Origin of the sequence: Bifidobacterium polysaccharolyticum (assembly GCF_016101585.1) — a bacterium.
Classification (GTDB): Bacteria; Actinomycetota; Actinomycetes; order Actinomycetales; family Bifidobacteriaceae; genus Bombiscardovia; species Bombiscardovia polysaccharolytica.
The window spans coordinates 401,760-459,430 of sequence record NZ_JACFQG010000002.1; the positions used below are offsets into that span (position 1 = coordinate 401,760).

A 57,671-nucleotide genomic window follows, 5' to 3' on the forward strand; every position below is an offset into this window, starting at 1 on the left:
CGGTGCAGGTCTCTGGTGGATACGTCCTTGAGCAGAAAGCCGTAGGCGCCTGCGTGCAGACCGGTGAAGGCGTAATCGTCTTCGTCATAGGTGGTCAGGATCAGCGTGCGAATGTCGGGGAACTCCTTGGCAATGACCGCAGTGGCGCTGATGCCGTCCATCACCGGCATGCGAACGTCCATCAGGATCACCCGAGGCAACGGCTGGGCGGCTGCTTTCATCTCTCGAAGCATGGTCACTGCCTCCTGACCGTTGGAGGCTTGTCTGACGACCTGTAAATCGTGGTCGGCCTCAATCATGCGTACCAACCCCTTGCGGAGGAGCGCAAGGTCATCGACCAGCATCAGGTCAATCATGGGCGTTGCACCCTTTCTCGCTGGTGCCAGGCAGGACGGCTTCTACCGTCCATCCCCCGTTCTCGCTCGGTCCGCAACTCAGACTCCCTCCCATCAGTCGGCATTGCTCGCTGATTTGTTTGAGGCCCACTCCTTGATGATCATGAATGGCCGGTTTCCAATCGCCCGAGGCTTGTCCATGCTCATTCCCGTGCCCATAATCGTGAATGCTGATGCGGAGGGTACCGTCCTGCTCATAGTCGCGGGAGATGACGATGGTGCTCGGGTCTGAGGCATGTCGGAGCGTGTTGGTAATTGCCTCCCTGCTGATGATGAAGCAGAGGTTGTCCTGTCTGGGATCGTGCCGCTGATGCCCTGTTTCGGTAGACACGACAGCCAGACCAGCCGCGCGGGCATGGGCGATTACGGGGTCGAGTTCGTCGAGCGTGTGCAGCCTGGAGCCATAGCTGCGCCCATCATCATCGGACTCTTCAGGTAGCGCCTCATGCTCTTGAACAAGGGTACGGACGGCTTGTCGGGTGTCGGCCAACCCATCCCTTGCCACCTGATTGATGTCTTTGAGCACCTCTTGCAGCTCCTCGGTCTCAACCGAGTCAGCGAATCCCTGGGTCAGGGCAATGATTGTGGTAAGGTCATGGCCCACGCTATCGTGCAGCTCCCCTGCCACCTGGGCACGTGATATGGCCTGATCCCTTTGCCTGGCAAGCATCTCAGAGCGGATGCGCTCCTGCTCCTCACGCTGCTGCGTCTCGCGTCGAATCCGGTAGGACCTGACAGCTATGGCAGCGGCCGCGACCGCCATGATGACAGCCATTCTGGCCGACCATTCCAGAAAGAGCATGTGCCCGGCATGCATGCTGGCGGTGACCAGACTGACGGCCGCGACTGCCTCACTCATGCCTGCCGCAATCTTGGGTACCGGTGATAAACAGACGCAGAAATAGAGAGCGCCCACCAGGGGTATCAGGAAGCTATCGTCCGAAGTGGCAAATGACAGACCGATGTATATCAGGGTCTCCATGATCGTGATGAGCAGGGGAAGCTGCCTGCTCCAATACAGCAGGCAGGAGCACAGGAATCCGATCAGGCCGATGACCGTCTTCCAAACGGGCAAAGGAATGTTCTCGGCCCAGACTGGAGGAAACATGGGGGCGCTGACATAGAGAAGCGTATACACCAGGCTCAGCACAGGCATGACAAATCTGGTCAAGCGTTGATTGCTCAACAGCTCGAAGAGGTTGGTTGCTATGCCCTTCATCGTGCCCCCTCACGCCGCATGCCGAGGATGCCCAGGTTCATTCGCCAGTGTACTGTGCTACCACACCGGCAGGGGAACGACCTGCTGATTTGTGCACCGTGGCCCACGAAGCCAGTGATGCCGCCAAAGTCAGAAGCAGGAAGACCAGCGCCCAGTGGATCCAAGGTATGCCGATGCTGGCAGCCCCGAAGACCTTGCGGAATCCGACAGCGTAGGCCATGACCGGCAGAAGGCTGGAGGTGAAGGCTATCAGTACGGCGGTGGTTGCCATGATGAACCCTTCAAGAGCGGCCATGATTTCAAGTTGGTTCGGGTCCGCGCCAGCGATCGAGATAAGGGACAGATCCAGGCTTCGACCATGGGCTGAGATCAGGTATCCTGCGCATACTCCAGCCAGCGTGACGACCAGTGCGGGGCCCAGAAGGGTAATGAGCATGGAGAAATCAGAGCTGCTGACATCCAGGTTGGGAGGCAGCAGATGACTGGAATCGGCGCTGGTCTGGTAGAAGGAATCGGTCATCATCAGCAATGAAACCCCCACGACCAGCGGTATGACCGTGGAGCTGAGACTACGCATGCGGGCACTGGCTTGTCGGCAAGCGATCAGCCACGAAGGCTTGCGGAGAACGATGAGCCTGGTCCAACCGCTGGTGACCGTGCCCAGCAGAGAAGGACCAGCCAAGCAGATTGCGGCCAGCATGAGCACGAAGCCGAAAGTGCTGCCCATGGCGATGGGCAGGATGGGTGCCGCAGTGTGCAAACGGACCAGTTGCTCATCAGGGATGGTCCGCGCTTGCATAATCGGCATCAGCATGACTGTCGATGCTGCCAACAAACACAAAATAGCGGCGATACGACGAACCAGACCTGCTGCTTTTGGAGGGCTGATTGCGGCCCGCAGGGATTCCACGGGACTGATCCTACTGATGGTTCGGATGGTCAGCAGCGTGCCGATCAAGGCCACCAATACTCCGCATGTGGTTCCTACTGCCCAGGAAGCCAGCTGGTAGCCAGCGATGAAAGGCTGCCTGCCAATCAGGAACTGCGAAGTCTCCCAGGCATAGAGGGGGCGGACCAGCGGAAAAGCAGCCGCCAGCGAGACCACGCTGGCCGCGAGCGCCAAGATGAACACGCGCAAACAGGTCAGCGAGGTCAGCTGCCAGGGTGTAGCGCCTTGCAAAGCCAGAAGCGCGAGGTTGCGTCGCCGCTGGTTGATCACCGACGAAACGACTTGCAGAACGATCAGCACTGCGGCAATGTGAAGAGCCGCAAAGGGGATCATCAAATTTTGGTATGCGGTGCGGCCTTGCTCAGCCATGCCGGGGAGGTCGCCCAAGCCCCTAGCCGAAGAGATCATCATGGCAAGCAGGCCGACCATGGTCTGCGTGGCGATCAGCACGAGCATGACGCCAGACCAAGCCAAGGGAGCATCTTTGAAATCTCGTAGTAGAAGTCGCATCAGATGCTCGCTTTCAGATGGGAACCTTGTCATCTGTTGATATGCGACCGTCACGGAGATGCACCAGTGTGTTGCAGCGGGAGGCGACTTCCGGACTGTGGGTGACCATGATTACTGCGTGGCCCGGCCGATTGGCGAAGGCAACGAGCTCATTGACGACCGCATCTCCGGTCCTCTGGTCAAGGGCGCCCGTAGGCTCATCAGCGAAGATGATTTCGGGATCCGAAATCAGCGCACGGGCCAGGGCCACACGCTGTTGCTCGCCCCCTGACAGGAGAGTCACGTTGGCTTTGAGCAGCTCCCTGATACCGAGTCTGTCTAGCAGCTTGAGCGCCTGGTCCTCCGGCCAGCGGGTCTTACGCAGGATGAAGGGCAGTTTGAGGTTGTCCTCCACACTCATCGAAGGCACCAAATTATAAGACTGGAAAACAAAGCCCAGGTGCGCACGGCGGAACCGTGCCGACGCTGCAGCCCCCATGGCAGAGATGCGCCGACCCAGGACTTCCACCTGGCCCGAGCTGACTGGTTCGAGACCTGCCAGGCAGTAGAGCAAGGTTGATTTGCCGCTGCCCGATGGCCCTACGATTCCGGTCATGACTCTCCAAGAGGCGGTGAACTCCACATTATCCAGGAGAGTGATGATCTCCCCTTTCCTGGGCGAAACCTGCCTGCACAGACCGGATGCATGGATGGGGAAGTGCTCGCCCTGGCCGGAAGGATCGACAGTATGTTTCATGGCAGCATCCAATGCTTGCGAACGGATGAATGCCAACGTGGGCCTGTGACGCTCTGTACATCCTGTGGTGCGTATTGAGCCGGTTGTTTCATCGGAGCTCCCTCCCTCAGCACACTTGCGAGGGCAATCGGACCGCCCCGCAGTGATGATTCTTCCAAGCCGCGTAGGGGGAATCAACGTCGGCCGCCACTTCGCCATCTACAGACGACAAGACAGAGACCGGCCACTGCGTAAAACGGGGAGGACTTCATCAGTCGAATCAGCCGGGCCGGGGCCATCAGCCCCTACCCTCCCAACACGGTCCTGGCCCGGTACGCCCGCCCTGCTTACCCATCCACGTCGCTTCATGCCAATAAAATCAATGACATACAAGAAACCCTCCCCGATGCCGAAAGGGCCATCCATCCGCACTTGCTCGGACCAGGGATGCGGAAACCATCGATCAATGAGGCAAGAATGTCCCTTTCCAAACAGTCAGAATCCCCCTTCCTGCAAGGGACCAACCTTACCGCCGTCGGCGATTACAACCGCAGTGTGGTTCTCGATACCATCCGAAAAGCCGGACAGATCAGTCGGGTGGAGGTGTCCCACCTGACCGGCCTGACCAGCCAGACGGTGACCAACATGGTCCGCAAGTTGATTGACAGTGGACTGGTCCAAGAGGAGGGAACGGTGACGGTGGGCAGGGGGAAGCCCCGCACGGCAATCAGATTGAATCCCGATGGCCGCTATGCCGTGGGAATCCATCTGGAACCGGCCAAGACCACCGTCATTCTGATCAATCTGGCCGGCCATATCATCGACAGAGACCTGCCCAACCTGCCTGACGACTCTGCACAGGCCATAGCAGCACTGGCCTCGACGGTCTCTCTTCTGCTTGGACGCAACGGAATCCCCGGAAAGAGGATGGGAGGAATCGGCATAGCCATCCCCGGCCCAGTCGATGCAAGGCGGGGGACCGTGCTCGACCCACCCAACCTCTCCGGCTGGCGCAACGTCCGACTGGCCCACGACCTGGAATTAAGCACGGGTCTACCCGTCTTCATGGAGAAAGACGTGACCGCTGCCTGCCATGGCCAGACCTGGGCGGGCAGGGGAGAGGAAACCGGCCAGGACTTCCTATTCATGTACATGGGTCTGGGCATCGCTTTCGGGACGGTCAGGCATGGCCATGTCTACCAAGGTAGGACAGGCAACGTGGGAGAGATGGGACACATCGTCGTCGACACCTCGGGCCCTGCCTGCTGGTGTGGGCAAAGGGGGTGCGTAGCCGTCACCTGCGATCCACGCTCCCTGGTCAAACAGGCTGAGAAGGAGGGCCTCTTCCCCGCTCCTACCCACGTGCAGGACCCGCGGGCCTTCAACGATTCCGCTGACCTCCCCTTCTTGGATGAGGCCTTCAAGTCGCTCTGCCAACGGGCCCACGGAGGCGATGAGGTCTGCCGAGACCTCCTCCTGGAATCGGCAGGGCGAATCGGCAGGGCTGTGACAATCCTGACCGACCTGTGGGATATGGACACAGTGGTCTTCGGGGGTCCCTACTGGCACCTCCTGAAAGACATCTACCTGAACAGAGTGGCCCAGGTACTCAGGCGGCGGTCCGTCCTCAGGCAGGTCCATAACTTCAAGGTCCTGTCGACCACCTTGGGGGGCGACATCGCCGCCATTGGAGCTGCCAGCGCCATATTGGACCACGATCTAACACCCGGCCCGGCCCCGGGGATGTCCGGGAGGGACCGTTCGGCGATTTGACAGGCGGATTGCGAAAGGTGCCGTCCGGCAGGTTGCTGGACGGCACCTTTCACTCGATTCAGGACCTGTGGAACCGCAGGGTCACAATCTGGAAGGGATGGAGCTCAAGGTCGATCCCGTCCTCACCCTTGGACCGTATGGCCGGCTGGACAGCATCGCAGGGAACCTCCATGAGGCCCACTTCGTCGACGCTGGACCAATCAAAGCCAGCGGTCAGCCGAGCACGGGAACGTGCACCGGCGGATTCATAAAGACGGACGACCAAATCGCCCGACCTGTCCTCGGCCAGCTTGACGCTCTCGATCAGCACATCCTGCCCGTCCACTTCGACCAGGGGGTCTACCGGGTGGGCACCTGTCAACCGCCGGACCGGGACGTTGAGCCTGTAGCCCATCCGGATGGCCCGCCTGATGTCGGTACCCACACCCAGGGCCACTGTGAAGTCGTGCTCTCCAAGGTCGGCACGGGGGTCCGGGAAGTGGGGGGCGCGCAGGAGGGAGATCTGGATGCGTGTGCCCGGCCTGCCATCCGGCAGGACAAACTGGTGGATGTCATGGCCATAGTTGGTGCAGTTGGCCAGGCTGACGCCGAAATCGCCCTCCTGAATGTGAACCCACCGCTGGGCCGCGGCTTCGAACCTGGCCTGCTCCCAGGAGGTGTTCTCGGTGACCGGCCTGGTCAGATGACCGAACTGGATCTCGTTGACAGACTCCTTGGTGTAGAGGTTGGTCGGGAAGGAGAGCTTGAGCAACCTATCGCTTTCCTTCCAATCCACATGTGTGCGGATCACCAGAGCATCGGTGTCATCATCCAAGCTGAGCTCCTGGCTGAAGGTTGACTGGCCGATGGTCCCAGAGACGGTCACGGTCCCCTGGTCGGTCAGAGCAGTCCCCTCGACCTGGGCACCAGGCAGTTCCATGTCCTGGTAGGTCTTGTCGATATCCCAGGCATCCCAGTGGGCGGGAGCGTCGACGAAGAGGCGGAGGACGTTGGCCGGGGCAGCAGGGTCGATTACCTCACGGCCGGAGGCCCTGTCGACGGCCGAGACCACATGACCGCTGGCATCGATACGGAAGGAGACACGGTCGTTTTCGAGAACCGTATCGTCGCCCTCCCTGCGTGCCTGACCACTGGCGGTACTGTCGGGTGCGGCCACGGCACCGGCGCGGACACCCTCCTGGCTCAGGGGCCCTGCGTTGGCCTCCAGCTGGACCGGGCCGCTGCCGGCAAGCGCCTTGAGGGACCTGTCGATGATCTCCTCCAGCTGGGCCCAAATCTTCCTGTCGGAGCGCTGCACCTCGGCATAAACCCAGGCGATGGCCGATCCGGGAAGGATGTCGTGGAACTGGTAGAGGAGGACCTTACGCCAGATCTCCTGCAGCTCCTCGTAGGGGTAAGGGGTCCCGCAGAGGATGGCGGCCTGGCTGGCCCACCATTCGGCCTGCCGCAGAAGGGACTCGCTACGCTTGTTCCCGCTCTTGGTCGCCGCCTGTGAGGTGGCCGTACCACGGTGGAGCTCCAGGTAGAGTTCACCCACCCAACGAGGCGGGTCTTTCATCTCTTCCTTGGCCTGGCGGAAGAAGGTCTCCGGTGAGGTCATCAGAACGCGGGGGCCACCCTCCAGATTCTCCTGGAGCTCGGTCGCCGCCACCATCTCACGGGTGGGCCCGCCACCGCCGTCACCCCAGCCGTAGAGGAGCAGGCTGGAAGCCCCCTTCCCCTTCTCGGTGAAGTTCTTCTCGGAGCGAGCTACATCGGCTGGGGAGGCATCGGAGTTGTACTTGTCTGCCGGCGGGAAATGGGTGAATATCTCCGTCCCGTCGATCCCCTGCCACATGAAGGAGTGGAAGGGGAAAGTGTCTGTGTCGTTCCAGGAAATCTTCTGGGTCAGGAAGTAGTCCATGCCAGCCAGGCGGGCAATCTGCGGGAATGCACCCGAATAGCCGAAACTGTCCGGCAGCCATGCGACGTGCGAGGTGACGCCGAACTCCTCCTGGAAGAAGCGGCCGCCCTGGAGGAATTGGCGAACCAGTGACTCGCCACCTGGCAGGTTGGCATCGCTCTCAACCCACATCCCCCCGACGGGGACGAACTGGCCGGAGCGAATCTTGCGCCTGACACCCTCGTAGACATCGGGCTCGCTGTCCTTGAGCCACTGGTACTGCTGGGCCGAGGAGGCAGCAAAGATGAAGTCTGGGTACTCATCGGCCAGCTCGACCGCATTGCTGAAGGTCCTGGCCACCTTGCGCGGGGTCTCTCTGAGGGGCCAGAGCCAGGCGGAGTCGATATGCGCGTGGCCTACGGCATAGACGGTGTGACCCTTGGTGGCGGGTGCGCTGAGCACATCCACCAGGCACTGGCGGGCACGGCGCGCGGTGCCTGCCACATCATTGGGATCGATGCTGTTGAGTGCGGCCTCGATGGCATCCAGGATGTTGGCATAGCGGGTACGCGTGGGGTCAACCTCGTGCAGGAGACCCTCGAGGACCTTGAGTTCTTGGATCAGGTTCCAGACCTGGAGGTCAAGCAGGCCCAGCTCCAGCCGCTGCAGACGGTAGATGCCCTGCTCCTTGCCCACCCCCTCGTTGCCCAGCTCGGTCGGGTGGAAGGACCCACCGTTGGAGATCTGGGGGTTAGATGCAGCCTCAATGTAGAACTCGCAGGGCTGGCCTGGTTCGGGCACCGGCACCCACCCGTTGAAGGGCTCCACGGCCTTGATCACGGTCCCGTCCGGGCGACGGACCAGGCCTTCGGCCTGGAAGCCGGGACCTAGTCCGACCCTGCCCAGATCGACGACCAGCTCGGGGCGGGTATCCGCCTCGTTGGCCCACTCAGCCGGCACCTGGCCGGTCACGTGAAGCCACCAGGTGTCCCAGGCCGTTCCCCACGGGTCCCCGACCGACATAGGCCGGTATTCGGCCTGCTTGGCCGTCTGGAAGTCGACGGGTTCGCCGGCGACGTCCCAGGACTCGATTGAAACAGGACAGGTGTGACGGTACAGGGCGTTCTGCAGGTGCTGGCCCAGAAGCCTGTCCAGCCTCCACAAGACCTTTTCCTCACGCGTGAATCCCAATGTTCAACCTCCTCGTTGGCGGGTCCCAGAAGACCCCGCACGTACATTGTCTTTTGCAACCTGTGCAAAAGTTAGTTTAGTTTACTTCTTTGTCGGTTGCCACCGCCTGCACCGCATTCCGCACACCTTTTTCTGCCATCATCACAAATCTTTCCCTGGTGGTTGTGAATTTGTCTACTTCCTTGCGGTTAGACGGCTGGGAGGATGACTTCCCATCATGCCCCCCCTACGAGGTTACCCGGCCGACCGATGACGACACCCTGCCCTCACGGATTCCGCCGTGAAGGGCACGCTCCCGGCGCCGGTCCTCGCCGCGCAACCGTCTTTTCATCCCTTCACACCGCCGGCCAGGGAGTACGTCCCCAGGAAGCGGTTGGCGATGACATACATGATCACCACTGGGAGGGAGTAGATCAGGGAAAAGGCAGCCAACTGACCATAGATGATCATCCCATGCTGGCCGAAGAAGGAGTATATGGTCACTGAGGCCGGCTGTTTGTTGGGCGACAGAAGGAGCATGTAGGGGACGAAGAAGTTCCCCCAGGTCCCCATCAGTATGAAAATACTGACGGCCGCCAGCCCCGGCTTCATCAGCGGAACCACCACCAGTCGCAGGGACTTAAGCATGCTGGCCCCATCCACCCAGGCGGCCTCCTCCAACTCGACCGGGACCGAGTCCATGAAGTTTTTGGTCATCCAGATGGCCATGGGGAGGGAGGATGCCGCAAGGAAGAATATGGTCCCCGTCATTGAATCCAGGAGGTGGAGCATGACGAAGAGGGAGTAGACCGGGACCATCAGACAGGTGATCGGCAGGCAGGTGCCGAAGAGGATGGTGTAGAGGAAAGGCTTGTTGAACTTGGACCGGTACCGGGAGAGGGGGTAAGCGCACAGGACGGCACAGGCCAGGACGATAACCGTGACCACGGCCGAGATCAGGAAGCTGTTCCACAGGGGAAGGAAGGTCTGGTCCTTGGTCATGATGGCCGCAAAGTTCTTCAGAGTCCAATGCCGGGGAATCTTGGTTTGGAAGGTGGCTTCCCCGTCGAAGGCGGCGAAGAAGAGCCAAAGCAGGGGGAGGATGAAGGCCACGAAGACAACTCCCATGGCTATGTAGGACAGCCAGGCGGACAGGCCATGCCTGGTGGGCGAGGTGGGGGTGTTCAGCCTCCCCCTATGCCCAACTGTGCGGGCCGGGCGCCGGCTTGCAACAGGTTGCCTGATTGCTTCACTCATTGGTTACCCCTTTCTCGTCCTTGAGAGCGTTGACATAGACGATGCCGAAAATCGCACCGATGAAGAGCATGACCACGGCGATGGCGCACCCGTAGCCGATGTCTCCGAATTTGAAGGCCACCTTGTAGGCGAAGACTGGCAGTGTGGTGCTCTTGTCTCCGGGCCCGCCGGAGGTCATGACGAAGATCAGAGTGAAGGCAGACATGGTCTGCAGGGTGATCAGCATGAGGTTGGTGACTATGGTCTGCTTGATAACGGGAACGGTGATATGGATGAAGACCTGCCAGGCGTTGGCCCCGTCAACCACGGCGGCCTCGGTCAGGGACCGGTCCACCTCACCGATGGCGGCCTGGTAGTTCATCATGGAAAAGGCCGTACCCCTCCAGATGTTGGCCAATATGACCGCGAACATAGGAAAGAGGTAGAGCCATTCCGACCCATGAACCCCAAAAAAGGAGAGGATCTGATTGAGGGTGCCCTCTTTGGAGAAGAAGGCATAGCAGGCGAACCCGGCAACCATCTCCGGCATGACCCAGGCGGCCACGACGGCTGTGGAGACGAACTTGCCGGCGATTTTGTTGGCTCTCTGTAGGAGGACCGCCAGGGCCAAGCCCAGAAAGTTCTGAGCGATTATGGCACTGACCACGACGAAAATCACAGTCAGCCATACGGATCTGGGGAAACTTGGATCGGTGAAGAGATGTGAATAATTCTTCATGCCGACGAAGGCGGGCGCTGTGGCGGTGGGCCCACTCAGGGAGACATTGGTCAGTGACCCGTAGAAGGCCCAGATGATGGGACCGAGCATGAAGACGGCCATGAGGACTATGGCGGGCAGGACCGTCCAGTACCGTTTTGCAGTATGCATTATGGCATTTCCTTTCCAGGACGGGAGGTCGGGCGCAGGGCCAGGAAGCAGGCCACGCCCGACCGATCACCAGGTCCTATTCCCTGGTTGCAACCTTGTCCTGGCCGACGATGCCTGTTACCGCTTGGTCGTAGGCCTTAGCGGCCTCGTCTACCGACATTCCGCCGGTCACCACCTGCTCAGTAGCCTTCTGGATTTCAGCCGAAACCTTGGGGTACTCGCTCACGCTGGGGCGGACATGGGTGTAATCCAGAGCCTTGGTAGTGATCTCGGTGAAGGCGTTGGTGGCCAGATACTTGGGATCCTTGGCCACGTCGGACCTGACTGCGATCTTGGCCTCCTTGATGTCCTTCTCCAGCGAGAACTCCTTGTTGCCTAGGAGCTTGATGAACTCGAAAGCCAGCTCCGGGTTCTTGGATTTGCCGCCCACGGCCAGAGTCCACCCGCCGGAAGAGGTGACGTATTCCGGTTTCGCACCGGTCTTGCTCGGGAAGAGGGCAACCCCCAGAGTCTTCTCGTAATCCGGCCACTCCTTGGGCCCGCCCTTAATCCACGTGGAGGGCAGCCAGCTGCCGTCCAAGGTAAAGCCGATCTTGTCATTGGGAAGCCAATCCATGCTAATCGTCCCGCCGATATTCACATCCTGCGCCTGGGCCGGGGTGGGGGCATAGCCCTTGTCGTATATGGTCTTAAGGAAGTTCAGCGAATCCTTGAATCCCTGGGAGCCTATGGTCCACTTCCCCGTCTTGACATCCATCAAGGCCTTGTCCCTCTGCTTGGTCCCGTAGAGCAATTGGTAGAAGCTCTGCATGGAAGTCCCCTCGCCGACGGACGTCCCAGCGAACATATTCATGGGTACCACACCCGGCACCTTGGCCTTGATCGTAGCCGCCGTGTCCAGCAGGTCCTGCCAGGTGTGCGGCTGCCAGGGGATAGGGATACCCGCCTTTTCGAAGACGTGCTTGTTGTACCAGATAACCCTGGTGTCCGTATCGACGGGGACCCCATAGACACCGTCACGGCCTGTGCCGATCTTCTTGGCGGTCGCGATGTAGTTCTTGTTCCAGTCCTCCCACTTGTCCACGAAAGGCTTGATGTTGTAAAGGTAGCCGGCATCGGCATCGGCCTGCAGACTATCGGAATCCTGGACGATGACATCGGGCGCGGTCTCCGGTGACCGCTGTGCCAGTGAGAGCTTGGTCTTGTAATCGGATTCCTGTGCCGAAATAGGCTGTAGGTCAACCTTCTTGCCCGGGTGCTCCTTCTCGAATATCTTCTTCGCCCTTTTTACCTGTGAGTCAAACTGTGAGAACTGATCAGTCTTCTGATAGATGACTTTTATGGAGTTACCCCCCCCCCGCGGAAGAGGACGACCCCCCACAGGCGGACAGACAGAGCGACACAACCACTGCCAGGGCCGTCAGACCCAGCGACTTCTTCATTTTCTTGCCCATCTTGCTCCTTTGCACTTGTACGGCCCTACCTTGGAATATGGCATCTTCGACTTCTTATCCTTCGGTAGGACCGATTTAATCAATTTAAATGATTTATTTGGAGATTGCAAGTCCCCCTCACCCTGTCAGGGGTGAGTCTCAACCTGGCCCTCTCCCACCAGCACCATTACCGCCCAATCCCATGAATGAGCGGCTTTCCTGACGGTTGAGAGCCCTGTGATCACCTTCTCCGTGGCCTTGAGATAGACCGTCACGCTGGGGCCGAAACGGACGAATCCGAGCGAGTCAGTTATCTGTCGGATGAAGGAGTAGCCGCCAGACAGGCAGGATCCTCAGCTATGCTCGACCTATTTTATCAATTCAATTGATTTATTAGTCGAGCACAAGACGTTTCACATACGCCCGTACGTTGGGACCCGGTTGCCATGACGGTCCTCAGCGGGGCAGGCAGCCGGAAGCCTATAATCCCGGCCCCTGCTCCACTTGCCTAGCGGATAATCCAGTAGCGTTCGGTTGGCTTGCCCTGGCTGTTCTCCCGAATATCCTCGGCGGTCCTGCCCCCGGCAGTCGGCGATCCAACAACGCTCCACCTAGTCCAGGGAGACGTAAATCCTCCAACCGCCGACACCAGCTAGCTCATCGCCCGCTTCCCTCGCGGATCAGGCAGGTGTCCAGAGCCACGGGACCACGTGACCTGGTCACACTGACCTCCAGGTGGCTGGTGGTCAGCGGACCGACCTGTGCGAAGTGCTGATACCCAACGGCCCCTACTTCTGCCACCTGGCGGAGTTCACCGTCAAGTTCGGCACTGATGACGACCTGCTCCACCCGCTGGCCGACCTCGATGTGCTCGCGAAGGACGAGCCCATCCACCTGTCGGGGGCGGTCGAAATCAATGGTAACGGTGGGATGCTCATCATCCGCATCTGCCAACCACCAGCCGGAGCCCACATCGGTGGACAGGAGGGCCTGTGGGTCGCTCCCGCAGGCATTGGAGGAGACGGACACATTGGCACCCTCGGTGACGGCCCCCTGCCAGAATTCCCGGATCCTGCGGCCCAGACCGGTCAGGGAATCAACGTCGGGCTGGCTGATCTTCCCCTGGGCGTTCGGCGGCACATTGAGCAGGAGATTGGCGTTCCCGCCGACAGTGTTGGACCAGATGTCGAAAAGTTCGTCAGCTGTGCGCACCTTGCCGTCCTCACTGGCATGGTGGAACCAGCCAGGCCGGATGGAAGTGTCAACCTCGGCCGGGTACCAGACCAGAGGACCGCCGTACTGCTCAAGGACCTTGCGGCTGCCCAGGTCCTCATCTTCAGAGCGCATGGACCAATCGGGGTTGGCGAGTTGGTCCACTTCCCCCTTGCCCATCTTCCACTCTGCATGGCGGAGTGGGGCTGGAACCACGCTCCACTCGTTTTCGCGTGCCTTACCGGCCTCGTTGCCACACCAGCGGACATCAGGTCCGCAGATACTGATGGCCGCCTCCGGTTGAAGGGCCCTGATCACGTTGAAGTAACGTTGCCAGTCATAGGCCTGGGTCTTGCCGTTGGGCCCCTCGCCATTGGCTCCATCCATCCAAACACTGAAAATGGGTCCGTAGTGGGTAAGGAGTTCTATCAGCTGGCTGACGTAGTAGTCGTCATAGGCCTTGCCCTGCCCGTAAGCGGCCTCGGTCCTATCCCAGGGGGACAGGTAGACACCGAACTTGAGGCCGTGACGGCTGGCAGCCTGGGAGACATCGCGGACCACATCGCCCTTGCCTCCCTTCCAGGGAGAGCTGGCCACGCTGTGCTCGGTGTAGGCACTGGGCCAGAGGCAGAAGCCGTCATGGTGCTTGCAGGTGAGGATCACCCCCGTCATGCCAGCGGCTTTAAAGGTCTCCATCCACTGGTCGCAGTCCAGGTCCGCCGGGTTGAAGAGGGCGGGATCCTCGTGGCCCAGGCCCCATTCGCGGTCGGTCATCGTGTTCATGCCAAAGTGCATGAAGGCATACATCTCCATGCGCTGCCAATCGAGCTGACGGCGGGATGGCTTGATATTGGCGAGATAATCCAGATTCATCGGAATCCTTCCTTGGAATTCGTCTTGTCGGTGGGTTGCCTGGGTCTGCGGTCTCCTGGCGGGTCTTTGCACTTCTTTGTCCGAGTCTGCTCATACCCCATCGGGCAGCCGAGACCCAATTAATTAACTTACCTCACAATTACTACGAAAGGAATTGACACGCATGAAGCATGAATCGGAGGGGACACCATTCACCTTCCCCTCGGAAGGATGCTCACAACTGCTGACGATGCAAATCGTTGGCTGTCCGCAGGACCTTGGGAGACAAGAAGGCCTCAGGATTGTCCACAGGAGCCGAGGTGATGTGCCAGACGACCGACTCCCCGGGAAGGAGGGTGGCCATGCCGCCGTCGATTGAGGCAGCAGGGTCCACCTTGTCCACCATGCAGAAGACGTCACGGGCATATGTCCGAGCAGTCAGGGTCAGTCGGTAGCCGCGATCCTCTGCCTCAATAGAGGCTTCGAGGGGGTTGGGCCGGAGGGCCTGGTCGACAACCTCAGCCGGATTGTAAATGGCCCTAGCAAAACCTGGTTGGTCGGAATTAGCCACGAGGATCTCCTGGGCAGGGTCGCCGAAGGTAGCCACGGCGGCCTCCAAAACCACCTGGGCCTGTCCTCCTGCCGGTATAGAGACCCGGGCGATTTGATCGGCTAGAACGGTTCCGTCCAAGCGGCGGCGCTCCACCCGCCACTGGCCCTCCCAGGCCTGACGGGTGTCGTTGACCATGACCAGGGCCAGCTGGTCGGGGGTGACAGGCATGCCAGCCCAACTGTGCTCAGCCCGGTATTCCTCTGAGACCTCGGGCTGAATGGAGGCTAGGCGAGGAGCGAAGAAATCGCGCGAGGCGAACCAGAGGGGCTTGCGATGCCCGTCATAGTCCACCGCCGCCCAGGAGATCACCGGCCAGTCGTCATTGAGCTGCCAGACCAGGGTGCCGGCATTCACCGGCTCCAGCGAGCGCATGTACTCCACCCCGAATCGGATGGCCTGTGCCTGCTGCAACTGACAGGCCCAGTGCCAGTCCTCAATGTCCTCCCAGCGGTCACTGGGAATCAGCCAGGAATGTGGCCCATCCGAACGATGACCGTTGACCACGCCGCCGTAGCTGATGTCATAGAAGTCACCCGGAGTCAGGTGGGAACGCATGCCCCTGGAGAGCTTGATGTTGCCATCGATGGCCTTCTGATGGACCAGCATCTGGGTGCCGAAGGGGTCCAAGGGGCTGTCATGCACCACCCGGGTCAGGGTGCTCCAGGCAGGAGGCGCCTGGTATCCGAACTCGTCGGCGAAGCGGGGCTTGTAATCCCTGTAGGCCCTGTAGTCCTTGTTGTTCCACACATCCCAGATGTGCACGGTCCCGTCGTTGTCCTTGTTGGGCGAGGTGTACTTGGTGAAACTCATCGGGGAACTCGGCAGGTAGATTCTGGTCGGATCCAGCTGTGCGAACAGACGGGGGAAAAGATCGGAATAGTATCCATCACCCCAAGGGCGTTCCCCGTAGCCGTACGCGTTGGGGGCGGCCGAGGGGTCGGCCAGAGCGTTCTTGAACCCGCCCCAGTCGGCATAGGCCGTGTAGTTCTCATTGGATCCGTTCCATACGACCAGGCTGGGGTGCGGGGATAGCCGACCGATCTGCTCCCGGGCCTCTGCCTCAACCTCTGACCAGTTATCCGGGTCCTCCGGGTAGGCGGCGCAGGCGAACATGAAGTCCTGCCAGACCATCACCCCGTTCTCGTCCGCCATGTCATAGAAATCATCGGACTCGTAGTATCCACCTCCCCAGATCCTGACCATGTTGGAATTGGACTCGACCAGGTCCTCCATCCGGCGTTGGTAGCGATCCCTGTTCATCCGGGTGATGAAAGCATCGTCGGGAATCCAGTTGTAACCGTGGGCATGCACCGGTACCCCGTTGACGGATATGCGGAAGGGACGGCCGTTCTCGTCGGCCGCTGTGTCCACACTGACCGTGCGGAAACCCACCCGGCCTGTCCACATGGCCTGGGGACGGGATTCATGGGACCCGGCGGCCGCCTCCTCCTGACCTGCCGTGACATCAACCGTGTAGAGGGGGTGGTCACCATAGCCCAGGGGCCACCAGAGCTGCACATCCGGCACCCTGAGGACCAGGCGGACCGTGTCCGCCCCAGCCTTGAGGAAGGAGCACGCTTGGATGTCGGCTCCGTTGCCACCGAGATGGACCCGCACGGGTATCCCACCAGACTGGGTGCCAGGCCGGGCCGTCTCATCGATGCCGGACCTGCCGCGACCACCGGCACGTTCCAAATCCACATCTACGGTGAGCAGGCCCTCGCCCTGATCGTCAACATCTACCAGCGGGCGGACCTGGGCAATTCTGACACCAGACCAGGAATCAATGCCTATGGGTTGCCAGATTCCAGCATTGGCCACGTCGATTCCCCAGTCCCATCCGAAGGACGAGGCCGCTTTCCGGAGCTGGTTGAAGGGGTGGTTGTCATGAGGGTAGTAACCCAGAATCGCCTGCCGTCTCTCTCCCTCGCGGACGGGAGAGGTGAAGGAGACGACCAGCGTGTTTCCCCCCTCCTTGAGTAGATCGCGCACATCCCACCGGTAGGAGCGATAGGCGTTCTGAGTGCTGCCAACCGGTCGGCCGTTGAGTTCCAGTGCGGCTACCGTGTCCAGTCCGTAGGCCACCAGGTCGTGACGCTGCGAACCGTCGTCGTGCCAGTCGAACCGGCAGGTGAACTGCCAGTCCACATCGCCGATCCACTGTTGGGCCTTTTCGTTGTCCCCGTCATAGGGGTCACCGATCAGGCCTGCACGGAGGAGGTCCATGGTCGCCTCCCCCGGCACTCGGGCCTCGACCCCATTGGCCAGGCGATCGCGGAGATCCTCTGGCGCCGCTTGGGGGTTGAGGGCTGTCATGGTCCAAGTCCCGTCAAGAGGGGTGAATGTGGATGGGTGATGTGTGAGCATGGTGCTTGTCTTCCTTGTCTTGCGCTCCGTCGGCAGAGGCTTCAACCTTTCCCCGAAGTCCCGTGATGGTCATTCAACGCGGTGTACTCCTGCACCACACTAGCAAAGGGACGGGCCGAACTTCAGGCAGCGACGAGTCTGGCAATCGGGAGGGTCAGCCGTCAGGAACCAGGCCCGATGGGGTCATCCGGTGGACAGGCCGTCACGATGTGCCGTCGGCCAAGTATGAGGTATACTGTGCCATGTTGCCCCTCTGGCTCAATGGTTAGAGCAGCGTCCTTTTAAGTCGTGGGTTGTGGGTTCGAATCCCACGGGGGGCACTTTGGATTGCCGACCATTCAGTAGCGTCGAAAACTGTACTTGATTACTTATTTACCTGCAGACCATATAGTTAAGCTTGCCACAGACCATTAAACTATCAGGATCCACTCAAGTCATGCTTGTTGCTACAGCAGTCCCTATCATCGACGCAGCAATTCTAAGCGCTCAATGGGAAACATATTAAGATCCCGCAGGCTTTGTATCTGAAGATGTCCATTTAATTACTGTTTCGTCTGCCCATTTGTTGGTTTTCGTTTATCGTCATTAAGGAAAGCTCGAGATATTTTGACAAACAGATCTGTTGTGTCTGTCTGTAAAGCGATCGACAGATTATAAAGAGTCCTGAGCGAAGGCATGTTCAATCCATTCTCGATGTTCGCCAGTGATTTCTCTGTGATCCAATCAGCTGGCAACCCGAGATCTGAGCCAGCATTAATAAAGCCTTCCCGGGTAGGTGGATTTACATCAGTCAAACTCTTCCTAAGCTGTTTGATTATCCCACCGATCTTGACCATGACCGGTCTATCAATGGAATTGCGAGCATTATTACGATTTCTGACTGTCATAACTCTATTTTAGAGGAACCATAGTACAAAAACACCACCGTAGTTCTTATTGCTTTTCTAGCTTCTTAATGCTTTTATTGAATTGTCTTCGATGAACGAAGACGAAGTAACCGGTCAAACAGGCCGGCTCATGAGCACAAAGGAGCATATAATGAAAATGACATTCCCTATTAAGGCACTGCGGACCGTCAAATCGCCGTCAGACCCCACCGTTACGACGTATTTCGCTTGGACAAACATGAGGGATCTCCCTACAGACATGCCCACCAAAGTTAACCCGCGCGAAGTGAATATGCGCACCACAACAGCGAAGAAGCTACTGGAAGCCGTATCAGGGACTGACCCGTACTTCGACATCCACAACCGCGGAATGGTCCTGTTGGCTAATGAAGTCAAATTCGATGCTTCGAATTCCCTCATCACCATTGATTTCGACCACGATGAAGATAGATATGGCGTCCTCGATGGTGGTCACACCTATGAGGCCATCAAAGAGAGAAGGGACCAGATCCCCGAGGACATAAATAAATATGTCAAACTCGAGATCTTCGTCGGAGCCGACCTAGATGTCGCCGCACTCTCGGATGCCAGAAACACCTCTGTTCAGGTCAGCGATATCGCACTGTTCAACCTCGAAGACCGATTCGACTTCATCAAGGAAGGAATAGGCAACGAGCCGTATGGGCAGGACATCGCATACAAGGACAACGAGGACAAGCGGATACCGATTGCTGACCTGCTTAGGCTGATGTACGCGTTTAACATCTCTCGTTTCCCAGACGACACTTCTGTGCCTGTAGCTGCATACTCGGGCAAAGCCAACGTTTTCAAGGACTATAAGAACGAATGGGACAAACACTCTTCTGGCAACCAACCCACCGCGGACAACATTTACCGCAGGCTGCTACCTCTTGTTCCAAGCCTTGTGAATCTGTACGAGACCATCGAACTGGAAATGGCAGAAAAGTACAGAGACTATAAGAAAATGAACGGTACAGGAGCCAAATTCGGCAGCATTCGTGGCATCGAAAACACCAATAAGGACCGTACTGAATTTTTACAACGGAAAAAAGACTATAACATTTCTTCTGGATTCATCATGCCAATTTACGGGGCATTCCGTGCTCTTCTTCACACCAAGGACAACGGAGAACTCGACTGGGAATTCGATCCAATCCAAATCTGGCAGGCTATAGGTGTCACACTCGTCCAGACGGTATTTGACACTGACACTAACCCCCAGTCCGTAGGCAAATCCAAAACTCTTTGGCAAGCAACCTACCGCATCGTAGAAAACGAAAAGAATAGGCGTCTCATTGCCAAGCTGTCACAGAAATAACTTAACTCGTGGGTATCTCACCTGTCTATACTTGTCAGGTGAGGTACTCGTATTCAGCCTGAGTGCATATTTTTCAGTATCAATATTTACTAGGCATCTGCTCAACACGCAATCGTAAAACCGATAACGACGTATAGTCCAGATGCCACCTGTATACCATACCAGCAACTGATCCACAATTACCTACTGCTTACTCGTCAACACCGCCTAATCTTGCAAAGCGCACACCCGACAATGCACTTTCAAAGCGTATATCAAATATTCTGAATTCTGACCTAGCGGATCGAATAACTCTTTAAAAGGCGTCGGTAGGACAGGTCTGTAGACTACGTGTTCAAGTCCCTCATAAATGTGCCTGCATTCACCAACGAAACCCTATCGGCCATCATCAGTTGTCGGTAGAACATCCACCAAGTCCTTTCATGCCTCACGCGCCTCAGACCCCTCCTCCATAATCAGGCAATGTAGCCCATCCACAACCGTTAGCAGATACAGTAAACACCGCACAATAACAGTTCATTGCATGGTGCCGCCATTTCCGCTGTTTTACATCCAATTAACCATCTGACCGTCGAATACAGTGAATAAACAGTGTCCAAGAAGTTAACTCTATTGGGCCTCCCCGGCCCGCTGCTTTCCCCATTGAACAACGAGACTTTTCGCCTGCTCCCTAGAGACAGGTTGCGCTGGATCAGGACTCTTAAGGGCCAGCGTGTAAGCGGCAGCACCTGTAACATTGTGAAGCACTGGAACGCTTTTCCATGAATCGAGAGCTGATCTAAATAATTCACAGGTGACGAGACGTTTCAATAAAGATGTATCTACGATATATTCGTTCCCCGACTTTCTCACCAATGCATCAAGTGCATAATCAACGAAAGTATTCTCGTCCACTAGTCGACGAAATGATTGGAATGCATCATACCTATCTTGAATGTTATCAAGTACAACTGGGATAATATCCGCATAGGATTGCAGAAGCGGACCATTTAAGAGCCTTTGTGGCTGTTTGAAGTCTGTGCGCTTGAGCTTTTCACGCAGTAACGCTAGACACCCACCCCACCTACCGCTTGGCTCGTCCCAATAAACTGATTGGACCACTAAATGGTTAAGCTTCTGCATCTGTCCATCTAGTTTATTATCAAGTTCAATCTTCGCCAGCTCTCGACCCTCTAGCTGTCTAAATTGCTGGAGTCTTTTTGAATCTGCTTTATCCTTATCTGTTGTCTGTCCATTTCTATTTAGGCTGTCTTCTACCTGGATTAGATTATTAATTTCAAAAGCCAGACAAGCAGCAACAATCATCGACACCGGTGATTTCGAATCTATAATCGCCTGCAAAATGATATTGATCCATCTGCCTGCATGTGTTTTGTTTATAATGGCAGTAGCCACATCATAAGACACACAGCGTGAATAATCATTGCTGTACTTCGCTTCAAGCTCCAGACAGAAACCAATAACTTTGGCGTACCGGGCAGCATTTACCCTGCTAAGATATTTTTCTGGCTCACCGTCAAACCCTCGGCTAGTAACAATCTCCCAATGCTTCTGATTCAAATCATTTTTATTAAGTGGGTCATCTATCAGAAACTCCCTATAGACACTTTCATGCAAGAGTCCACTTTCAATAGAAAGCCGAAAATAGGCATTAAAATGTTCGGGACGTCTTATCTCCCGACCCATCCCCTTCTGTATTATCGGCGGGTTTATACTGTCACTGATAACTGCGTAAGCAACCGAGGGAAACAGAGACTCGACTGCTTGCAAATTCCTTTCCTCAGAACCTTTATCGCTTGATGGCATCGTTTCAAGATGCCGCTTGACCGCATTCAGATGATCTTGCAACTCTTCGGCTTTAATGTCTTCTGCATCACACAGATAATTCTTGTTTACTATAATCCAACGGTATAAATTAGGATTGAAAACCTCCAGACTGGTGATGCCAAGCAGGTCTTTTAGCTCTACATCATCTTTCAGCACCTGGTAGCGCAACATAAACTCATTCGTCAGACGGTTAACATCTCTCATATTGTTGATAAACGGCACCACACATGATTTATAAATATCTGGTGCTGGACTAAACAGGTCATCACTGGACTTAATGTAAATTCTGTCAATATTTTGCTCACTAACGACAGATGTCAGCTCATCCCTCAACCTACTCAGCACCGTTTCTTTTATAGGTTCTGGCAGACCTATGGGAACCTGGACTATCTTCTCAAGGTATTCGTCGCCTTTATCGTGGCAACTCTTATCCAGTGACTTGGTAAGTGAATCCCTGTCATACAGCAGCACATATGTCATGTAAGGCAGATCACCCACAGCCTTGACAGCTCGCATCACATCCGTAACCTCATCATCCATCAGACGGTCCAAATCATCAATGAACACAACGATCCTGAACGCCGACTTTTCCAGTTCCTTCTTCAGATTCTCTCGTCGTTCCGAAAGCCTTTTGAGGTCTTGGCTATCTGGCTCCAAGGCTTCACCAAGGTCACCGAACGCTTGCACAATCCTCTGCATGGAGGAAGGAGCTACATCGGAAATAGGTGCTGCACCATTTGCCACACGCTTGAGAGATTTCGCAACGGTATGTCTGGCGGCACCCAGCTTCCCCGACAATGTTAGGGAAATCTGATTGAACAACAAGGTCACCAGGCGGCCACTGCCCGAGTATATCCAAGGCTCAAACTCTACAACTATAACTTTTCCTCCTCTCTCCTTCTCCTTTTTTCTTTTTCCTTTGTCGAGAGGAGTCGCAGCAAGTTGCTCGACAAGCATGTTCTTCAATGAAGTTTTACCTGACCCCCACGGTCCCTGAATGCCGACAACAAGAGAGCCCGGCCCCGGGAACCTGCTCAAAGCTAATGCAAGATTCCGCACGTACTCTCTCCGGCCATACCGATCGTCGGTAACGGACCGGATAGGCTCATCCTGAAGCAATGGCGGATACGACTCATAATGCTCGCTCATATATCCAGAGTACATAAACAAGGAACCCCGTTGTTTATACAATCTCAGATTCCACTTGTCCTGTGGAAATTTTGAATTTCCAATGAGAGAGTTGATCTACGCGATTAATGCTGACGTTGCACTTTTCCGACGTGAAGGTCATCACAGAGGTAGGCACTGCCTAAAGCTCTATCTCTGTATTTGCATCGAGCTACTTTGTGCTAGCTCAGACATCCATTGACTAAGTTATGAGATACACATAGAGGGCCTTGACAATTTGAGCGTTGCATAACGTCACAAGGTCATCTCCTCTCCATTCTCAAGCCGGGCCTCTTTTCATCGGTAAAAATGACGTGGGTATCCGCCCTGCAATCAAACGCGAGTGCTCCGAGATTATAAATTCAACTGCAACCCAACACGTTCAGGCTCTCGTGCTCGCCGCCACCGGCAGGTCTTTGGCGATTGTGGACGTATAGGTTCCATTCTTCCAGTCAGCGAGATTGCCCACCACATAGACACGGCGCTTGGCCCGCGACACAGCGACGTTGAGCAGGTTGGGCGAACCATTAACCCATGAACGAGAGCCTTCTCCACGTTTGCCGGCTCTGCTGCCAAGAACGATGAAGACCACATCGGCTTCCCGCCCTTGGGAGGTGTGGACGGTTCCGGCCTGGCTTGATGCCAGCCGGTTCGCTTCGCTGCTGTTGCAACCAGTGCATTGCCGCAAGGCATCCGCAAAGGTATCACGGACCTGATTGGCCACAGCCCTGAACGGAGCGATGACCAGAATATTGGTGGGGTCAATCCCGCCCTGGAAGAGTCCGCACAGACGCTTGTGAAGTTCGTAGCCTTCCTGCGGCCTCCATTGCGTTCTCCCGGTTTCGCCGGAATTCGGCGGTACATCGTACCAACAGGAAACCGGCAGCTCATCTCCCGCATGAGGCCCGGACGGATAAGCACAGGGCTGATGCTCCGGCCCTACACGCACCATCCTGCCGGAGTAGGCCATATCGTTGCATATGGAAAACATGGGTTCATCACAGCGCCGATGGACCACCAGAGGCATCCCCAGCCAGTGGTCATCCGTCTCGTCTAGCAGACCGCAAGGCGTCTGGTAATCAACCAAGGCCTGCATGTTTTCGGACTCCAGTCCTAGGTGCTGGAGGTGATGGGTGCTCGCCAGGAGTTCTCGCATTGGCTTAGGCATGGTATCCACGGGCTGGAGCTGCATAGGGTCTCCAACTGCAACCGCATGTTTCACGCGCTGCAATAGACCAGCAGCGGCCTGGGGCAGGGCCTGTCCAGCCTCATCAACAATCGCCCAGCCGAGCGCCTCCTTGCCTATCCCCGAAAACATTCTGGATATTGAAGCAAAGGACGAGGAGACGACTGGGATCACCAGGAAGAAAGTCTGCCAAGCCACCAACCTCTCGTCATTCGTAAAGCCATTCGACTGCATCACAGCGCAAGCAAGGGAAAGATTGCACATGAACTGGTGGGAAGCACCCATAACAGCCTGCTGATGAAGAGCCAGCGCCTTGATATAGACCTCCGTCCGCGCCTTGCTCCATTCCTGGTCCATCCACGCAACATGATCATCGCCAATGTCAGGCCTGGGCCACTGAATCTGCTCGGCCTCAGCAATTTGCTGTTCAAGAGCAGTAAGTTGCCTGGTCAAGGTCGCAATCTGTTTTTGGCATTGACCTAACTTCTGATCACCGACTTCCAACCCTCCATAGAAGGACTGCAACCGCTGATGGACCGCGCTGGCCTGTTCATCGAAATGCTGCTTCGCACGACGCGCCTGCTCCAGATCAGTACGTACCTTAAGCTCGTCCTGCTGCCTTTCGCGGCTGTGGAAAAATGATCTTAGTGGATGCGCCTTCCAGTAAGACAGGTGAACCTGACAAATGCCATCAGCCTGTTCCCAAGCAGCTTGCGCATTATTGGCAGCCTGGTCAGCATCCGACATCTGCCGTTCCATTGATTGAACCTGTCCGACATACCTTGAGCGGCTTGCCTTCATGCCATGGAGTTGTTCATTGAGGGTTTTCAGCTCGGCTGACAGATTGGATCGCTGATTGCACAGGTCCGAATAAGAACGCATAAGGTTGTACTGGGCAGTCTTCCTGGCGCGGATGCTCTCTTCCTTCTTCAGCGCAGTATTAAAGTCGTTCCTGGCCTTTGCCCAACTGTTTCTGCTGGCCCTTTCATCTGGCCTATATCTCAATGATTTATAGATAAATTCGTTTTTGAAGGGCCACAGGAATCGGTTTTTATTGCTCATGTTTCCCAAGACCGCCGATATCAGAGCCCAGGCAGAGGAGGTATTTGAAGGACCACTCTCCTTATCCTGACTCCTGCGATCGGCAATTTGCCCGGCAAAGTCTCGAAAAGCGAATCCACAGGGAACCTGTTTGAATTCACTGTCGATATAGGTTTCCCACTCGGCGTCTATAGCATCGGCACTGGGCAGATCCTGGCTGACGTTTTCAACAGCCTTGTTGTTGCTGGAAGCAACGACAATCTCAAAGCCGGTCACCGACGGATCAAGCGTCCAGTAGACATAGTCCTTGTCCTCATCTGAAGTTGCTCTTGCCACCCTCCGAGATGTGAAAATATCCTGAGGACGGGAGAATCCTGCCAACCGCCGAGCCCTGGCCACAATAATCTCGGCCACCACATCCTTGAGCAGGGTGGTCTTGCCGGTTCCAGGAGGGCCATTGACACCTAGCAGCGATGAGCTGCCATATCCCTCCAGGGCCGCCGTATTTGATTGATCGCCAGTTGCTGACCTGTTGACTGGAATTGATTGGAAGCACTCGGCCATCGCCCGAACGGCATGCTGGCAGGTTCCGTGAAGTCGCCGACCAGATGCCCTTCGGGGTCCTTCTGCATATCGAACCGTCGAGGATGACCAACCGATAGATATTGCCTGACCGGTTCAGAAAATATTTCAGGCCCATTTTGATAAAGGTCCTCAAGATCTTCGAGGAAGAAGGAGTCCATCATTTCGCCATTCAACGATTCCGAACTGGCTTCCAGATGGCAATTGACATAATCCCTGATCAGAGGTGAGCCGTCAGCGCGAGCGAAAAGAGGAGAGCTACTCACCGCGCGGTCATCCAGTCCCATCCGATCCACTACATGCTCAATGAGGCTTTCGATCTCATATCTGCCGACCGGACCTGCCTTGTACATCGGTCGGCCTGCTTCGTCCCCAGAGTCTTCCCCAGCCAGACGATTGAATTCGGATTTGAGTTTGCTTTCCGTATCGTCAAATACTTCGATATGTGGCCACCCAGCCGGACAATCGGGCCAGCCCTCATGATTGAACAGGCAGGAAACCGCTTTGGCATATTGCGAGAGCATCAACGATCTTGGGACCAGACAGCCATCATCCCTTACGCAGAACTCCATGAGGGAAGCCACGGCAGAAGGACCGCCAGCGCGCTTGCTCTGCCGATGGGCAAGCTCCTGTAACACCTCATCCTGAGCAGTCTCCTCGGCTGGCGAGAGCTCTCGAACAAGCTTGGCTGCCTTCAACAGCGCATTCGTGACTACACGCTGGGAAAGCCCGACTGCTATTCGAAAACGTTCATGCTTAAGCCACCGATTTTGTCGTCCTACCGCTTCTTGCTGCTCCGAGCTCTCGTCGGGTTTTACCACCTGGTGGACGGGGCGACGCGCAAATCTGTGGTCATAGTCCTTGCGGTAAACAGCACAGGCTGAGCCAGGCCGATTGGCCTTTGCTGACAGCTTTTCCACCACCCGCAGGAGGCGCGAAACCATAGAATCTGTCAGCTCAGTACCTACCGGCAGAGGGCCGGGCTGCTTAGCCACCTCTAGCCATAGCTGGTTGGTCTCCCCAAGCAGACCGGTTATAGTCTGTTTGTCGAGCCCTGATTTTGCCGCCTGCGCACGCAGCCAATTCTCAGTATCCTCCGCAAACGAGAAGGGTTTGGTCAACCGAGCGTGCATGTCTGTCTGCAGCCGGTATATTTTCCTGCTCTGCAGGTCGTTATAGAGGTTTGTATAGGAACGACGCTCATTATCAACCGGCCCGATGAGAAGATCAGCATGAATGCCATCCCATGGAAGTCGCTCCTGCTCAGAAACACTTACCCTGTGGTCGTCGTTGCGGGAGGAGGACAGAGCAATGAGCTGGTCATCCCTCCAATTTTGTGGCGAGAACAGTTCAACCGCGCACCAATATGACAAAACATCCATTGCATGCTGTTGCTCATCGTTCCCCATATTTGTCAGTATGCGGATAAGCGGGGACAGGCGCGAGAATCAGGATCCATGCTCCAGGAGTCAAACTGTTAAACGGAAGCACAAGGTTATGGACGCGCACAAGTCGCAAGCCAGGGCAGGGACACCGAATCTGACCGAATCCCGTATCAACCTTAAAACCGTCAAGCCCAAAAGGAATTGGAATAAGTATGCTCCCAGCACGTTACGGCATCTGGCTAAGTGCTCCGTCATTCATGTGGAAAAATTCATCTGCGATTTGCTTAAGCTCACCCTGGTGGTGACTGGCGATGATTATAGTCCTGCCCTGATTGCGCTGCCTGATCATCTCATCCAGGAAGATCCCCACAGAATGCTCATCCAGACCATTCGTAGGCTCATCCAACAGAATCAGACGCTGGTGTTCCATTAGGGCCTGCACAATAGCGAGCTTCTGCCGCATGCCCAGAGAATAGGATTTAACCTTCTCATCCACATGGCCATCAAGGCTGAATTCGGTCAGTAGCCGTTCAGTTTCATCAGCATCAAAAGTGTGGTTGATGTTCCCCAGATAACGGAGGTTCTGCATGGCAGTTTCACTGAGCACAAACCCCGGGTTCTCGATGATCAGGCCGATGGGCTCAGGAAGTCGACGATTGAAAACCACAGGCTGACCTCCAATGGTAACCTTGCCGGAATCCGGCCGTATAAAGCCGCATATGGCTCGCAGCAGCATTGTCTTGCCCGATCCGTTGGGACCGACTATGCCATAAATCCGTCCTGAATCAAATTCAGCTTCAACTTGATTGAGCACCCGCTTGCCTTTGTAGGTCTTGCTCAGGCTGTCAACATGAACGAACATGGGGAGTTCTCCTTATCAAATGGGCGTTAATTGTGCTATGAGGCGGCTTCATGACACTCACGCGATTCGGGGATGATCGCAGGCCACAGCGTTCGCGGCAATCAGCGCGACCGTAAGGGCAAGCAGCGATGGAAGCCATAAGGGTAGAGGACCTGCATGCGCCGTGGAAAACCACCGCGCAGCCGGCCAAAAAGACAGCAGGGACGCATAAATAACGAGAGCAACAATGTAGCCAGCCGCCCGGTTTGTCAGAAGATAGGAACAGTTAACCATAAGAAGCATGCAGAACAGGGTCAGGCCAGCACAAATAGCGGTTGACAGCAGTTGACCGGGAACCAGATCAGGTATCACCACAAAAGCGATGCATGCCTGAATCCCTGTAAAGACCAGGCAGTAAAGGGCTAAAAGTGCCAGGTAACTGGCGAAATGTCGAATCCCCCGATCCTGACGGATGTAGACCAGCGGATTCGGTATAGCCAGGTATTCCGAAAGCTGCTCAAGAGGCAGGGCCATTCCAGTAATCATGAAAACCAGGGCGTACATGTTAGTCAAGAGATTTGACTCCTGGGGATTTTCACTGAGACGATACATACCCATAAATATGCTGCTTGGTTTCCTACTGAGATAGTAGTTGGTCACCAGAACGGCAAAGGCCAGCAGAATAAGGGTCCGCAGACCGTTACGTGGTCCAAGTTGCTGCATTGCTCTTCGTAGCGCGTGCATTTCAATCACCCAGTCGATCAGTATTACCGAAAGCTGATGAGTTAGCCAGAGCCATAACCGGGCAATAGATAATGAAAGGGACAATCTGTTGTATAACCACAAATTTCCAATAAGGAGCAACAGGGTACCAAAAGTAAAATACAAACCTAGTAGCGTTACCCGCCAGTGGACTCAACAACCAATCTGCAATAGCGAAAAAACCAATGATAATAGGCAGGAATCGTCCCCAGGATATTCCAAGGTTGTTCAGCAGCAGGCAGACCAGACCCACAGAGATAATCATCATGAATATTTGCACAGGGACCATCAGGGAAACAGACAAAGCCATAGGTGTTATCTGCAGGCCCTGCAATGGGAACTCAATCAAGAAAAACAACAGCCACGTGTATAAAGCTCCGACGATGCCGACAAGTGCGCACCACAGCAAGTTGGTCTTCAACTGCAAACGCGGATCGCGCCTGACCATTTCGAAGGTCGAATACCTAGCACTTCCAGCGTATAACAGCATCAGGAATACGGGCAATACTCCGATAGTGGGGCAGTTGAGCATGAACCCCACATAGTCCATCACTGGATCCTTCTCCATGTTGAGAAATAACTGGGTCGTGCAATAGATAAAGCCAAATAGGAAGAGTCCGGTAAGAACCATTTTGGAACCGAAGGAGGAACGACGCAGGTAGATCAGATGATTAATCATGAAACATCTCGGCTTCGTTTGAATGCAACAAGTGAGGCCGATATGACAACCGGCAGGCATACCGAAAGGGCCATTCCTACGAAGATCTGCACAAGTTGTCGAGAATCTGCGCCCCCAGGAGCAGGGAAGAGAAATATCATATGGCTCCATTGGTCGGGCACAAGAAAATTGGTCATCCCTGGGAGCATCCACCAGAGCATGCTAAGGACGAAGGGGATGAGAACTTCAACATACCTATGGGTGGTAAAGAACGATGCAGCGACGGCAATATCTGCGAACAGGCCCGAAAGAATGAATACCATTAGCATGACCGTGAGGATAGCCAATGGCTGATTGAAGCGGTACAACGGATACAGCCACGAATCTGAATAAATGAGCACGTATTTGGATCCGTCAACCAAACCCGTGGCATCCGCGACATCACCATTGATGAAATTCATGTGTGGGTTCATGATTGCCGCAATAACCAAGTTTATCAAAAGCGGGCTCAACCCCCCTATGCCTCCCAAAACAAATCCGGATGCCAGCGAGGTGTTCATGATTTTGCCGCGTCCCTCGCGTCCCAGCATTCCACTCATGCGTCGACTATGCCGCTCGATTGCAGCTACACTGCCGCCTACAAGAGCAGCAAGAAAAGGAAGAATGAATAGATAAAGTCCCGATCCAGTCCCATCGCAACTGAATAACATCACGTCGCTGAGGAAAGTCAGTTCATGACCAGGAGCTAACCGAAAGCCAGCATAATGCGTCGTCGAATACTGGATTAGGAAAAGTGCAATCGACATCGCAATTACCGAAACCATTCGAAGACTAGTCAAGCTGCGAGAGATTTGAGCCTTAGCCAGGGATGTATTAATCAAAATACTCCTCCGTTGAACATAAGAGTTGACAAGTCCCTTCATCCATCTAATGGTCGATGAGGCTAACCGTTGCCTCACTCACACTGAACCGGATCTCCGCACACCGTAACACTGCCATAGTGACTAATGTTTGTAACACTTTATTGAGAAATAAGTCTCACTGTCAAATCAGCGTTTCGTCATCTTCTATTTTCCAGCTCTAATACGGCCGAATTCACATCGAAAAGCTATAGTCATTCCTCGACACTCTGTATCCCTTTATCATTCAAACGGTTGCTAATTGTGCAGGAAAGTTGAAAAATGGGCCAAACTGCAGATGAAACCGACAGCGTCAATGTTGATAATTTTGATCAACACTACCTCTGTATGGAAAAGAGTGATGAAGTGACACACAGCTGATCCATAACGGCTGTGCGAAAGATGAAGCAGGGCGCAACTGTGCCCTTACCCGATGCGGCGAGAACGAGTGCAGTAACCGCATCAGGAAGAAACGGTCACGCCCGTATCCGTCTTACTGCCCAGTTGAACAGCTTGCGCAGCTCCGAGGCCACAAGGACCAGGGAGGCCAGGGCGATGCATTCCAGCCACGCCTGGGGCTGGAGGGGGACGGTGCCGAAGGCCTCGCCCAGGAAGGGCACATAGATCACCAGAAGCTGCAGCATTATGGAGATGCCGATGGCGCTCCATAGCCAGGGATTGCTGAAGAGCCCCTGGAAGGCCGACTTGCGGGAGGAGCGGGAGGCCAGTGCGTTGAAGAGCTGGGCGAAGACCAGGATGGTGAAGCCCATGGTCCGCGCCTCCCTGATCTGCGCCTCGTGGCCGATCGCTTGGACTGACCTGTCGGTGAAGAGGCCGCCGCTCAGATGCATGTCCATGCCGATCAGGGTGACCACGGCCATGATCAGGCCTATGTAGATGATGTCGATCCACATGTCCCGGTCGATCACCCGGTCGTTGATGGATCGGGGCGGCCGGTCCATCAGATCGTCGGTCTGCGGGTCCACGCCCATGGCCAGCGCAGGCGCCGCATCGGTCAGCAGGTTGATCCAGAGCAGCTGGGTGGCCAGCAGCGGCACGGTGACACCCGCCATACCGGGCTGCGATATGCCCAGAAGCCCTGCAAAGACCACTCCACCGAAGACCGTGAAGACCTCTCCCATGTTGGAGCTGAGCAGGTAGCGCAGGAACTTGCGGATGTTGTCGAATATGCCCCGGCCCTCTCGCACAGCCTGGACGATGGTGGCGAAATTGTCGTCCGCCAGGATCATCTTGGCCGACTCCTTGGTGACCTCGGTCCCGGTGATGCCCATGGCCACGCCGATGTCTGCGGTCTTGACAGCGGGGGCATCGTTGACGCCGTCGCCGGTCATGGCCACGACTTTGCCCTGGTCCTGGAGCGATTCGACGATCTTCAGCTTGTGCTCGGGGGCCACGCGGGCGTAGACGGAGACCTTGGAGGTGGTCTCACGAAGCTGGTCCGGATCCATGGCATCCAGCTGCTCGCCGGTGCAGGCGGGCTGTCCAGGCTTGATGATGCCCAGGTCCCCTGCGATTCTGGCCGCAGTGAGTGGATGGTCGCCAGTAATCATGATCGTTCTGATACCGGCCTTGTGAGCCTGGCCCACCGCATGACGAACCTCGGTTCGGGGCGGATCGATGATGCCGACCATACCCGTCCAGATCAGATTGCTCTCCAGATTGGCGCTTTCCTGGATCACCTTATCCGCGGACAGGCGGATTGCGGGAGCCTGCTGAGACCTCTGAGACAACCGGCCCATCTGATCTGTCCCAATTGTGCTTGACGGCTCCTCCCCCTCGTCGGGTTCAGCCAGGGACGACAGCTCCTGATTGTATAGAGGCCGGAAAGCCTGTCCCAAAGTCCTGTACGCATTCGACGAGAGGCTGCTGACCTGGGCAAGTATCCTCTCCCGATCGGCACTGGTCATAGACCTGACCTGGCCACCATCGAGAATCCGGTCGCATCGGCCAAGCAGCACATCGGGAGCGCCCTTGCAGAAGAGTCGCGATCGCCCTTCGCCGCCATCATTCGGGGCGGCCAGGACCGACATGAGCTTGCGCTCCGATGTGAAGGGAATCTCGGCCAGACGGCGGTAACCATCAGCCTTGGCATCAGAACCGACTTTACGAGCGGCAACGATCAGCGAGACCTCTGTGGGATCACCGACAATCTGCCAGTGCCCTTGTCCGGATCCAGACTGGACCTGGGAACCCGGTTCGGCCTGGTCCACCTGCCAGTGAAGGTCTCCGTCGTTGGCAATGGTCCCGACCATCAGGGTCTCTTCAACCGCCTTAGCCAAGGATGAATCGATGGTGTCCGTCAGCTGGCCATTAGGCTCTCCAGCCTCGACCGGCTGCATGGCTCCCTCAGGGGCATACCCGGTGCCAGTGATCCGGACCTGTCCCGATGGGACGACCACCCGCTCAACGGTCATCTCATTGCGGGTCAGCGTCCCCGTCTTATCAGAGCAGATGACCGATGCCGAGCCCAGCGTCTCAACCGAGCTGAGCTTCTTGACGATGGCATGATGCTTGGCCATGCGCTGCACACCCAGGGCGAGAACCACAGTCAGGATGGCCGTCAGCCCCTCCGGCACGGCGGCCACGGCCAGCGAGACGGCCATGAGAAGGGAGTCAATCAGATCCTGGGTTGTCCGGAAGCCCTCCATCAGGGCCAGAGCAGCCAGAACCAGGACCGCAATCAGGCAGACGGCCAGGCCGAGAAGCTTGGAAACCCGGGCCATCTCCTTCTGCAGAGGCGTGGGCTCCTCCTGGGTATCAGCAAGCATGCCGGCGATTTTCCCGACCTGGGTATCCATGCCGGTGGAGGTGACGATCATGCGACCGGTGCCCTGGGTGACCGCAGTGCCGTTGAAGACCATATTGGTCCTGTCGCCCAAAGCCTTGGGCTGGTCAAGCCGACTGGGCCGTTTACCCACTGGCAATGATTCGCCAGTCAACGATGCCTCGGCCACACGCAGGCCCGCAGCTTGGAACAGTCTTCCGTCGGCGCCGACCGAATCGCCCTCAGCCAGAACCACTACGTCACCGGGGACGATTCTGCTGGTCTCCAGGCTGACCACCTGACCGTCGCGCAGAACCGAGGCACGTGGGGCCGTCATGCTTGCCAGAGCGTCAACCGCCCTCTCGGCCTTTGCCTCTTGGGCGTATCCCAGGGCGGCGTTAAGAATGAGGATGATCATGATGACGATGGCATCGAAGGGCAGAGGTTCGCCGCCTCCCGATGCCGGGTGCGAGCGCTCCACCACCCAGGCCACCAGCGAAATGGCTGTGGCTACCAAGAGCAGATAGACCAGGGGATCCTTGAATTGTTGAAGGAACTTCCTCCACGCGGGAACGGGAGGTGCCCCAGCAAGCTCGTTGGGGCCGAATAGTTCCAGTCGACGAGCTGCTTCGGCCTCGGCCAGACCCTGGTTGGGATCCACGTTCAGGGCAAGGGCAACCTGATCGACATCTGCTGTAGAAGGGTCCTTGAGGACGGGGTCATTCGCGGCGAGCCTCTGCTCAGAGTCCTGCTCTGTAGCCGGAATCATGCCTGTATCTGTTGATTGTTCATGCTTGGAGTTGCTGGTCAACCCAGTCATGCCACTCTCCTGCTTATGCCACGGAGTAGTCAACGCTTCGGGGGCCTGTTGAAAGAAATCAGAGGCGGCCAGGCCAAAACGCTGCGTGGATGTTTACCAAGTTGAATCCACAATATACATAAACACGGCCTAAGTCGTCAAGGCCTTTGCTCCAGGGCGTATCAGCAGGCGTTTCATGCCGATGCGCCCGAAGACAGGCGACCCTACCTGACCGAGCGGATCAGCATGATGACTGCCGCGCCGATCAGCACCATGACGATGGCAACGGGGAATATGAACACATACCCTGCACGGATCACCAGTACCGAGACCAGTACCGGGGCGATGACCTGTCCCAGGGTATTGGCCAGGTTCAGGATGCCCAGATCCTTGCCCGCTTCGTTCTTGTTCGGTAGCACATCGACATTCAGAGCCTGGTCTACCGAGGTGTAGATGCCATTGCCCAGGCCGGCGATGCCCGCGTAGCACATCATGCCCACTGCTGTCGGGAACACCCACGGCAGGGCGATACCCAGGGCCAGGATGCAGGAGCTGACCACCACGATGACCTTGCGGCGGCGCAACTTGTCTGAGATGGGACCAGAGATTATCGAAGCAAAGAAAGTGACCACCATCGAAATGACGGACATCGTGGAAATTGTGCTGGCCGACTCCGCCACTGAAAGCCCACAATACTTTTGCAGAATATAAAGCTGATAAGTAGCTACCATGGACGAGCCCACCATCATGAAGAGCCTGCCGCCGAGAGCCAGGTAGAAATCACGACTCCCCTTGGTCGGCGGAGTGAAGGAGACCCGCAGCCGGCGCCAGAGCCCTTGCTCCTGGTCACCCTTTCCATTACGCGCAGCCGTCGCTGAGGCACTTTCAACAGCGGAATGCTCACGCGGCCAAATGATGACGGTGAGAATGCCGGTAACTGTAAACAGGCAGATACCCAGGATGAAGCCCACCTGCATGTGACCGATGAATCGGGCGCCGATCAGGGTACCCAGGGACTGCCCTACGATGCTGCCACCACCGTAAAAGGCAGAGAAAGTACCGCGAGTGGACTCAGGTATCCGGTCCGAGAGCACCGCGACAGCCGGCGCAATCATCATGTTGACGCCCACTTGCACCAGACACCAGCCAGCCACAATGGTGGGAATAGTAACGGCCTGGGAAGTGTAGAGGTAGCCCAACGCGGTGACAATCCCGCCGACTATCACCCAAGGCGTACGTTTGCCCAGTCGCGAGTGCGACATATCCGACAGGGCGCCGAAGATCACATTGGACACCAGAGCGAATACGCATCCGACCGAATTCATCGTGCCCAGTATGGCTTCGGGAACGCCGATGCCGAGATTCGTGAACCGCTGCGGCAGGAGGACCTGGGAACCGGAGGTGCCGGCGGTCATCCACAATACTGAAAACAGACAGAAACCTATGCCAAAGCGGATTTTCTCCGCGCTTGCCAGGGGACGACCCGTATCCGGCGCCAATGCATCCGACGACGATGTCGTCTTTTGGTCTTGCTCAACCGTATCAGCCATTTCATATACTCCAATCCTTTACAGGGGAGCACCATGCTCCATCCGAGCTTCTTTGCTCTTCCGCAGGCCTGCAGTCGTGACCTTTCGCTCAGCTTTCGCAAGGATCGGCCACGACGGCATCGGCATACATAGCCTTCACGGGCCGATCTAGTCCAATCAGTCAGGACCTGGTCGGCCCAGTAGCAGTCAGCGTTCGACCACCAGATCGTAGGTTCCTGCAGGGTAATCCTTGCTGGATCGCTCGCCAGGAGCCGCAGGGGAACCAACCAGCACCCGCGCCACGGAACCGACAGGCACGACCAACTGAAGCCGGACTCGGCCGTCTTCGAGCCGCCAAGACGATTCAGCCATGCCATGCGGCGTCAGATGGCGCGTTGAGGCTTTCGTCAACCCACCACCGATTCGGGGATCGACCTCGAAGAGGCTCCACCCCGGTTCGAGAGCTCTCAGACCGCCGATCCGCTCATGCATCCACTCGGCCACAGACCCCAACGCATAGTGGTTGAAGGAGGTCATGCCGCCCGGATTGATGGACCCGTCAGGTTCCATGGAATCCCAACGCTCCCAAGTGGTCGTTGCTCCCATCTTCACCTGGTAGAGCCAGGAGGGGCACTCGGTTGACAGCAGCAGAGAGTATGCCTCAGCGTCATGCCCGGTCTCGCTCAAAGCCGGCAGGACGAATGGGGTGCCGGCGAAACCAGTGGAGACCTTGCCGCCTGATTCGCGCACCAGTTCCGCCAGCCGTTGGCCGGCAACCTCCTTGAGTCCAGGATCGGCATCGAACAACCCGAAAGCGATCGAAATCGCATAGGCGCACTGGGTATCGGAGGTCATGCGCATGTCTGTGCCATCGCCGGTCACAAACCGGTTCCGATATCCGGCGACCATCAGCTCATGCAGGGAGCGGTAATCGGCTGCTTCTGCCTGCTTCCCCAGAGCCTGGGCAATGCGGGAGGCATAGTCAACCGAACGAGCGAAGTAGGCAGTGGCCACCAGCTCCTTCTGCGTCATAGCCTGGGCAGGATCATCCGGCGGAGCGGTCGGGTCCAGCCAGTCTCCCAGCTGACCCAATACATAGTCAGGCCGACGATCCCAGACTCCGTCCGGCGACAGGTAGGTGCGCACCTCGTCTATCCATCCCCGCACCAAGTCCCAGGATTCATCCAGAACATGCCTGTCCCCGCCCTCCATATAGAGGGTCCAAGGGACTGCCACGGCTGCATCCCCCCAGATGGCGATAGCAGCCGGTTTGGCCCAGGCGCCCAGCGGCACAAAGGGCACGAAGAACGGTATGGTTCCATGAGTTTCCTGCTCGATGCGCACATCCTTCAGCCAGGAAGAGAGGAAGGCCTGAACATCGTACAGGTAAGCGGCCGTCGACGCGAAAAGGTCGATGTCTCCGGTCCAGCCCATGCGCTCGTCCCGCTGAGGGCAGTCGGTTGGTATGGAGAGGAAATTGGAACGCATGGACCATAGGACGTTACTGTGGAGCTTGTTCAGAAGCGGGTTGGAGCTGTCGAACCAACCGGTCCGCTCCATGGTGGAGTGGTAGACCCGGCAGTCGATGTCCTCGGCGGTCAGTTCTCCGGGCCAGCCCTCAATGCTGGCATAGCGGAAGGCATGCATGGCGAAGCGTGGCTCCCACCAGGCATCCTGGCCATTCGATATGTACTGATCATGCTCCTGCCCTCGGCGCAGGGTCCGTGTGGCCAGAGTGCCATCCTTCTCCAGCACCTCGGCATGGCGGATGGAGATCTGAGCCCCCTCTGCCAACCCATGCATGTGCAGGCGCATCCGTTGACTACAGTTCTGACCGAAGTCAATCAGCCAGGAGGAGGACTTCCCAGACCCTCCGGTATGGGTAATGGACACCGGCTGGTTCCGCCCCTGCATGCGTACGGCCTGGAGCTCCGGATTCTCAATCTTCGCCGGATCATAAGGAACCTCAGCCACTGGCCGCCATGCCGAGTCATCGAAACCCGGACTGGACCAGCCAGGCTCCTCCAACCTGGCATCGTAGGTCTCCCCCTCATAGAGGTCCGAGCATACGATCGGTCCCAGAGCGGTCTTCCAAGTGCGGTCCCAGGAGTTGGAGTAGATGTGGGTGATCGAGCCGTCCTCGCCCTCCACCTCCAACTGGGCGAACACTCCTATCCTGTCGCCATAGAAGTTGGCCATGCCGCCGTCGAAACCCAACCGGCCACGGTACCAGCCGTCGCCCAGCCAGAAGCCCATGGCATTGGCACCCTGCGACAGCTGCTCGGTCACGTCGTAGGTCCAGCACTCCAGACGGCGGCCATAAACGGTCCAGCCAGGCGTAAGCTCATCGGATCCGACCCGAACCCCGTTGATTTCAGCCTGGACCAGCCCCAGCGCCGACAGATAAAGCCTGGCGGACCTGGGCGCTGCAGGCAGCTGGAACTCCGCACGCACCAGCGGCAGATGACGATGGTCCGTCTCGGCCTCTGGCCAGGATGGACCGACGAAGTCAGCGATGCGGTCCGTCACATCCAACCCGACATCAAAGCGGCGCTCCGGCGATGGCACTCCGAGAGGGGATCCGTCAGCATTGAGCATGGCAAGAACCACAAGGGCCCGCTCCCGCGGACGAAGGGGCTCAAAAGGCCAGGCCAGGAGAACATTGTCGCCTGCGTCGACCTTGGCCTCCTGCTGTACAGGATCGTCGCCCGGCATCCGCCTGGTCAGCTTGACCACCACTTTCGCCCCCTGGGGCGGCTGATCCGAGTATGTCCAGGAGAGCCTGGGCTTGTGGCTGCCGATTCCCAGCACATCACCGTGGTAGTGCTCCACCTCAGGGGCGCTGATGACGATTGTCTGATCCGTATTCATATAACTTGACCTCCTTGTCTTGTATGCGGGCGTTATCGCTTGGACCGTTCCCGGCGTTCCTCATCGGTGCCATACCGTGCCTGGAGCCTGATCATGACGGTTCCGGCGATGGCCTCGATGATCACCACCACTGCAAAGCCCCACATGGTGGTTCGAATGGTCGAAGGCACGACCAGGGCAGGGGTGACCAGGGCGAACAGGCCACAGCAGAGACGGGAGAATCCGTTGATGAAGCCCTGGATGGAGGCGCGAATCTCAATGGGGAAGGATTCCTGGGTCCAGACCTTGTAGAGGGCCTCGCCGGCCAAGGGGCTGCCCAGGTTCATGAAGGCGGTGGCGCCGACGATTACCCACAGGTTGGTGCCGCCAAGGGAGAGGGCGACCATGGCGATGAAGGTGATGATGATGCCTGCCACAAAGGCCTTGTTGCGATATTTGCCCCCGGCGATCGAAGCGAAGACGATGTTGAGGATCAAGGTCACGAAGTTGAGGATGATGCCCATACCGGTGGCCAGGGTCTGGGAAGCATGGGCGTTGACCAGCATGAATGTCTGGAACTGGCCCCAGGTGTTGGCCAGCAGATTCCAGCCCACATAGAAAATCAGGATTGCAGCGAAGAAGCTCAGATACATCTTCTTGTCCGCGCCCATCATCACCTTGATCACCGACACCTTTGCCCCGGTCTCAGCACCGGGCTCGGCTGCATCACGGCGGTCAGCGGCCTCATGGAAGGCACGGAAGGTGGGCGAGCATGTGCGCCAGAGCCAGGCAATCACTGCAAAAACAGCCAGAATGACGAAAACCACACGGCCTCCTGCAGCCCCCTGCATCCTGGAAACCAGGAAAGCACAGATGAAGGAGATGAACACGCCAACCTGCCAGTAGACCTGGGTGGTGGATACCAGACGGGCCGCCAGCGAATCATTGGGAGCATCATGGGAGACGACGGTCATCGACACCGGCAAGTCAGCACCTGAGGCCACGCCTGCGATGACCACTCCGACCAAAAGCATGGCGTAGGAACCGGAGAATACGACGATGGCGGCCCCCACCGCATAGAGCAGATTGATCCAGTTGAAAAAGCGTACCCTCCCCACAGCGTCAGCGATGCGACCTCCAAAGAGGGACCCGAAGGCGATGGCGAAGGTCAGGGCCCCCGACAGGACCCCCACCTGCCCATTGCTCAGCCCGAAACCCTGCTGCCAGACTGTGATGGTCGATGAGAGGCCCACGATGATGCCTGATCCCAGCATGGACCCGATGCCGGCGGCAACAGCCAGGGAGCCATAGCCTCCCAGCCCCTTGTCCGCCGTTGAAGTGCTGTCTGCCATATTGTCTCCTCTGTCATTGAGGCGAGCGTCGGGCGCGACCTTGCATATCGAAGCCCGACACCGGTCATTTTTATTTTTCATTTCATAAATAAGGCGAAAGACTGCCTTGTCATGGATTAATACTAACTCGCTTTTTGAAAATTTCAATCCTTGCTTCCAATCAAAGACCGGCGCTACCGGCAGCTAAGCGTTAGGCTGGTTTTACGCGATAATCACGGCCAGCAGGAAGGAATCCGACACAATGTCGTCCGCACAAGACGCAGCCGTCCCGGTAGGCAAAGGCAAGGTCGGCGTTGCAGACATCGCCCAGAAAGCCGGGGTCTCGCTGGGCACTGTCTCCAATTATCTGAACTATCCTGACCGCGTCTCGCAGACTCTGAAAAAACGCATAAGCGCAGCAATAGACGAACTCGGCTATGTGCCCCGTCCAGCTCGCGGAGCCGCGGCACTGACCGGGCAGTCCACCATCGGCATCATCATGACCGACATCGAGCATTCCCTGTTTACCTCCGTATTCGAGGGGGCTCAGGAAATCTGCGAGGACATGGACATGCAGCTGATCGGCACCAATGCCTATTCCGATTCTGAGCGCCAGACCAGCCTGCTCAAGCTCTTCTACTCCCTGGGCGTTAAGGGGGTTATTCTCTGCAGCGTAGTGGACTGCACCGCTGACCTGGAGTGGGCGGCCTCGGTCAAGTTGCCCGTGGTGCTGGTCGATCATGTGGAGCCCGGCAGCAAAACCAAAAACTGCAGCGTCCTGGAGGACAACCTCGCCGTAGGGCAGATGGCGACCAGGCATTTGCTGGAAGCCGGATGCCAACACATCGCCTTCGTCTCCCACTCCTTCGACTACCAGTCCATATACGACCGCTATACAGGGGTTCAGCGGGCCATGCGAGAGCAGTCCCAGGCCAAGTTGTCGATCATCGATTCGCACGGAATCATGACGGAAGACGGCTATGCGGTCGGCGATGAAATCAGCCAGCTCCCCCCGACGGCAGTCCCTGACGGCATCATTACCGGTACCGATGCGCTCGGGGAGGGGATCATCAATGCCCTGCAGGAGAAGCGCAGATATCGCGTACCCGACGACATCAAAGTCATCGGCACCGAAGGCGCCCGTAGAGACAGCTATCCTAAGGTCCCCTTATCGGTCGTCGCCGCGCCCGGCATCGACATGGGCCGCAAGGCCGCCACTCTTTTGATGGACGAATTCAGCAACTCCCGGCACGTGCACGGCTCCGTGTTGATTGAACCGACTCTGGTGGAGCGGGATTCAAGCAAGGCGGCATAATCGCGCGGAAAAACATTCAGCGTGCTATAACCATACTTCGTCGTGACCGCCCGGCAATACCCGCCCTTACCGTAATGCCATTCAAGGCTTCTTTTACGAAGACATCTCAGCCGAGGCATAGTTGGCCACATATCGTTGGTATTTGCTCCGATACAGAGTAGAAGCGCACAGTGGAGGAAGCCTTGAGTGCCGATTCTCCGCAGTCCCCTCAATCTCCAGCAGGCTCACCAGGGTGGAATTCCTGGTCTGACTGTTGGCAATGGCCATGACATCCTCAAGCATGCGATCAATGGTTCCCTTAAAGCGCTGATTGTCGAGGAACCGCTCTCCCCCAGGACCAGTTCCAGCCCTTGGCTACCGACACAACCTCTGATTTTTGCACACAGGCCCCTGCCAATTGATAATCTTCGTCATCTTTATCACTGTGCATTTCTTAGCCGGACACCGGGTTTGCAGTGACCGATATTCACCCCGCCACATTCACTCCACCGGCAAAGATACAGTGACTACTGCGCCATCGCCATCGGTTGCATTTCCAAGGGTCAGGCGCCCTCCTGCACTTTCGACAGCAGACCGGGCTGCGGCCAGGCCTATGCCATGGTGACCGCTGGAACCGTGCCGACTGCTATCGGCCTGATAGAGCCACTCCGTGGCATGGGCCAGAGCCCTACTACTGAATCCTGGACCCTGGTCACGCACGGTCACCACCAAGGCACGGCCGCCCTCACGGCCATCCTTCAGCCTCCAGGTCAGCGTCACCAGACCTTGGTGGGGCGAGTAGTCAGCCGCGTTGGCGATGATGTTCATGATCGCCCTGGCAAGGTCAGCGGCATTACCGGAAACCTGACCAGCGTCGGAACCCAGGCGGTCATCCCTCTCAAACCGCAGACCCCGGGCATTCAGGTAGCCTTGGGCCTGGTTGTCGACCATATCCCTCAAAGCAACTATTGTGACCCCGGATCCCCCGTCGGCGGTGCCCACGGAACCCTGACTGATGGCCTGGGCATAGTCAGCCATCTCCCGGATCGCATCCTCGATGGAGTCCAGGTAGGACTGCTGCTCCTGGCTGAGTTCGGTCTCCCCCAGCAGATCGGCGTTGCCTCGCATGATAGTCAGCGGCGTCTTCAGGTCGTGGGCCAGGGCCGCCACCTGCCGACGCTGGGATTCCTGGGCCGCCCAGGTCTTCTCCAAGGATTCCTTCAGCGTCACGCGCATTCTGTCAAAGGACCCCAGCACCCGGTTGATCTCCCAAACATTGCTGCGGGGCAGGGAGGCATCCAGGTCCTGCCGCCCTATGTCGTCAGCCACCTGGTTGAAGACCTTGAGCTTGGACGAAATGACATGGGCCGCCCGCAACCCGACCAACAAGAGGGTGAGCAGCAGGGCGACCCCGCAAGACGTCAGCAGAAGGCTCTGGGGATTGGGATAGCTGTCCCGGGTCTGCCTTGACGCCCACTGTGGCTGAACCCGATAGGCCAGGACGCATAGTCGTCCGTCGGCTGTGGCATAGACGGCATAGGTCGCATCCGGCTTCGCACGAGTGGAGAGAGGCCGTCCCGTTTTCTCTCTTTGCTCTTCTGATGGTTTAGATACGCTATGCTCCCGATGGTCGGTAGCCAGCTGGTCGGCCTCGCTGGCCATGCCGCCCGTCATATCTCCCCCAGTGGGACGCCCTTGATCGTCATAGGTCCGGTACCAATAGGCGGCGGGAATCATAGATTCGTCAATAGCGGTCGAACGGCCGATGGATTGCCCGACCTCCTCCAGATGCTGCTCGCCATAGTTGGCCCAGAAGAAGTCGCCCCTGGCCCCCAGGTTTATCCAGACCATATAAATGCCGGCGAACAGCAGAGCCAGAATCAGCAGCACGTAGAGAAAGTACCTGATGATCAGCAGAACAATGGGCATTCCCTTGCGGCTTTCCCAGCTCTTGCCGTCGACGCTCTGCTGCTTGGACGACTCAGGCACGCCGTCAGTCAGGCCACCCATTGGTAACCCACCGACCAGATGGTCCTGATGGGGTCCACCCCCAGAGCCTTGAGTTTGCGCCGGGCATTGCTCAGATGGACTCTGACCGCAGCCGTGGCATCGCTGTCCGTATCATCGGCGGCCGGGTCATCCTCTGCGGCCAGGCAGGCCTCCCATATCTGCATGGGCGCGTAGGCCCGACCGGGATGTTCTGCCAGCAGGGCGCATATGCGGTATTCCGCATCCGTCAGATTGGCGTTGCGCCCGTCCACCCTGATCTGCCGCGCCTGAAGGTCCATGTCCAAGGGTCCGAAATGCAGGAGGGGACGCCCGCGCCGACTGCCCTGAGACAGCCTCGCCCTGACCTTGGCTCGGAGTTCGGCGATACCGAAAGGCTTGCGTATGTAGTCGTCGGCGCCCAGGCCGTAGGCCAGGACCGCGCTATCCTCATCGGTCTTGGCCGTCAGGAAGATGATCGGGCAGGACACCCGGTCTCTGATGGAAGTCAAAAGGGCAAAGCCGTCCATGTGGGGCATCATGACATCGCAGAGAATCAGGTCGACCGAGGACAGGTCCATGCTTACAACTTTCCGCGACTCATTGACCACGGTCACGGCATAGCCGTCCTTGGACAGGGCGGCCATCAGCAGGGTGGTGATCCTTGAATCGTCGTCCACCACCAGGATGGAAGCCCGATGCTGATCGTCCCCACGGGAACCTTCGGCATGCACGTCAGCCACGATTGGCTCCTTTTCTGCGCTTAGCGACCCGGCCCAGCAGCGTTTGAGAATAAACACCTTGCGGGCCAGGATTCTTGCAAGCTTGATTTCTTGCAGGACGATTTTCTTGCAGGACGGATTTCTCACGGACCGGATGCCCTGTGATCCAGTCTAATCGCTGACCTTGCGCCGATCCTCGAACCTGCCGATCCAGAGCAGGAGGGCCAGGCCCAAGGTCAGGGTGAGGACCAGACAGGGAACCAGATTATCCAGAGCCGTCACGCCGATTGAAGCACGCAGACCCTCCCCTCCCGGCATGGTCAAGGCCAGGGCCTGCTCAATCCCCAGGGAGCCGAATCTGGTAGGCCAGGTGAAGGGTATCCACTGGCTGATTCCAGGAGTGCTCCCGACACCGGACAGGGTGCGGCCGTACAGGCCATTGAAGAGGCCGCCGAGGGAACTGATGGATATCCCAGTGCCGAGTACCCCAATGGCGATGGTCGCGTTTCTGCCGAAGCGAAGCGCCAGAGCGATGGAGAAGAGGTAGAGGCAGAGGGAGCCACCTGCCATACCCAAGGTGGCGAGCGCGACGGCCGAGATCGGCGCACCCAATCCGCCGGTCAGAGCCATGGGCAGGCAGTATGCCAGCGCCGCCAAGGCAAGAGCCAGCAGACCCAGCAGCCAGAGCACAAGGATCTTGGCGGCCAGGCCCAGACGGCGGCTGGGAATCCCCAGAATGTTGGCCATGTCGCCGGCCTCTCGCTCGGTTTCGATGTTTATGGCAACGACGATGGCGGCCATCAGGGGCATGAAGGCGCCCAGGACCTGAAAGAATGCATCGGTCTCCAACCCGGGATCATAGGGGGCTGCGGCGAAGTAGGCACCGCAGACGAGTCCTGCCGCCAACCCGCAGATGACGTGGATGGCGATAAGCACAGATCCGTGCAATCGCACGACTTCCGAGGCCACAACCCGGCCGACTGTCATCCCAGCCATGTCAGTTGGTCTCCTTCCGAGAGAACCAGATTCCCGTCAGGACGGACAGGAGCAGGAACCAGACCAGGCAGACCACCAAGGCCGTCAGACTCTGCCCGCCGAAGACAGAGAGTGCAGCTTTGATTGGGCTGTTGTCTTCGGTCTCCAGTGGCACACCATCGGGCATGACCTTCATGAAAGGCACCGGCAGGTTGATCATGGCGGCGGGCGGCAGGAAGGGCCAGAGCCGTTGGTTCCCCCAGAAGGTGATCGAGGCCAGCAGGTCCGCCATGTAAGGCAAGCCGAATCCGACTAGAACGCCGAATCGGGCGGTCAGCGCCAGTCCGGTCGGTATCATCCAGGAGCATGCTAGGACCAGCATCAGGGCGCTGACTACGAAATCAACTATGGAGGGGCCCTGAACCCCAGAGACGGCGACCATGAGTGCCGAAAGGCCCAGAGCCAGCAGGGTGGCAATGCCGATCAGAAGCAGACAGTAGACGATCTTGGCCCACCAGATCAGAACAGGCGCAGCAGGCAGGGCCAGAGTGGTCCTCCACCGTTGCTTTCCGTCGATGTTGGCCACGGCAACGCTTATCAGAGCAGTCATGGCCGGAAGGAGCAGAACATACCAGTAGTTGACCCAGGAGGGGATCCAGATATGCAATCCGAACGCGAAGCAAGCCACGATGACAATGAGCACCAGGGGGAAGGCCAAGGCCATCCGCCTAGGCGCAGCCGACCTGCCCTTCATGATCTCCGCCGCCAGAATTCTGCCGAAGGGGATGCCTCCTCCCCGCGTTCTAGCCTTTGTCACGGCTCGAGCGTCTGAAGCAGCCGTATCCTGCTGGACGAGTTCGTTGGCATTCCGCTCGTTCATCGCGACCTCCTAAGCACGTCCATGAACAGCCCCTCCAGGTCCTCCCCGGCGTGCAGTTCATTCTCGTAGGCCAGGCGACCGTCGGCGATGATGCCGATGTGATCCGCCAGGATTGATACCTCGGAGAGGATATGGCTGGAGACGATCACGCTCATCCCCTGCTGCGGGAAGCTGCGGATCATCCCCCTCAGCTCCTCGATGCCCAACGGATCCAGCCCGTTGGTGGGCTCGTCCAGAATTAGCAGACGGGGTTTGGTCAGGATGGCGTTGGCTATTCCCAGGCGCTGCTTCATGCCCAGGGAAAACTGTCCAGCCTTCTTGGAGCCCGTATCGCTCAGTCCGGCAATGGAGAGCGCCTGGTCGATCCGCTCATCGGGCAGGCCAAAGAGGGTTGTGCGCACCTTGAGGTTCTGGCGGGCCGTCAGGTTGGGGTAGACGGGCGGGTGCTCGATCAGGGCGCCGATGTCGTAGAGATCCCTGCGCGACCAGGGGTGCCCGTCCAGAATCATCGATCCGCCAGTGGGGTGCAACATGCCTGTAACCATCTTCAGTGTGGTGGACTTTCCAGCCCCGTTTGGGCCCAGGAGCCCGTAGACTCCGCCCTCAGGAACATGCAGGGACACCTGGTCGACGGCCCGCTGTCCGTGGCCGAAGACCTTGGTCAGCCCCTCGGTCCGCAATATGTAACGCATGGTCAGCTCCTATTCGTTTCCTTGTGGCAGGAGCCAGACTAAAGACCGAAAATAAAGAAAGATAAAGGAGCCGAAACGGATTCTCACGCCGACATAATGTCTTGCTAGACGAACACCTGAGACAGGAGGAGGGGTGCATGCACGCGCACAGCCCCTCCTGCCTTCCACATCCTTGAATCACAACCTCAGGTAGGCCCCTGACCGTATTCTGCGCAGGGCCACTACAGAGGCCGCTAGACCGATGACCACCTCCACCAGCCCCCTGATGACCTCGGCAAGGAGAACCGCCGTCCAGGATAGGCCATAATCTCCCACAGCCTGAACCGTGACCCCCAAAGGGAGGATGGTTGCGAACCGACGAAGTGGGGCCGGGTAGGCTTCAGCGGGCACGACCACACCCACAGCCACCGGGAGGAGGACAGTGACAGCATTCAGCGGGGCGAAGGAATCTGCAGTCAGCAGACCGAGGCCACCCACAAGGAGTCCCAAGGCCAAACCTGCAAATAGGGCGGTGGGCAGGAGGCTCAGGGCCCGGAGAAAATCGGACGGACTGTGTCCGACATTCAGGACCAGGGTTCCGGCCAGGGCGACCAGCCCTGTGAACGAAGCAGCCACCACACCCGGAAGACCCAGGCCAATCCAGTAGGCCAGGTCCATCGGAAGGCGTATCAGGACCTGCGAGATGATTCCCTCCTCCCTGTCCATGGTCATACCGCTTGCCATGACAGTCGCCACCTGGCAGGCTGCAGTCACCAGACCACCGGCGTATCCGATGCGAGCCAGGGCCGGGGAATTCAGGCTCCCTCCGAGCATGAGCTGGCAGGCCACGTCCAGAATGGGGACAACGACCAGGGATACCAGAAGGGCCAGGGGCCGGCCAGCAGGCATGGAAGAGCGCCAGCTGACATTGGCGACGGTGAGCATCCTATGAACCCAACTCATGGTCAGATCACCTCGATTGTACCGTCACGCCGGGCTCTGGCCTCGGAAATGCTGGCAAAGCAGGCGGCCAGGCTGATCCACAGGAGTAGGGCCACCAGCCAGCAGGCCAGGTCCCACCAAAGGATGGAAACCCCTGGATCGGATGCAATGCCACCTGCCTTCATGATGGACAGGGCAGGCCGGGTGGGGGTCAGATTCTTCAACCCCTCCCCCAGGTCAATCGTTCTCGTCGGACCCTCGAAAACTCCTGACAGGGCCATACAGGGGACAAGGACCAGGCCTTCATAGGCCGTGGCATAAGGGGTCATGACGAAGAAACAGGCCACAGCCAGGGCCATGACCAGGGCCCCCAGCCAAATCAGGGGCACCCCCAGGACCAGAACCGGCCAATGCTCCCCCAGCTCGGTCGGCAGGAGGGCACCCGGCCCTGGAATCAACCAGGCCACACCGGCTAGAGGAAAAGCCAGCAGGCCAAAGGTGGCGGTTGAAGAGATCAGGGCAAGGATGGCAGGCCGGGGGCCAGACCTGCTGACCATGAGATGAGCCAAGGTCCCTTTGCGCCGTTCGAAACCAATCAGACCTGCGGCGGAGGTGCAGGAGGTCCACAGGCCCATGACGGCCGAACGGAGAAACCCCTCGTAGGGATCGGATCCCCAGGCCCTGACTCCCAACCGTTGGACCAGGCAGGCTGAGAGGGTGGCTACCAGGAGGATCTCAATGAAGTAGGTGGTTCTGGTGTATTCGCGCAGTTGGAAGGCGGCCTCCCTGAGCATCCTCATCAAAGATCCGCCTCCGCGCCTGGGCGGGCGGCCAGGGCCAGGAAAGCGTCCTCCAGACCTGCGGGCCTGACCAGGAGGTCCGCCGGGCAGTCGAGAGATCGGTCCGCGAAGAACCGGGCCATTTCTCGTCTGAGACGGGTCGGCTCTGCATCGGCAGGTCCTGATCCCTCCTCCGAGGCTCGCTTCCAGAGGATGGAGACCATCCAGTCGGGGCCTGATGGCCGTGTGAGGACCACGCCGCGCCGGCCGATCCAGCCAATCAGGATACCGGGGTCGGCCAACTGGTCCGGCCTTAAGGTGAAGGAAGCCACCCAGCCCACGTCGGCGAACCGCCGGACGGCCTCCAGAGACCCATCGACCAGGATTCTGCCCGAGTCGATGACCGCTATGCGGTCGGCCAGTTCCTCCACCTCCTCCATGCCATGGCTGGTCAGGAGGATGCCTACCCCCGAATCCGCCACCGAACGGATCAGGCTGCGGATTCGCAGGGCCACGCCCGGGTCCAGGCCACCAGTTGGTTCGTCCAGGAGGAGGAGTCTTGGGGAGCCTAAGAGACTCCTTGCTATGTGGAGGCGCTGGGTCTGACCCCGCGAGAGCTCATATACTGCATGGCGCTCCTTACCGTTCAGACCCACCTCCTCCAGGACACGGCCGATTTCGCTGTCCCTCCGCCGGTAGGGCACATCGGCCAAGTCGGCGAAGAAGCGCATGTTGGCCATTACCGTGGCCCTGGGGTAGAAACCCCTGTCCCCACCGAGCACCAGCCCCAATCTCTTCCGGGCCTGGCTCGGATCGGCAAGGGCATCCACCCCGTCCACGCTCACCTCGCCACGAGTAGGGGTTAGAAGTGTGGAAGCGATTTTGACCAGGGTGGTCTTGCCGGCCCCGTTCAGACCGACCAAGGCCTGTATCTTTCCCCGGTCCACCTTCAGGCTGATGTCCGATAGGACTGTGGGAGGCCCCTCCCTCCGCCTACTTCGCCTTCCGGCGAAGGACCGCCAGACGTGTGAGAGGGCCAGGGCCGGACTGTCATCGCCTCCGGCCTGCGGATACCTGCAGCTTTCACGTCTACTTATGTTGAAATGCTTGATGAAATCAATCAAAATTAGATGCCGTTTCCGTGCTCTGTGTCTACAAATCCATGCGCACCCAGACCGTGATCGAAATCAGGATCGAACCAATGCGGTCCGGAGTACCACGAGAGACGCCTCATAGGGGCGCCAGACCGGGCATAACAGAATCGCCGCCCCTACGGGCGGCTTGAACCAGCGGGCCTACAAAGCCTAAAGGGCTTCAGAAGACCCTGCCCGGGATCAGCTTCTCGCAAAGGAAGCCGGCAGTCATATGACTTCACCATCCACTGATAACAAAAATCGCAGGGGCCAGGACTACAAAGGCCCATCCCCATGCATGTATGCGGGCCCCCGCAGGGACCTGTTTGTCACTATACACCGGGCCGGGGTACCAGTTCCCCGGCCGATGATGACGATTGCGGATGACCGCCTTTATGCATCACGTCCAGTTGGGACCCGTTTGACCCCCTGTATCCGGATGGCCATCAGCAGGGCGAAGACGGTCACGGCCAGAGAGAAGCATCCGTAGGCAATCAGGACATTCTGATCGGAGCCGACAAGGGCCGAGACCCACTGAAGGACGTAAGGGGCCATGAAGCCGCCCAGATTACAGCCCACCAGGACGAAGGATGTGGCCAGCGTGACGGAGTTTGCATCGGCCAGTTCGCTGGCCCTGTTGTTGCAGTAGGTACCGATGTAGACCATGGAGACGGCCACCACCAGGACGGTTGCCAGACCGGTCATGATGATGTTATGGGAAAAGGCCGCCAGAATCTGACCCAAACCCATCAGCAGTGTGCCCAAGGCCAGAATGTAGTGTCCTAGGTACTTGTAGACAGCCCCGAAGAGGAATCCTGCAATCATCCCGACTATGGTGGCGATACTCTGGCAGTTGCTCACCTCGGTGGCGGAGGCATACCCGGCATCGGTCACGATGGTGGGGATGCGGACAGTGAAACCGGCCTGGATGCAGACGTAAACCATGGACAACAGGGCCAGACCTATGACACCGGGACTCACCTTCTGCCCGGCCATGACCCCCTTGACTGGCTGGTCCTGCTTGACCTCAGGCACAAAGATCCAGAATACGATCAGGATGGGGAAGGCGGCCAGGTAGACCAGGAATGACCAATGCCAATTGATGTTCAACAGGAGGCCCGCCAGGAAGGTCATGACTGCACTGCCTATGGATTGAAAGGCGTTCTGGAAGCCCAAGGCAGTGGCCTTCTCGTTGCCCGAGAAGAAATGGGACAGGAGGCTGACGGCCAGGGAATTGAACAGCCCGAAACCTGCACCCAGGACCAGACGGGAGGCCAGAATGACCGGGTAGCTGGTCACAAAAGCCGGCAGGGTGCCCCCGACACCGACCAGGAGCAGACCGATGCCAACGGTCCGCTTGGCCCCTATATGCTGGGCTATCCACCCGCTGAGGAGGACCATGACGACCACCGAGATGGTGGGAACGGTGGCCAGGGTCTCAATCTGGGCCAGGGAACGGTCCGGCATGGACTTCTGCATGGCGGGCAGGGCGGCCGAGATGGCATATGCCGAGGTCAGCACAAGGGATATGGACAGGAGGGAGTATTTGAGCGCCGGCCCCGCTTTTACAGCACCGCCCTTGTCAGTCTTATCCTCGCTTGTTTTTTCATCACTCATTGCGGATCATCCCCTCAGTCGATTCTCCGGTAGGCAGGCAGGGTGGCCAGCGTCACTGGAACATCGCGGGTGACCGGTCCATCCACCACAGTCGATTCATCCTGGAGAGACTGCCAACGCCCTTCGGGGAAATAGACCCTCTTACTGGTTGCACCCTTCTCGATCACCGGGGCCGACAGAATCCTGTCGCCGAGCATGAACTGGGTCTTCAGGCAGTCCACAGGGGCCTGCGGAAAGTCATAAGCCATGCTCCTGGTGATGGGCTCACCGGTCTGGCTGGCCTTCCTGGCCAGGTCGACGATCGTCTGCGAAAGTTCCACATGGAGGCGGGCCGCCTCCTGGCAGAGAGCCAGGTGTTCCTTGTCCAGCACCCTCCAAGGTGCCACGGAGAACTGCATCATGGCCATGAGGGCGGCGCACTGGGCCGAGCGGACAATCAGTTCCTGGTCCAGCGTCTTGGTCCCCAGGAAGCTGCGATACTCACCGCCGCCGATCATGTCGGGGCAGTTGTAGTAGTAGCCCAAGAGGCCCTGGGTTATGGTATCGGGAATCAGCTCGGACAAGCCGTCCTTGCCCCACTCGAAAATCTTGTCCTGAAGACGATTCACCAAGGGCAGACCACCATTCTTGTAATTGACCCGGTACTCGTTGTAATCGAACTCAGTGCCGAAGCGTCCCCAGAGCTGGGCCTCCTCCTGCCTGGTGAGCCGCATGAGCGAGGCATCGTCGTCATGGTAGTACCTGAAGTCCCCGGCGTCGAACTTGAATCCATCCACACCAGTCTGGCTACGCAGGTCCTGCAATCCTTCCTTCAGCCATGCATATGTTTCGGGATTGGACATGTCCAGAATCGCCCCGTAGCCGTTCCACCACTGACGTATGACAGGCTCGCCATCCCGATCAAAGATAAGCATGTGCCGGTCACGCAAATCGTGGTACTCCACGGTGTCAGGGGTCACGAATGGACAGACCCATACCATGACCTTGAAGCCCATATCATGGAGTTTCTCGACCATGCCCTTTGGGTCAGGGAACTTTCTGGGCGAGAACTGCCAACGGCCGTAGTAGTCGCCCCAGAAATCATCGATCATGATGATCCCCGGAGGAAAGCCGTTGTCTACTATCCCCTTGGCATACTTCATCACGTCGCGCTGATTCTGCTTGTATATCAGCTCGATCCAAGTGTTCCACTGGGGCATACGGAAGAACTCCTCAGGGGGCATCTGCCCAAGGGTGAAAGTCTGCCTGGCCAGATTCTGCTGGGCATCACGCAGGTTGGCACCTGAAGCGTCCACATGTACCGTCCCCCGTGTGATCATCACCATGGTGTCCCCCTGGACCTTGAGGTCGAAGGGCTCCTCGCTCCACAAGGCCCGTCCGTGGGTGGAGATGAAGGCCGGAGAGACCTGGTTTGGGCTGTCCAGATCGATCAGGTCCAGCCTGTAATCGTCACCTGCAGTGAAGGGATAACGCGACCCATCCATGACGCAGCCTCCGTACCAGTACTCCCCGTCTTCAATCTTGAGGGAGCATGGGGCCGTGAGCCCGCTTCTCAGGTCTTGGACCACCGAACCGTCATGGTCGGCACTACCTTCCCCATTTTCTGCTTTCATTTGTTCTGTCAGCTCCATCGCCGACGCCACCTTTCTCGAACAGTCCCCCATAAGCCCGGTCGACCGGGCATTGTCGGCGAAAACGCCACTGAGGAACCCACCTACAATGTATGGCATGATGCCGGTGCCGACGACCTGCAGGTTGGCGACGGATGTTTGGCTGTCTTGGCCTTTTGTGCACAGTTGCAAGGTCGATAACGGAACCGGTTCGGAAGGGATGCGCCGTGGAAAAAGAGACACTGGTCCGCCTGCCCGATCTTGGCTGGCGGGACCTCAGACCCCTCTTCACGGGACGGTCAGCCTGCTACGGGGGTCATTCCTACGGACCGGGGGCCAGACCCTACCACCTGGTCCACTTCATCGTATCGGGGTCCGGCATCCTGCGGATGAAGGAAACCACTTTCCACCTGCACGCCCACCAGGCATTCATCATCGCACCGAACGAGCTTGTTTACTACCAGGCCGATTTCGACGACCCCTGGACCTATGAGTGGATCGCCTTCGATGGCACCAGGGCCGCCGATCTGATGTCCCAGCTGGGGTTCACCTTCCCCATGATCGTCTCCACGCTGACCCAGTTAGAATTCACAGATGTCGACGGGCAGCTAACCCTGATGAGACAACGAAATCACAAAAGCGCCTTCGACAACCTCCAGGACCAGTCCGCCCTTTTCGTCATCCTTTCCACCCTGGCGCAGTCGGTACGGCAGACCAGAGAACCCCTGGCTTCCAAGGACGGGGGAAGGGCGGGGTCTTATGTGGACCAGGCAATCTCATTGATAGGGCAAAAGTACAATTCCGACCTGTCAGTAGAGGGGCTGGCGGCGGATATCGGCATTGACCGCTCCTACCTGTCGACTATTTTCAAACGACAGACGGGTCTGACCGTCAAGGACTACCTGACCAGCTTTCGCATTTCCCGTAGCCAGGAAATCCTCTTCACCACGGACTGTCCGGTGACCCAGGTGGCCAGAATGAGCGGGTACAACAGCGTCTCTTATTTTTCCAAGGCCTTCAAGCGGCAGATGGGCATGTCCCCCAACCAATACCGTAGGTGGAGGCGGTCACGCTTGGCCAGAGGTGGAACCTGAACGTCAGGAATCCGCCCGAGGCTCTATAGACGGTTGTGGTCATGCCGAAGCAGCAGAAAACAGAACAATTGAACCGCTTTTCACGGGCTGACTCGCACGGCGTCAAACACCGGCAGACACCCCATCGTCATGATCGGCCCGCCACACCACCTGTATCCATCGTCTCGATTTTGGGCCGTAAGAGACTGGCCCGAAACCAGGTGCAGGAAACAGGCGGGGCGTCCGACAGGGGCGGGAGGATCCGCGATGGGGAACTTGCTCAGCCTTTGACAGCCCCTGAGGTCACGCCCTCAACCACATACCGCTGGAGGAAGACGTACAGGACCAGAATGGGGAGCATGGCCAGGAGGAGGGCCGCCATGACCAGACCGATATCTGTGGAATAAGTTCCGTAGAAGACCTGTGTGGCGATAGGGATGGTGTAAAGCTCCTTGCGGCCCAGCACCAGGGAGGGCAGGAGGTAATCGTTCCAGAAAGCCATAGCCTCGATGATCGTCACCGTGGCCACCGTGGGCTTCAGGAGGGGAAAGACAATCCGCCAGAAGGTCCTCCACTTGCCACAGCCGTCGATCTCTGCTGCTTCCTCCAGCTCCATAGGGATGTTGGTCTTGATGGCCCCGTGGAACATGAAGGTGGCCAGGGAGACCGAGAAGCCGACATGCATGAGGATCAGGGTGATCCGACTGTTGAGCACATGGAGCATCCCGCCGTAGACCGAAACCAGGGGGACCATGATCACCTGGAAGGGGATGACCATGGAAGCCACCATCAGGGTAAAGAGGATGGCCCCCGCCTTCCAGGTGGGGTTGCGGACGATTACATAGGCCGCCATGGCCGACAGAAGGACAGTCAGGATCGTAGCGCAGATGGTCACGAAGAGGGAGTTGCCCAGGACCGTCCAGAAGTCCATCTTTTCCATGGCCTCAGGGAAGTTCTGAAGGGTGAACCCGTGACGGCCGATCAGAGCCAGAGGCTTAGAGGTGATGTCCGCCTTGGTCTTAAAGACGTTGATGACCACCAGGAGGAAGGGGGCCAGGAAAGCGAAGAGGAGAACGATCAGAACCAGCCAGACCAGGCCATGCCCGATCCTGGTGCCCATGCCCGTCTTGGGCCTGCGAGGTTCCTCCCCCTGGATGGCCCCTGCCTGCATCTGTTTTGTTGCTGCACTCATCAAGCGTCCACCTCGCCCTTCTTACCGAAATAGACCTGGAGGAGGCCGATGACCGCGCACACTACGAACAGGAGGAGGGCTTCGGACTGACCCACCCCATAGTTCTTGTACACGAAGGCCTTGTTGTATACGTGCATGGCCGCCATGACCGAGGAGTTGAATGGTTCGCCCTTGGTCAGCGACAGGTTGAGGTCGTAGACCATGAAACACCGGGTCGTGCTCAGGAAGATGCATTGAACAAATGATGACCTCATGAGGGGTATGGTCACCTTCACCATGGCCTGAGCCTTGGAGCAGCCATCAATTTCCGCTGCCTCCTTTAGACTCTGATCCACACTCATGAACCCGGCCACATAAATCAGCATCATGTAGCCTGCATATTGCCAGACCGAGACCAGGATCAGGCAGAACATGGCCCCGTTGGGCGTGGACAGGAGGGAGGATGTCGTATGGGATGTGACGGCTTCCCCGATGGCTACGAAGGCCCGATTGAAGACGAACTTCCAGACATATCCCAGCACGATTCCACCGATCAGGTTGGGTATGAAGAAGGCTGCCCTGAAGAAGTTCTGCCCCTTGATCCCACTGGTCACCAGGTAGGCCAGGAGGAAGGCGACAACATTGACCAGGATGACTGAGATTACCGAATAGATGACGGTTCTGCCCATGGCCTGCCAGTAGGCAGTGTCAGCAAAGGCCTGACGGTAGTTGGACAAGCCCACGAAGGGCTTGTGGTTGGATATCCCGTCCCAGTTGGTCAGAGTCAGGTAGAGGCCGTAAATGAAGGGGACGATCACCACGGCACAGAAGAGGATGGCGGCAGGGCCCGCAAACATGAGGAACTGCCCCACCTTGTATGAGAGTTTGCTTCTTTTCATGATTATCAGGCTTGCCCCGGCCGGGCGGGGGCGGCAGAGGGTCGGTCCCCGCCCGGCTGTGTAGTGGACAGTTACTTTCCGGCCTCGTAGATCTTGGCCGACTTCCAGTAGTTCTGAATGTCCTTGGCCAGGGAAGCCCTGTCCTCCTGACCAGCCAGGTATTTCTGGAAGTTGGCTCCCAGGACGGAGAAGTGGTCATCGGGCAGATGGTTATAGTTGGGGATCAGCTTGTCGGCATCGGCGTACTTTTTCACCGACTTGCCCAAGGGATCCTTGACCTCCAGCTTGTTGTTGGCGAAGGGGGAGATCAGAGAGCAGTCATTGACGATGAAGGACTGACCGTCCTTGTCGTAAACCAGCCAGTTGAGGAAGTCCTCGGCCGCCTTGCGTTGCTTGTCGGAGGTTTTATCAGAGGAGTCGATGAAGAGGAACTTGGAGCCGCCGCCGACCAGCTTCTCGTTACTGCCGTCCTCGGTGTCCTGGGGGACGGGCATCTCCCCCATGTTCTCGGTGTAGTCATAGTCCTTGATGACGGACCAGTCCCAGTTGCCGCCGAACATGAAGGCGATCTTCCCTTCAGCCAGATTCTGCTCCGTCACCTCGCGCTCGGCCGAGATGGCGTTGTCCTTGGCGTAGTTATTATCTTTGAGCACGTCGAAGGTGTCCATGAGGGAGGTGAATTTGGCGTCCTTGTCGAGGTCGACCCCGCCCTCGTGCAGGCTCTTGATGAAGGCGTCAGGATCCTCGTGCTCCTCATAGACCTGGGTCAGATAATGGGCCACCAGGGACCAGTCCTCTTTGATGACACCGGTGGGGTGCTCCATCCCTCCGGCCTGAAGTTCCTTGATCAAGCCCTTGAAGGCTGAGAGGGTCTTATAGTCCTCAGGCTTGAACTCCTTGCCCGTGGCCTTCTTGATGGCATCGGCGTTGTAGAGCAGGCCCCTGGCCTCGATGCTGACCGGGAAACCGTAGACCTTGTTGTCGATCTTCAGCGCGTACTTGGTGTCCTTGACCCACTTCTGGTCGCTCAGGTCGATGGCGTGTTCCTTGGCCAGCGAGTATACATCCTTGGGATCCACCATGGAGATGGTGTAAGGGTCGTTGGAGGCGTACTTGGTGGACAGATGGGCCACCACGGCATCGGTGGAGGAGTAGACCTCGACATCTACGCCCTTCTTCTGTGAGTACTCCTTGGCCATCTTCTCCATCTGGGACTGAATCTCCGACTTGGAGTTGAATATGGTGATTTTGGTGCCCGATGACCCCGAACTGGAGTTGGAACCCGATCCGCAGGCCCCCAGCATGCCGACTGACAGGAGTGTTGCCAATACAATCGCACCCGCCCGCTTCACTGCGGGGCTCTTCTTGAAGATTCTCATCGTTGCCGCCTTTCTGCCTTCTACGGCTGAGCCGCATTGCCCGAGACCGGTGCTGGCTTTGGGCTGACACCGGCATGGATTCAGGTACATCTAACCGGTTCGACACGAACCTGTCTTATGTATCTAACCGGTTCGATACTACATGCAGCCCACATTGGTTGTCAAAGCGACCGATTCACGAGTCCACCAACACGGGAGCAGCACAACCTCCTGGAAATACTCGCAAACACCAGCGGCAAACCTTGCGACACGCCTGCTGCCGGCGGGCCCGCTTCGCGCCTGGGGCAAACCTGGGAACCGTCACCCCTGCCGATTCTTGGTCAGTCCGCCTTCCCACCTTCTTCGAGCCTTTTAAAAATCGGGTTGTAAAGCCAGGCGCAACAGTATTGAGGGAGAGTGAACCCTAGCAGGAGCACGAGAGGGAGCAGGTAGACCAGGTATGCAGCGTAGAAAACAGCGGCCCCTATGGTGATAACGGTCATGGCCAAGGTCCGTGGGAGGAATCCCAGGGCCAGCCTGCCAGCATTGGTCAGGGCTTGAATGGCGGTGTTCTCGTACCGGGAGAGCAGAAAGAAAGCATATTCGGCCACGGATACGGTGAGCAGGGCAACTACGATCAAGATGACCTCCAGAAGGCTCCGCCCCGACCGTGACAGTTCTCCCATGGCATGCACGTCAACCCACATAATCAGGCCGACGATCATGACCAGGAACCAGATGACTGTGGCATTCTTCCAATTATCTTTGAATGAGTGCCAGAACTGCATGGCTATGTAGGAATCCTCTCCACGGACCATGTGCCAGAGAACGTAGTGCATAGCGACGAAGGCGGCTCCAGCCGTGAAAACGGGTATGCAGAAGATCAGAGTAATCAGATTGAGCTCGATCAGGTCGAAAAGAATGCCCATGAACCTGAAGAAGACGTTGTTCTGGTTGAAGAACCGCTTCACATCAGCCTCCGTCTCCCCGCACGGCCCCGGGCAGTTCGCAGGATCGCCTGCACGGGGCCATGGGTGCGATCACATGCCTGCCACCGAGTCTAGTTCAGACCCGTGGAACCAGCCCTTCCAGTTCAAGAAGGTTCCCGCAACGGTGACTCCCCTGACCGTCCTCCCACTCAAGGCTGGCGACAGGCACCAGGGCATCCCCGCCCAGGCCACGGGCAGGGGTGAAGGCCAGCCTGGCCCGACTGGCCTGCCCGGCCCAGTCCAGAAGAAGGCCTGTATCCGTCATCCGGCTGGAGAAGGACCCGTCGAAGGCATCCAGTCCATTGCGGAGGCGACAGAGTGCGTTGAGCGCCCTGACCACCGGACGGTGAAGATTCTCATCCACCTCCATGGTGGAATAACGATGGCGGTTGATGTCACGCCCATTGCCCGTCTGGTGCAGGAGGTCCATATCATTGGGCCCAGCCATAGCCCCCACGTAATAAACCTGGGGCACTCCGGGCAGGAAGA

41 protein-coding genes and 1 tRNA gene (2 of these 42 cut by a window edge) are annotated in these 57,671 nt (G+C 57.8%); 5 read left to right on the forward strand and 37 right to left on the reverse strand.

Going from position 1 to position 57,671, the window contains the following annotated elements; translation table 11 throughout:
* The 4 genes from H3T90_RS04885 to H3T90_RS04900 form a co-directional block, all read right to left on the reverse strand.
* A protein-coding gene (locus tag H3T90_RS04885) for a response regulator (protein WP_101433025.1) crosses the window boundary here: on the reverse strand, positions 1-356 show its 5' portion. The gene continues 319 nt to the left of window position 1, outside the view; 356 of the gene's 675 nt are visible here — the first part of the coding sequence; it begins with the start codon at positions 354-356; its stop codon lies off the left edge, out of view.
* Complete coding sequence (locus H3T90_RS04890) at positions 349-1,614, reverse strand: sensor histidine kinase (protein WP_198229765.1); 1,266 nt, start codon at positions 1,612-1,614, stop codon at positions 349-351. Before H3T90_RS04890 ends, H3T90_RS04885 begins: the two co-directional genes overlap by 8 nt.
* Positions 1,615-1,651: 37 nt before the next feature.
* A complete protein-coding gene (locus tag H3T90_RS04895) occupies positions 1,652-3,019 on the reverse strand; it encodes an FtsX-like permease family protein (protein ID WP_198229766.1) in 1,368 nt (455 codons plus the stop codon).
* Between the two features lie 67 nt (positions 3,020-3,086).
* Positions 3,087-3,809, reverse strand: coding sequence for an ABC transporter ATP-binding protein (locus H3T90_RS04900; protein ID WP_198229767.1), 723 nt, complete (start codon positions 3,807-3,809; stop codon positions 3,087-3,089).
* Between the two features lie 456 nt (positions 3,810-4,265).
* Between H3T90_RS04900 and H3T90_RS04905 the strand changes: the two genes are divergently transcribed.
* Entirely contained in the window at positions 4,266-5,561 is a 1,296-nt protein-coding gene (locus H3T90_RS04905) for an ROK family transcriptional regulator (protein ID WP_186363940.1), read from the forward strand.
* Between the two features lie 58 nt (positions 5,562-5,619).
* Here the strand turns inward: H3T90_RS04905 and H3T90_RS04910 are convergent, their stop codons facing one another.
* From H3T90_RS04910 to H3T90_RS04935, 6 genes are all read right to left on the reverse strand, one after another.
* Positions 5,620-8,634, reverse strand: a complete 3,015-nt coding sequence (locus H3T90_RS04910; RefSeq protein ID WP_198191238.1) for an alpha-mannosidase — start codon at positions 8,632-8,634, stop codon at positions 5,620-5,622.
* A gap of 327 nt (positions 8,635-8,961) precedes the next feature.
* The gene (locus tag H3T90_RS04915; RefSeq protein ID WP_082097814.1) at positions 8,962-9,870 is read right to left on the reverse strand and encodes a carbohydrate ABC transporter permease; all 909 of its coding nucleotides are present in this window, start codon (positions 9,868-9,870) and stop codon (positions 8,962-8,964) included.
* Positions 9,863-10,738 (reverse strand): carbohydrate ABC transporter permease, encoded by an 876-nt coding sequence (locus H3T90_RS04920; protein WP_198229768.1) that lies wholly within the window; start codon positions 10,736-10,738, stop codon positions 9,863-9,865. The genes H3T90_RS04915 and H3T90_RS04920 overlap by 8 nt, the downstream gene beginning before the upstream one ends.
* 76 nt (positions 10,739-10,814) lie before the next feature.
* A complete protein-coding gene (locus tag H3T90_RS04925; RefSeq protein ID WP_198229769.1) occupies positions 10,815-12,119 on the reverse strand; it encodes an extracellular solute-binding protein in 1,305 nt (434 codons plus the stop codon).
* A gap of 709 nt (positions 12,120-12,828) precedes the next feature.
* On the reverse strand, positions 12,829-14,256 hold the full coding sequence (locus tag H3T90_RS04930; protein ID WP_198229770.1) for an alpha-L-fucosidase: 1,428 nt from the start codon (positions 14,254-14,256) through the stop codon (positions 12,829-12,831).
* A gap of 214 nt (positions 14,257-14,470) precedes the next feature.
* Positions 14,471-17,215, reverse strand: coding sequence for a glycoside hydrolase family 2 protein (locus H3T90_RS04935; RefSeq protein WP_198229771.1), 2,745 nt, complete (start codon positions 17,213-17,215; stop codon positions 14,471-14,473).
* Positions 17,216-17,462: 247 nt separating this feature from the next.
* On the opposite strand from H3T90_RS04935, the gene H3T90_RS04940 reads away from it, so the two are divergent.
* Positions 17,463-17,535 (forward strand) — tRNA-Lys (locus H3T90_RS04940).
* 222 nt (positions 17,536-17,757) lie between these two features.
* Here the strand turns inward: H3T90_RS04940 and H3T90_RS04945 are convergent.
* Positions 17,758-18,102: a helix-turn-helix domain-containing protein gene (locus H3T90_RS04945; RefSeq protein WP_198229772.1), complete on the reverse strand. Its 345-nt coding sequence runs from the start codon at positions 18,100-18,102 to the stop codon at positions 17,758-17,760.
* 91 nt (positions 18,103-18,193) lie between these two features.
* Here H3T90_RS04945 and H3T90_RS04950 point away from each other — a divergent pair, with 91 nt between their 5' ends.
* Positions 18,194-19,441, forward strand: coding sequence for an AIPR family protein (locus H3T90_RS04950; RefSeq protein ID WP_198229773.1), 1,248 nt, complete (start codon positions 18,194-18,196; stop codon positions 19,439-19,441).
* A 609-nt stretch (positions 19,442-20,050) separates the two neighbouring features.
* On the opposite strand, the gene H3T90_RS04955 is transcribed toward H3T90_RS04950, so the two are convergent.
* The 11 genes from H3T90_RS04955 to H3T90_RS05005 form a co-directional block, all read right to left on the reverse strand.
* Entirely contained in the window at positions 20,051-22,417 is a 2,367-nt protein-coding gene (locus H3T90_RS04955) for a KAP family P-loop NTPase fold protein (RefSeq protein ID WP_198229774.1), read from the reverse strand.
* A 400-nt stretch (positions 22,418-22,817) separates the two neighbouring features.
* On the reverse strand, positions 22,818-25,076 hold the full coding sequence (locus H3T90_RS09035; protein WP_198229775.1) for a DEAD/DEAH box helicase: 2,259 nt from the start codon (positions 25,074-25,076) through the stop codon (positions 22,818-22,820).
* Between the two features lie 50 nt (positions 25,077-25,126).
* On the reverse strand, positions 25,127-26,653 hold the full coding sequence (locus tag H3T90_RS04965; RefSeq protein ID WP_198229776.1) for a hypothetical protein: 1,527 nt from the start codon (positions 26,651-26,653) through the stop codon (positions 25,127-25,129).
* A gap of 202 nt (positions 26,654-26,855) precedes the next feature.
* The gene (locus tag H3T90_RS04970; protein WP_045935895.1) at positions 26,856-27,491 is read right to left on the reverse strand and encodes an ABC transporter ATP-binding protein; all 636 of its coding nucleotides are present in this window, start codon (positions 27,489-27,491) and stop codon (positions 26,856-26,858) included.
* A 57-nt stretch (positions 27,492-27,548) separates the two neighbouring features.
* The gene (locus H3T90_RS04975) at positions 27,549-28,193 is read right to left on the reverse strand and encodes a hypothetical protein (protein WP_198229777.1); all 645 of its coding nucleotides are present in this window, start codon (positions 28,191-28,193) and stop codon (positions 27,549-27,551) included.
* A 22-nt stretch (positions 28,194-28,215) separates the two neighbouring features.
* The gene (locus H3T90_RS04980) at positions 28,216-28,911 is read right to left on the reverse strand and encodes a beta-carotene 15,15'-monooxygenase (protein ID WP_198229778.1); all 696 of its coding nucleotides are present in this window, start codon (positions 28,909-28,911) and stop codon (positions 28,216-28,218) included.
* Positions 28,908-29,771, reverse strand: a complete 864-nt coding sequence (locus H3T90_RS04985; RefSeq protein WP_198205804.1) for an ABC transporter permease — start codon at positions 29,769-29,771, stop codon at positions 28,908-28,910. Before H3T90_RS04985 ends, H3T90_RS04980 begins: the two co-directional genes overlap by 4 nt.
* 494 nt (positions 29,772-30,265) lie before the next feature.
* Complete coding sequence (locus H3T90_RS04990; RefSeq protein WP_198229779.1) at positions 30,266-33,394, reverse strand: cation-translocating P-type ATPase; 3,129 nt, start codon at positions 33,392-33,394, stop codon at positions 30,266-30,268.
* 203 nt (positions 33,395-33,597) lie between these two features.
* Complete coding sequence (locus H3T90_RS04995) at positions 33,598-34,923, reverse strand: MFS transporter (RefSeq protein WP_198229780.1); 1,326 nt, start codon at positions 34,921-34,923, stop codon at positions 33,598-33,600.
* 186 nt (positions 34,924-35,109) lie between these two features.
* Positions 35,110-37,773, reverse strand: coding sequence for an alpha-L-rhamnosidase (locus tag H3T90_RS05000; protein ID WP_198229781.1), 2,664 nt, complete (start codon positions 37,771-37,773; stop codon positions 35,110-35,112).
* A 32-nt stretch (positions 37,774-37,805) separates the two neighbouring features.
* On the reverse strand, positions 37,806-39,104 hold the full coding sequence (locus H3T90_RS05005) for an MFS transporter (protein ID WP_198229782.1): 1,299 nt from the start codon (positions 39,102-39,104) through the stop codon (positions 37,806-37,808).
* 241 nt (positions 39,105-39,345) lie between these two features.
* Here H3T90_RS05005 and H3T90_RS05010 point away from each other — a divergent pair, with 241 nt between their 5' ends.
* A complete protein-coding gene (locus tag H3T90_RS05010) occupies positions 39,346-40,398 on the forward strand; it encodes a LacI family DNA-binding transcriptional regulator (protein WP_198229783.1) in 1,053 nt (350 codons plus the stop codon).
* A 480-nt stretch (positions 40,399-40,878) separates the two neighbouring features.
* On the opposite strand, the gene H3T90_RS05015 is transcribed toward H3T90_RS05010, so the two are convergent.
* The 10 genes from H3T90_RS05015 to H3T90_RS05060 all read right to left on the reverse strand — a co-directional run bounded on the left by H3T90_RS05015 (position 40,879) and on the right by H3T90_RS05060 (position 51,695).
* Positions 40,879-42,387: a sensor histidine kinase gene (locus H3T90_RS05015; protein ID WP_198229784.1), complete on the reverse strand. Its 1,509-nt coding sequence runs from the start codon at positions 42,385-42,387 to the stop codon at positions 40,879-40,881.
* Complete coding sequence (locus tag H3T90_RS05020) at positions 42,375-43,106, reverse strand: response regulator transcription factor (protein ID WP_198229785.1); 732 nt, start codon at positions 43,104-43,106, stop codon at positions 42,375-42,377. Before H3T90_RS05020 ends, H3T90_RS05015 begins: the two co-directional genes overlap by 13 nt.
* A 150-nt stretch (positions 43,107-43,256) precedes the next feature.
* Positions 43,257-44,081 carry an ABC-2 family transporter permease gene (locus H3T90_RS05025; RefSeq protein WP_198229786.1) on the reverse strand — a complete coding sequence of 275 codons (825 nt, stop codon included), beginning with the start codon at positions 44,079-44,081 and terminating at the stop codon, positions 43,257-43,259.
* 1 nt (position 44,082) lies between these two features.
* Positions 44,083-44,940 carry a lantibiotic immunity ABC transporter MutE/EpiE family permease subunit gene (locus tag H3T90_RS05030; RefSeq protein ID WP_198229787.1) on the reverse strand — a complete coding sequence of 286 codons (858 nt, stop codon included), beginning with the start codon at positions 44,938-44,940 and terminating at the stop codon, positions 44,083-44,085.
* Positions 44,937-45,632 carry a lantibiotic protection ABC transporter ATP-binding protein gene (locus H3T90_RS05035; protein WP_198229788.1) on the reverse strand — a complete coding sequence of 232 codons (696 nt, stop codon included), beginning with the start codon at positions 45,630-45,632 and terminating at the stop codon, positions 44,937-44,939. The genes H3T90_RS05030 and H3T90_RS05035 overlap by 4 nt, the downstream gene beginning before the upstream one ends.
* 177 nt (positions 45,633-45,809) lie before the next feature.
* On the reverse strand, positions 45,810-46,574 hold the full coding sequence (locus tag H3T90_RS05040) for a hypothetical protein (RefSeq protein ID WP_198229789.1): 765 nt from the start codon (positions 46,572-46,574) through the stop codon (positions 45,810-45,812).
* Positions 46,575-46,576: 2 nt separating this feature from the next.
* A complete protein-coding gene (locus H3T90_RS05045; protein ID WP_198229790.1) occupies positions 46,577-47,353 on the reverse strand; it encodes a multidrug ABC transporter permease in 777 nt (258 codons plus the stop codon).
* The gene (locus H3T90_RS05050; RefSeq protein ID WP_198229791.1) at positions 47,353-48,456 is read right to left on the reverse strand and encodes an ABC transporter ATP-binding protein; all 1,104 of its coding nucleotides are present in this window, start codon (positions 48,454-48,456) and stop codon (positions 47,353-47,355) included. The genes H3T90_RS05045 and H3T90_RS05050 overlap by 1 nt, the downstream gene beginning before the upstream one ends.
* 402 nt (positions 48,457-48,858) lie before the next feature.
* Complete coding sequence (locus tag H3T90_RS05055) at positions 48,859-50,082, reverse strand: MFS transporter (protein ID WP_198207909.1); 1,224 nt, start codon at positions 50,080-50,082, stop codon at positions 48,859-48,861.
* Positions 50,083-50,096: 14 nt separating this feature from the next.
* Positions 50,097-51,695: a glycoside hydrolase family 31 protein gene (locus tag H3T90_RS05060; protein WP_198229792.1), complete on the reverse strand. Its 1,599-nt coding sequence runs from the start codon at positions 51,693-51,695 to the stop codon at positions 50,097-50,099.
* A 224-nt stretch (positions 51,696-51,919) separates the two neighbouring features.
* Here H3T90_RS05060 and H3T90_RS05065 point away from each other — a divergent pair, with 224 nt between their 5' ends.
* The gene (locus tag H3T90_RS05065) at positions 51,920-52,786 is read left to right on the forward strand and encodes an AraC family transcriptional regulator (protein WP_198229793.1); all 867 of its coding nucleotides are present in this window, start codon (positions 51,920-51,922) and stop codon (positions 52,784-52,786) included.
* Positions 52,787-53,045: 259 nt separating this feature from the next.
* Here the strand turns inward: H3T90_RS05065 and H3T90_RS05070 are convergent, their stop codons facing one another.
* From H3T90_RS05070 to gtfA, 5 genes are all read right to left on the reverse strand, one after another.
* Positions 53,046-53,957: a carbohydrate ABC transporter permease gene (locus tag H3T90_RS05070; RefSeq protein ID WP_232339446.1), complete on the reverse strand. Its 912-nt coding sequence runs from the start codon at positions 53,955-53,957 to the stop codon at positions 53,046-53,048.
* On the reverse strand, positions 53,957-54,835 hold the full coding sequence (locus tag H3T90_RS05075) for a carbohydrate ABC transporter permease (protein WP_110425937.1): 879 nt from the start codon (positions 54,833-54,835) through the stop codon (positions 53,957-53,959). Before H3T90_RS05075 ends, H3T90_RS05070 begins: the two co-directional genes overlap by 1 nt.
* 71 nt (positions 54,836-54,906) lie before the next feature.
* Entirely contained in the window at positions 54,907-56,214 is a 1,308-nt protein-coding gene (locus H3T90_RS05080; RefSeq protein WP_198191223.1) for an ABC transporter substrate-binding protein, read from the reverse strand.
* Positions 56,215-56,534: 320 nt separating this feature from the next.
* Positions 56,535-57,164, reverse strand: coding sequence for a YesL family protein (locus H3T90_RS05085; protein WP_332468237.1), 630 nt, complete (start codon positions 57,162-57,164; stop codon positions 56,535-56,537).
* Positions 57,165-57,258: 94 nt separating this feature from the next.
* On the reverse strand, positions 57,259-57,671 hold the 3' end of the coding sequence (gene gtfA / locus H3T90_RS05090; protein WP_198229794.1) for a sucrose phosphorylase. The gene runs 1,105 nt beyond the window's last position; the window shows 413 of its 1,518 coding nt (coding positions 1,106-1,518); the start codon falls outside the window, past its right edge — the gene reads right to left on this strand; the stop codon is at positions 57,259-57,261.

Excerpts from the sequence above, each read along its gene's own strand:
- H3T90_RS05030 (WP_198229787.1), bottom strand. The coding sequence starts at position 44,940 with ATGAACGAGCGGAATGCCAACGAACTCGTCCAGCAGGATACGGCTGCT.
- H3T90_RS04905 (WP_186363940.1), top strand. The coding sequence starts at position 4,266 with ATGTCCCTTTCCAAACAGTCAGAATCCCCCTTCCTGCAAGGGACCAAC.
- H3T90_RS04980 (WP_198229778.1), bottom strand. The coding sequence starts at position 28,911 with ATGATTAATCATCTGATCTACCTGCGTCGTTCCTCCTTCGGTTCCAAA.
- H3T90_RS05080 (WP_198191223.1), bottom strand. The coding sequence starts at position 56,214 with ATGAGAATCTTCAAGAAGAGCCCCGCAGTGAAGCGGGCGGGTGCGATT.
- H3T90_RS04975 (WP_198229777.1), bottom strand. The coding sequence starts at position 28,193 with ATGCAGCAACTTGGACCACGTAACGGTCTGCGGACCCTTATTCTGCTG.
- H3T90_RS05060 (WP_198229792.1), bottom strand. The coding sequence starts at position 51,695 with ATGAAAGCAGAAAATGGGGAAGGTAGTGCCGACCATGACGGTTCGGTG.
- H3T90_RS04920 (WP_198229768.1), bottom strand. The coding sequence starts at position 10,738 with ATGCATACTGCAAAACGGTACTGGACGGTCCTGCCCGCCATAGTCCTC.
- H3T90_RS04890 (WP_198229765.1), bottom strand. The coding sequence starts at position 1,614 with ATGAAGGGCATAGCAACCAACCTCTTCGAGCTGTTGAGCAATCAACGC.
- H3T90_RS04930 (WP_198229770.1), bottom strand. The coding sequence starts at position 14,256 with ATGAATCTGGATTATCTCGCCAATATCAAGCCATCCCGCCGTCAGCTC.
- H3T90_RS05045 (WP_198229790.1), bottom strand. The coding sequence starts at position 47,353 with ATGAGGATGCTCAGGGAGGCCGCCTTCCAACTGCGCGAATACACCAGA.
- H3T90_RS04965 (WP_198229776.1), bottom strand. The coding sequence starts at position 26,653 with ATGGGGAACGATGAGCAACAGCATGCAATGGATGTTTTGTCATATTGG.
- H3T90_RS04935 (WP_198229771.1), bottom strand. The coding sequence starts at position 17,215 with ATGCTCACACATCACCCATCCACATTCACCCCTCTTGACGGGACTTGG.
- H3T90_RS05075 (WP_110425937.1), bottom strand. The coding sequence starts at position 54,835 with ATGAAAAGAAGCAAACTCTCATACAAGGTGGGGCAGTTCCTCATGTTT.
- H3T90_RS05025 (WP_198229786.1), bottom strand. The coding sequence starts at position 44,081 with ATGGCTGGGATGACAGTCGGCCGGGTTGTGGCCTCGGAAGTCGTGCGA.
- H3T90_RS04895 (WP_198229766.1), bottom strand. The coding sequence starts at position 3,019 with ATGCTCGTGCTGATCGCCACGCAGACCATGGTCGGCCTGCTTGCCATG.
- H3T90_RS05000 (WP_198229781.1), bottom strand. The coding sequence starts at position 37,773 with ATGAATACGGATCAGACAATCGTCATCAGCGCCCCTGAGGTGGAGCAC.
- H3T90_RS04955 (WP_198229774.1), bottom strand. The coding sequence starts at position 22,417 with ATGAGCGAGCATTATGAGTCGTATCCGCCATTGCTTCAGGATGAGCCT.
- H3T90_RS05005 (WP_198229782.1), bottom strand. The coding sequence starts at position 39,104 with ATGGCAGACAGCACTTCAACGGCGGACAAGGGGCTGGGAGGCTATGGC.
- H3T90_RS05070 (WP_232339446.1), bottom strand. The coding sequence starts at position 53,957 with ATGAGTGCAGCAACAAAACAGATGCAGGCAGGGGCCATCCAGGGGGAG.
- H3T90_RS05010 (WP_198229783.1), top strand. The coding sequence starts at position 39,346 with ATGTCGTCCGCACAAGACGCAGCCGTCCCGGTAGGCAAAGGCAAGGTC.
- H3T90_RS04900 (WP_198229767.1), bottom strand. The coding sequence starts at position 3,809 with ATGAAACATACTGTCGATCCTTCCGGCCAGGGCGAGCACTTCCCCATC.
- H3T90_RS05035 (WP_198229788.1), bottom strand. The coding sequence starts at position 45,632 with ATGCGTTACATATTGCGGACCGAGGGGCTGACCAAGGTCTTCGGCCAC.
- H3T90_RS04995 (WP_198229780.1), bottom strand. The coding sequence starts at position 34,923 with ATGGCTGATACGGTTGAGCAAGACCAAAAGACGACATCGTCGTCGGAT.
- H3T90_RS04990 (WP_198229779.1), bottom strand. The coding sequence starts at position 33,394 with ATGACTGGGTTGACCAGCAACTCCAAGCATGAACAATCAACAGATACA.
- H3T90_RS05015 (WP_198229784.1), bottom strand. The coding sequence starts at position 42,387 with ATGGGTGGCCTGACTGACGGCGTGCCTGAGTCGTCCAAGCAGCAGAGC.
- H3T90_RS04950 (WP_198229773.1), top strand. The coding sequence starts at position 18,194 with ATGAACGAAGACGAAGTAACCGGTCAAACAGGCCGGCTCATGAGCACA.
- H3T90_RS04945 (WP_198229772.1), bottom strand. The coding sequence starts at position 18,102 with ATGACAGTCAGAAATCGTAATAATGCTCGCAATTCCATTGATAGACCG.
- H3T90_RS05055 (WP_198207909.1), bottom strand. The coding sequence starts at position 50,082 with ATGAGTGATGAAAAAACAAGCGAGGATAAGACTGACAAGGGCGGTGCT.
- H3T90_RS04915 (WP_082097814.1), bottom strand. The coding sequence starts at position 9,870 with ATGAGTGAAGCAATCAGGCAACCTGTTGCAAGCCGGCGCCCGGCCCGC.
- H3T90_RS05040 (WP_198229789.1), bottom strand. The coding sequence starts at position 46,574 with ATGAGTTGGGTTCATAGGATGCTCACCGTCGCCAATGTCAGCTGGCGC.
- H3T90_RS04970 (WP_045935895.1), bottom strand. The coding sequence starts at position 27,491 with ATGTTCGTTCATGTTGACAGCCTGAGCAAGACCTACAAAGGCAAGCGG.